The 55,270-nt window shown below is 72.2% G+C and carries 54 protein-coding genes and 3 tRNA genes (1 of these 57 cut by a window edge); 23 read left to right on the top strand and 34 right to left on the bottom strand.

Features of this window, described 5'->3' with window-relative positions; all coding sequences use genetic code 11:
* On the bottom strand, positions 1-135 hold the 5' end (the start) of the coding sequence (locus tag AB0F13_RS22245; protein ID WP_362084945.1) for an organic hydroperoxide resistance protein. The gene continues 294 nt to the left of window position 1, outside the view; 135 of the gene's 429 nt are visible here — the first part of the coding sequence; the start codon lies at positions 133-135; its stop codon lies off the left edge, out of view.
* Between the two features lie 130 nt (positions 136-265).
* The gene (locus AB0F13_RS22240) at positions 266-1,285 is read right to left on the bottom strand and encodes an NADP-dependent oxidoreductase (protein WP_362084942.1); all 1,020 of its coding nucleotides are present in this window, start codon (positions 1,283-1,285) and stop codon (positions 266-268) included.
* Positions 1,286-1,374: 89 nt separating this feature from the next.
* Between AB0F13_RS22240 and AB0F13_RS22235 the strand changes: the two genes are divergently transcribed.
* A complete protein-coding gene (locus tag AB0F13_RS22235; protein WP_362084939.1) occupies positions 1,375-1,869 on the top strand; it encodes a MarR family transcriptional regulator in 495 nt (164 codons plus the stop codon).
* 42 nt (positions 1,870-1,911) lie between these two features.
* Here the strand turns inward: AB0F13_RS22235 and AB0F13_RS22230 are convergent, their stop codons facing one another.
* The gene (locus AB0F13_RS22230) at positions 1,912-2,427 is read right to left on the bottom strand and encodes an isochorismatase family protein (RefSeq protein WP_362084936.1); all 516 of its coding nucleotides are present in this window, start codon (positions 2,425-2,427) and stop codon (positions 1,912-1,914) included.
* A 182-nt stretch (positions 2,428-2,609) separates the two neighbouring features.
* On the opposite strand from AB0F13_RS22230, the gene AB0F13_RS22225 reads away from it, so the two are divergent.
* The gene (locus AB0F13_RS22225) at positions 2,610-3,233 is read left to right on the top strand and encodes a hypothetical protein (RefSeq protein ID WP_362084933.1); all 624 of its coding nucleotides are present in this window, start codon (positions 2,610-2,612) and stop codon (positions 3,231-3,233) included.
* Between the two features lie 94 nt (positions 3,234-3,327).
* Positions 3,328-3,888: a sortase gene (locus AB0F13_RS22220; protein WP_362084930.1), complete on the top strand. Its 561-nt coding sequence runs from the start codon at positions 3,328-3,330 to the stop codon at positions 3,886-3,888.
* 272 nt (positions 3,889-4,160) lie between these two features.
* Here the strand turns inward: AB0F13_RS22220 and AB0F13_RS22215 are convergent, their stop codons facing one another.
* From AB0F13_RS22215 to AB0F13_RS22190, 6 genes are all read right to left on the bottom strand, one after another.
* Positions 4,161-4,586 (bottom strand): OsmC family protein, encoded by a 426-nt coding sequence (locus tag AB0F13_RS22215; protein WP_362084927.1) that lies wholly within the window; start codon positions 4,584-4,586, stop codon positions 4,161-4,163.
* A 50-nt stretch (positions 4,587-4,636) separates the two neighbouring features.
* Positions 4,637-5,263 (bottom strand): histidine phosphatase family protein, encoded by a 627-nt coding sequence (locus AB0F13_RS22210; RefSeq protein ID WP_362084925.1) that lies wholly within the window; start codon positions 5,261-5,263, stop codon positions 4,637-4,639.
* On the bottom strand, positions 5,256-5,645 hold the full coding sequence (gene trxA, locus AB0F13_RS22205) for a thioredoxin (RefSeq protein WP_362084922.1): 390 nt from the start codon (positions 5,643-5,645) through the stop codon (positions 5,256-5,258). The genes AB0F13_RS22210 and trxA overlap by 8 nt, the downstream gene beginning before the upstream one ends.
* 206 nt (positions 5,646-5,851) lie before the next feature.
* Positions 5,852-5,925 (bottom strand) — tRNA-Ile (locus AB0F13_RS22200).
* Positions 5,926-6,105: 180 nt separating this feature from the next.
* Positions 6,106-6,178, bottom strand: a tRNA-Asn gene (locus AB0F13_RS22195).
* A 5-nt stretch (positions 6,179-6,183) separates the two neighbouring features.
* A tRNA-Asn gene (locus AB0F13_RS22190) sits at positions 6,184-6,256 on the bottom strand.
* Positions 6,257-6,442: 186 nt separating this feature from the next.
* Here AB0F13_RS22190 and AB0F13_RS22185 point away from each other — a divergent pair.
* Both AB0F13_RS22185 and AB0F13_RS22180 read left to right on the top strand, forming a co-directional pair.
* Entirely contained in the window at positions 6,443-6,730 is a 288-nt protein-coding gene (locus AB0F13_RS22185) for a YtxH domain-containing protein (protein ID WP_362084919.1), read from the top strand.
* 63 nt (positions 6,731-6,793) lie between these two features.
* On the top strand, positions 6,794-8,230 hold the full coding sequence (locus tag AB0F13_RS22180) for an FGGY family carbohydrate kinase (RefSeq protein ID WP_362084916.1): 1,437 nt from the start codon (positions 6,794-6,796) through the stop codon (positions 8,228-8,230).
* 20 nt (positions 8,231-8,250) lie between these two features.
* Here the strand turns inward: AB0F13_RS22180 and AB0F13_RS22175 are convergent, their stop codons facing one another.
* From AB0F13_RS22175 to AB0F13_RS22155, 5 genes are all read right to left on the bottom strand, one after another.
* Positions 8,251-9,396: an RNA polymerase sigma factor gene (locus AB0F13_RS22175; protein ID WP_362084913.1), complete on the bottom strand. Its 1,146-nt coding sequence runs from the start codon at positions 9,394-9,396 to the stop codon at positions 8,251-8,253.
* 178 nt (positions 9,397-9,574) lie between these two features.
* Positions 9,575-11,476 (bottom strand): DNA primase, encoded by a 1,902-nt coding sequence (gene dnaG / locus AB0F13_RS22170; protein WP_362084910.1) that lies wholly within the window; start codon positions 11,474-11,476, stop codon positions 9,575-9,577.
* A 9-nt stretch (positions 11,477-11,485) separates the two neighbouring features.
* Positions 11,486-11,998, bottom strand: a complete 513-nt coding sequence (locus AB0F13_RS22165; RefSeq protein WP_362084907.1) for a GNAT family N-acetyltransferase — start codon at positions 11,996-11,998, stop codon at positions 11,486-11,488.
* Positions 11,995-13,260: an FAD-dependent oxidoreductase gene (locus AB0F13_RS22160; protein ID WP_362084905.1), complete on the bottom strand. Its 1,266-nt coding sequence runs from the start codon at positions 13,258-13,260 to the stop codon at positions 11,995-11,997. Before AB0F13_RS22160 ends, AB0F13_RS22165 begins: the two co-directional genes overlap by 4 nt.
* Before the next feature lie 159 nt (positions 13,261-13,419).
* On the bottom strand, positions 13,420-14,772 hold the full coding sequence (locus AB0F13_RS22155) for a deoxyguanosinetriphosphate triphosphohydrolase (protein ID WP_362084902.1): 1,353 nt from the start codon (positions 14,770-14,772) through the stop codon (positions 13,420-13,422).
* A gap of 103 nt (positions 14,773-14,875) precedes the next feature.
* Here AB0F13_RS22155 and AB0F13_RS22150 point away from each other — a divergent pair, with 103 nt between their 5' ends.
* Positions 14,876-15,592: an ElyC/SanA/YdcF family protein gene (locus AB0F13_RS22150; protein WP_362084899.1), complete on the top strand. Its 717-nt coding sequence runs from the start codon at positions 14,876-14,878 to the stop codon at positions 15,590-15,592.
* Positions 15,593-15,712: 120 nt separating this feature from the next.
* On the opposite strand, the gene AB0F13_RS22145 is transcribed toward AB0F13_RS22150, so the two are convergent.
* The 4 genes from AB0F13_RS22145 to AB0F13_RS22130 all read right to left on the bottom strand — a co-directional run bounded on the left by AB0F13_RS22145 (position 15,713) and on the right by AB0F13_RS22130 (position 18,522).
* Positions 15,713-16,594 (bottom strand): hypothetical protein, encoded by an 882-nt coding sequence (locus AB0F13_RS22145; RefSeq protein ID WP_362084896.1) that lies wholly within the window; start codon positions 16,592-16,594, stop codon positions 15,713-15,715.
* A gap of 186 nt (positions 16,595-16,780) precedes the next feature.
* Positions 16,781-17,566 carry a TSUP family transporter gene (locus AB0F13_RS22140; RefSeq protein WP_362084893.1) on the bottom strand — a complete coding sequence of 262 codons (786 nt, stop codon included), beginning with the start codon at positions 17,564-17,566 and terminating at the stop codon, positions 16,781-16,783.
* Complete coding sequence (locus AB0F13_RS22135) at positions 17,563-17,715, bottom strand: hypothetical protein (RefSeq protein WP_362084890.1); 153 nt, start codon at positions 17,713-17,715, stop codon at positions 17,563-17,565. Before AB0F13_RS22135 ends, AB0F13_RS22140 begins: the two co-directional genes overlap by 4 nt.
* 225 nt (positions 17,716-17,940) lie before the next feature.
* Complete coding sequence (locus tag AB0F13_RS22130) at positions 17,941-18,522, bottom strand: maleylpyruvate isomerase N-terminal domain-containing protein (RefSeq protein WP_362085198.1); 582 nt, start codon at positions 18,520-18,522, stop codon at positions 17,941-17,943.
* Between the two features lie 302 nt (positions 18,523-18,824).
* Between AB0F13_RS22130 and AB0F13_RS22125 the strand changes: the two genes are divergently transcribed.
* On the top strand, positions 18,825-19,754 hold the full coding sequence (locus AB0F13_RS22125) for an oxidoreductase (RefSeq protein WP_362084887.1): 930 nt from the start codon (positions 18,825-18,827) through the stop codon (positions 19,752-19,754).
* A 212-nt stretch (positions 19,755-19,966) separates the two neighbouring features.
* On the opposite strand, the gene AB0F13_RS22120 is transcribed toward AB0F13_RS22125, so the two are convergent.
* Positions 19,967-20,572 (bottom strand): hypothetical protein, encoded by a 606-nt coding sequence (locus tag AB0F13_RS22120; protein WP_362084884.1) that lies wholly within the window; start codon positions 20,570-20,572, stop codon positions 19,967-19,969.
* A gap of 221 nt (positions 20,573-20,793) precedes the next feature.
* On the opposite strand from AB0F13_RS22120, the gene AB0F13_RS22115 reads away from it, so the two are divergent.
* The 4 genes from AB0F13_RS22115 to AB0F13_RS22100 all read left to right on the top strand — a co-directional run bounded on the left by AB0F13_RS22115 (position 20,794) and on the right by AB0F13_RS22100 (position 25,811).
* On the top strand, positions 20,794-22,710 hold the full coding sequence (locus tag AB0F13_RS22115) for an APC family permease (RefSeq protein WP_362084881.1): 1,917 nt from the start codon (positions 20,794-20,796) through the stop codon (positions 22,708-22,710).
* 73 nt (positions 22,711-22,783) lie between these two features.
* The gene (locus tag AB0F13_RS22110; protein WP_362084878.1) at positions 22,784-24,049 is read left to right on the top strand and encodes a sugar ABC transporter substrate-binding protein; all 1,266 of its coding nucleotides are present in this window, start codon (positions 22,784-22,786) and stop codon (positions 24,047-24,049) included.
* The gene (locus AB0F13_RS22105; protein WP_362084875.1) at positions 24,046-24,972 is read left to right on the top strand and encodes a sugar ABC transporter permease; all 927 of its coding nucleotides are present in this window, start codon (positions 24,046-24,048) and stop codon (positions 24,970-24,972) included. Before AB0F13_RS22110 ends, AB0F13_RS22105 begins: the two co-directional genes overlap by 4 nt.
* A 2-nt stretch (positions 24,973-24,974) precedes the next feature.
* On the top strand, positions 24,975-25,811 hold the full coding sequence (locus AB0F13_RS22100) for a carbohydrate ABC transporter permease (RefSeq protein WP_362084872.1): 837 nt from the start codon (positions 24,975-24,977) through the stop codon (positions 25,809-25,811).
* Between the two features lie 37 nt (positions 25,812-25,848).
* Here the strand turns inward: AB0F13_RS22100 and AB0F13_RS22095 are convergent, their stop codons facing one another.
* From AB0F13_RS22095 to AB0F13_RS22080, 4 genes are all read right to left on the bottom strand, one after another.
* On the bottom strand, positions 25,849-26,901 hold the full coding sequence (locus tag AB0F13_RS22095; protein ID WP_362084869.1) for a helix-turn-helix domain-containing protein: 1,053 nt from the start codon (positions 26,899-26,901) through the stop codon (positions 25,849-25,851).
* A 561-nt stretch (positions 26,902-27,462) separates the two neighbouring features.
* Positions 27,463-30,186, bottom strand: coding sequence for a pyruvate, phosphate dikinase (gene ppdK / locus AB0F13_RS22090; protein WP_362084866.1), 2,724 nt, complete (start codon positions 30,184-30,186; stop codon positions 27,463-27,465).
* A 383-nt stretch (positions 30,187-30,569) separates the two neighbouring features.
* Positions 30,570-31,700 carry a tRNA dihydrouridine synthase DusB gene (gene dusB, locus AB0F13_RS22085; RefSeq protein WP_362084863.1) on the bottom strand — a complete coding sequence of 377 codons (1,131 nt, stop codon included), beginning with the start codon at positions 31,698-31,700 and terminating at the stop codon, positions 30,570-30,572.
* Between the two features lie 88 nt (positions 31,701-31,788).
* On the bottom strand, positions 31,789-32,673 hold the full coding sequence (locus tag AB0F13_RS22080; RefSeq protein WP_362084860.1) for a helix-turn-helix transcriptional regulator: 885 nt from the start codon (positions 32,671-32,673) through the stop codon (positions 31,789-31,791).
* Between the two features lie 101 nt (positions 32,674-32,774).
* Between AB0F13_RS22080 and AB0F13_RS22075 the strand changes: the two genes are divergently transcribed.
* The 3 genes from AB0F13_RS22075 to AB0F13_RS22065 all read left to right on the top strand — a co-directional run bounded on the left by AB0F13_RS22075 (position 32,775) and on the right by AB0F13_RS22065 (position 36,102).
* Positions 32,775-34,241: an MFS transporter gene (locus tag AB0F13_RS22075; RefSeq protein ID WP_362084857.1), complete on the top strand. Its 1,467-nt coding sequence runs from the start codon at positions 32,775-32,777 to the stop codon at positions 34,239-34,241.
* Positions 34,242-34,364: 123 nt separating this feature from the next.
* Positions 34,365-35,369, top strand: coding sequence for an aldo/keto reductase (locus AB0F13_RS22070; RefSeq protein WP_362084854.1), 1,005 nt, complete (start codon positions 34,365-34,367; stop codon positions 35,367-35,369).
* A gap of 145 nt (positions 35,370-35,514) precedes the next feature.
* Positions 35,515-36,102 (top strand): TetR family transcriptional regulator, encoded by a 588-nt coding sequence (locus AB0F13_RS22065; protein WP_362084851.1) that lies wholly within the window; start codon positions 35,515-35,517, stop codon positions 36,100-36,102.
* A gap of 31 nt (positions 36,103-36,133) precedes the next feature.
* On the opposite strand, the gene AB0F13_RS22060 is transcribed toward AB0F13_RS22065, so the two are convergent.
* Both AB0F13_RS22060 and AB0F13_RS22055 read right to left on the bottom strand, forming a co-directional pair.
* A complete protein-coding gene (locus AB0F13_RS22060) occupies positions 36,134-36,778 on the bottom strand; it encodes a response regulator transcription factor (RefSeq protein WP_362084848.1) in 645 nt (214 codons plus the stop codon).
* Positions 36,766-37,968, bottom strand: coding sequence for a sensor histidine kinase (locus AB0F13_RS22055; RefSeq protein ID WP_362084845.1), 1,203 nt, complete (start codon positions 37,966-37,968; stop codon positions 36,766-36,768). Before AB0F13_RS22055 ends, AB0F13_RS22060 begins: the two co-directional genes overlap by 13 nt.
* A 138-nt stretch (positions 37,969-38,106) precedes the next feature.
* Between AB0F13_RS22055 and AB0F13_RS22050 the strand changes: the two genes are divergently transcribed.
* On the top strand, positions 38,107-38,727 hold the full coding sequence (locus tag AB0F13_RS22050) for a Uma2 family endonuclease (RefSeq protein WP_362084843.1): 621 nt from the start codon (positions 38,107-38,109) through the stop codon (positions 38,725-38,727).
* Between the two features lie 71 nt (positions 38,728-38,798).
* Here AB0F13_RS22050 and AB0F13_RS22045 read toward each other — a convergent pair whose 3' ends face one another.
* Positions 38,799-40,181 (bottom strand): glycine--tRNA ligase, encoded by a 1,383-nt coding sequence (locus AB0F13_RS22045; RefSeq protein WP_362084840.1) that lies wholly within the window; start codon positions 40,179-40,181, stop codon positions 38,799-38,801.
* 144 nt (positions 40,182-40,325) lie between these two features.
* On the opposite strand from AB0F13_RS22045, the gene AB0F13_RS22040 reads away from it, so the two are divergent.
* From AB0F13_RS22040 to AB0F13_RS22025, 4 genes are all read left to right on the top strand, one after another.
* The gene (locus AB0F13_RS22040) at positions 40,326-41,339 is read left to right on the top strand and encodes a metal ABC transporter substrate-binding protein (RefSeq protein WP_362084837.1); all 1,014 of its coding nucleotides are present in this window, start codon (positions 40,326-40,328) and stop codon (positions 41,337-41,339) included.
* A gap of 20 nt (positions 41,340-41,359) precedes the next feature.
* Positions 41,360-42,127: a metal ABC transporter ATP-binding protein gene (locus AB0F13_RS22035; RefSeq protein ID WP_362084834.1), complete on the top strand. Its 768-nt coding sequence runs from the start codon at positions 41,360-41,362 to the stop codon at positions 42,125-42,127.
* Complete coding sequence (locus AB0F13_RS22030) at positions 42,127-43,017, top strand: iron chelate uptake ABC transporter family permease subunit (protein ID WP_362084831.1); 891 nt, start codon at positions 42,127-42,129, stop codon at positions 43,015-43,017. Before AB0F13_RS22035 ends, AB0F13_RS22030 begins: the two co-directional genes overlap by 1 nt.
* Before the next feature lie 92 nt (positions 43,018-43,109).
* Positions 43,110-43,520 (top strand): Fur family transcriptional regulator, encoded by a 411-nt coding sequence (locus tag AB0F13_RS22025; RefSeq protein WP_362084828.1) that lies wholly within the window; start codon positions 43,110-43,112, stop codon positions 43,518-43,520.
* Between the two features lie 67 nt (positions 43,521-43,587).
* On the opposite strand, the gene AB0F13_RS22020 is transcribed toward AB0F13_RS22025, so the two are convergent.
* Genes AB0F13_RS22020 through recO form a run of 3 tightly spaced genes read right to left on the bottom strand, consistent with a single transcriptional unit; the run spans position 43,588 to position 45,743 of the window.
* Positions 43,588-44,133: a YcxB family protein gene (locus AB0F13_RS22020; protein WP_362084826.1), complete on the bottom strand. Its 546-nt coding sequence runs from the start codon at positions 44,131-44,133 to the stop codon at positions 43,588-43,590.
* Positions 44,130-44,963, bottom strand: a complete 834-nt coding sequence (locus AB0F13_RS22015) for an isoprenyl transferase (protein WP_362084823.1) — start codon at positions 44,961-44,963, stop codon at positions 44,130-44,132. Before AB0F13_RS22015 ends, AB0F13_RS22020 begins: the two co-directional genes overlap by 4 nt.
* Positions 44,964-44,996: 33 nt before the next feature.
* Positions 44,997-45,743, bottom strand: a complete 747-nt coding sequence (gene recO / locus AB0F13_RS22010) for a DNA repair protein RecO (RefSeq protein ID WP_362084821.1) — start codon at positions 45,741-45,743, stop codon at positions 44,997-44,999.
* Positions 45,744-45,927: 184 nt separating this feature from the next.
* Here recO and AB0F13_RS22005 point away from each other — a divergent pair, with 184 nt between their 5' ends.
* The gene (locus AB0F13_RS22005) at positions 45,928-46,689 is read left to right on the top strand and encodes a hypothetical protein (protein ID WP_362084818.1); all 762 of its coding nucleotides are present in this window, start codon (positions 45,928-45,930) and stop codon (positions 46,687-46,689) included.
* A gap of 77 nt (positions 46,690-46,766) precedes the next feature.
* On the opposite strand, the gene AB0F13_RS22000 is transcribed toward AB0F13_RS22005, so the two are convergent.
* Together AB0F13_RS22000 and leuA are read right to left on the bottom strand one after the other, a co-directional pair.
* Positions 46,767-47,492: a TerB family tellurite resistance protein gene (locus AB0F13_RS22000; RefSeq protein ID WP_362085195.1), complete on the bottom strand. Its 726-nt coding sequence runs from the start codon at positions 47,490-47,492 to the stop codon at positions 46,767-46,769.
* Positions 47,493-47,692: 200 nt separating this feature from the next.
* A complete protein-coding gene (gene leuA, locus AB0F13_RS21995) occupies positions 47,693-49,462 on the bottom strand; it encodes a 2-isopropylmalate synthase (RefSeq protein ID WP_362084815.1) in 1,770 nt (589 codons plus the stop codon).
* 356 nt (positions 49,463-49,818) lie between these two features.
* Between leuA and AB0F13_RS21990 the strand changes: the two genes are divergently transcribed.
* Together AB0F13_RS21990 and AB0F13_RS21985 are read left to right on the top strand one after the other, a co-directional pair.
* Positions 49,819-50,889 (top strand): M4 family metallopeptidase, encoded by a 1,071-nt coding sequence (locus AB0F13_RS21990; RefSeq protein ID WP_362084812.1) that lies wholly within the window; start codon positions 49,819-49,821, stop codon positions 50,887-50,889.
* Between the two features lie 39 nt (positions 50,890-50,928).
* Complete coding sequence (locus AB0F13_RS21985; protein ID WP_362084809.1) at positions 50,929-51,195, top strand: protealysin inhibitor emfourin; 267 nt, start codon at positions 50,929-50,931, stop codon at positions 51,193-51,195.
* Positions 51,196-51,279: 84 nt separating this feature from the next.
* On the opposite strand, the gene era is transcribed toward AB0F13_RS21985, so the two are convergent.
* The 3 genes from era to AB0F13_RS21970 form a co-directional block, all read right to left on the bottom strand.
* On the bottom strand, positions 51,280-52,221 hold the full coding sequence (gene era / locus AB0F13_RS21980) for a GTPase Era (RefSeq protein ID WP_362084806.1): 942 nt from the start codon (positions 52,219-52,221) through the stop codon (positions 51,280-51,282).
* Between the two features lie 56 nt (positions 52,222-52,277).
* Positions 52,278-52,625 (bottom strand): cytidine deaminase, encoded by a 348-nt coding sequence (locus AB0F13_RS21975; RefSeq protein ID WP_362084803.1) that lies wholly within the window; start codon positions 52,623-52,625, stop codon positions 52,278-52,280.
* Between the two features lie 89 nt (positions 52,626-52,714).
* Positions 52,715-53,557, bottom strand: a complete 843-nt coding sequence (locus AB0F13_RS21970; RefSeq protein ID WP_362085192.1) for a helix-turn-helix transcriptional regulator — start codon at positions 53,555-53,557, stop codon at positions 52,715-52,717.
* A gap of 161 nt (positions 53,558-53,718) precedes the next feature.
* On the opposite strand from AB0F13_RS21970, the gene AB0F13_RS21965 reads away from it, so the two are divergent.
* Entirely contained in the window at positions 53,719-55,179 is a 1,461-nt protein-coding gene (locus AB0F13_RS21965) for an MFS transporter (RefSeq protein WP_362084800.1), read from the top strand.
* Positions 55,180-55,270: the final 91 nt, after the last annotated feature.

The raw sequence follows: 55,270 nt of genomic DNA, 5'->3' as shown, positions 1-55,270 counted from the left end.
GCCGCTGCCGCCCAGCTCCTTCGGGGGGTTGACGACGACGTCGAGCTTGCCGTCGTCGCTGGCGACGCGGCCGTCACGGCCGTTCTCGGCGGTGGCGACGGCGGTGTAGAGGACCTCTACGGGCTGGATCGGCATAACGTTTCTCCTCTGCGGGTGCATGCGGGGGTGGCCGGCAGCCCGCTGCGGGGCCGCCGTCAGGCGTTCGTGGTGCTTCAGGCGTTCGTGGCGCTCCAGGCGCCATGGGCGCTCATGCGCTCATGGCGCTTCAGGCGTCGAGAGTGACGATCATCTTGCCGGTGTTCTCGCCGCGCAACAGGCCCAGAAAAGCTTCTGATACGTGCTCGATGCCGTGCACGACCGTCTCGCTGTACTTGAGCTCGCCGGAGCGGATCCAGCCGCCGACCTCCTGGACGAACTGCGGGCGCAGCGCCTCGTGGTCGGAGACGATCATGCCCTGGACGCGCAGCCGCTTCGCCAGGATGTTGACCATGTTGCGCGGGCCGGGCGTCGCCTCGGTGGCGTTGTACTGGGCGATCATGCCGCACATGGTGACGCGGCCCTTGAGGTTGAGGGCGCCGAGCGCTGCTTCGAGGTGGTCGCCGCCGACGTTGTCGAAGTAGACGTCGATGCCGTCGGGTGCGGCCTCCTTCAGCTGCTCGGCGACGGGGCCGCTCTTGTAGTTGAAGGCGGCGTCGAAGCCGTACTCGTCGAGGAGGACCTTGACCTTCTCGTCCGAGCCCGCGCTGCCGATGACGCGCGCGGCGCCCTTGAGCTTGGCGATCTGGCCCACCAGGCTGCCGACCGCACCCGCGGCGCCGGAGACGAAGACGGTTTCGCCCTCCTTGAAGGAGGCGACCTCCAGCAGGCCCGCGTAGGCGGTCATGCCCGGCATGCCCAGCACGCCGAGGTAGGCGGAGAGCGGAGCGATCCCGGCGTCGACCTTGGCGGCGCGCCGGGCGTCCACGACCGCGTACTCGCGCCAGCCCAGGCCGTGCAGGACGTGGTCGCCGGGCGCGAAGCCCTCGGCGCGGGAGGCGACGACCTCGCCGACCGCACCCCCGTCCATCGGCTGGTCGAGCTGGAACGGCGGGATGTAGGACTTCACGTCGTTCATCCGGCCCCGCATGTACGGGTCCACCGAGAGGTGAATGTTGCGGACGAGGATCTGGCCGTCGGCGGGCTCGGGGATCGCGGCCTCGCGCAGGGCGAAGTCCTCGGGCTCGGGCCAGCCCTGCGGACGGGCGACGAGGTGCCATTCACGGCTGACGGCGGGCGTGGCGGACATGGGGACCAACCTTCCTAATGCTTCAGGAGCTGAAACAATCATGTGCCTCGATATTTCATGTTGTCAAGTAACCGGGTAGGCTGTGTCCCATGACTGCGACCCCGGCCCCGACTCCGCCGACCCCGCCGGCCGGCCCCCCGGCGCCCCCGCCCGACGCCCTGACGGTCGAGGTCGTCGAGCTCATCGGGACGGTCGTGGCGCGCTACCACGAGGAGTACGAGGAGGCGGCCGGCAAGCACTCGCTCACGGGCGCCCAGGCGCGCGTCCTGGCCCTGCTGGCCCGCGATCCGATGCCCATGCGGAAGATCGCCCAGAAGCTGAAGTGCGAGCCGTCGAACGTCACGGGCATCGTCGACCGCCTGGAGGCCCGGAGCCTGGTCGAGCGCCGCCCGGACCCCGACGACCGCCGCGTCAAGCTCGCCGCCGCGACGGCCGATGGCCGGGCCACCGCCGACCGGCTGCGCGAGTCGCTGCACTTCGCGCGGGAGCCGCTGGCCGGGCTGTCGACGCGGGAGCGCACGACGCTGCGCGACCTGCTGAGGCGGATGCTGGGCGAGGACGGAGCAGGGGCCCGCGAGCTCTGAGAGCCCCGGGCCCTCCGCCCGCGGCCGGAGCCGCGTGCCGCCCTATCCGGCGAGGGTCAGCTCGGCGGCGGTGACGACCGTGCCCAGGCGCGGCATGTCCAGCGTCACCGACGCCCGGTGCTCCTCCGCGGTCAGGGCGCTCATCGCGTCCTCGACGAAGACGAGCTCGTAGCCGTGGTCCGCGGCGGCACGGGCGGTCGACTCCACGCCGAGATTGGTGGCGATCCCGGCCAGTACGAGCGTCCGCACGCCCCGCTCACGCAGCCGCGCGTCGAGCTCGGTGCCGTGGAACGCCCCCACGGCCCGCTTGACGATCTCGATGTCCCCGGGCTCGGCGATCCCGGCGAGCAGCCCGCTGCCGGGCGGCTGCTCCGCGACGCCGGTCCGCTCCACCCGCACGACCACCACCGGCGCCCCGGCCTTGCGGAAGGCTCCCGCCAACTGCGCCGCGGTCCCGGCCACTTCGTCGCCGGGGCGCGGCGCGAGCGGCAACGCCACGAGGCGTTCCATGAGATCGACGAGGACGAGTGCGGTGCGCTGGGGGTCGATTTCCGTCATGGCCAGACGGTACCGGCCACGACCACGGCATGGGCGGCCTCCGGGCGTGCTCACGGCTGCCGGGAGGTAAAGCTTGCGGGAAAGGGCGGCTTTCGCTCCCGCCCGTACGACCGGCGCGCCAACTCGCCCGGGTTCCCCGATCGGTTGCCCGGACGAGGTCCCGGTGCGCGACGATTGCCCCCATGAGACCGGCACCCGACCCCGCCCCAGGCGCCACCCCCGCCTTCGGGCCCCTGGAGTTCCAGCTCGTCCTGTTGCGCCGGATGGCCGACCACCAGCCCGGCCTGGTCGAGGACGCGCTGCGCGAACTGGGCACCGGACGCGGCGAGATGCGCGAGGCCAACCGCCGCTGGCAGGCGATGCTGCGCTCACCGCGCCGCGGCGGCGCCCGGCCCCGCTACCGCTCCGTGCTCGGCCCGCCCGAGACCGTCACCGAGCGCCGCGTCGGGGACCTGGCCTTCGAGGCGACGACGTGGCCGGTGCCGCTCTGGCCCGACCTGCGCTTCGAGGTGCTGGGCGCGCCCGGCGGCGCAGTCTGGAACGAATGGCTGGTGCGCGCTCCCGGCGCACGAGGGCCCTCGCTCCGCACGATCGAGGACCTGCTGCCGTGGTCGTGCACGGTGGACGAGGTGGCGCGGGCCTTCGCGCCCGCCCGCCCCATGGAGGGGACGGCTCCCACGCGCTGGCAGCTGGCCTTCGCCGCCCCGGACGCCTCGGGACACCGTGGCGAGTATGTGGCGGAGTTCACGTGGGGCCTGTTCCAGCGGCTGGTGGGCCGGGCGGGCGGGGTGGCCGGGGGCCCATGAGCGGGCGGCCTCCCCCTGTGGTCGCACTTCGGGGGCGGGGAAGTGGCCGATCGGCCGAGGCACGGACGGCGGTCCGGTTCCTACGGTGGACGGCATGTCCCGTCGTACGCACCTCTTCACCCCCGCCCTGCTGGCCGTGCCGGTGATTCTGCTGGCCGCGTGCTCGCCGGGCGGCGGCACCGACAAGGTCATCGGCGGCCCGGCCCGGGCCGAGGAGCCCTCCCGGGTCGCCATCCCCTCCATCGGCGTGGCCAGCCCGCTGATCCGGGTGGGCCTGAACAAGGACGACACCGTGCGGGTCCCGCCGCCCGGGAAGAGCATGACCGCCGGCTGGTACACGGGCAGCGCCAAGCCCGGCACGCCGGGTACCGCCGTGATCGTCGGCCACAGCGACGCCCGCGACGGCAAGGCGGTCTTCCATGACCTGCACAAGGTCACCAAGGGCACCGTGATCGACGTCGAGCGCGGCGACGGGGTGGTGCTGCACTTCTCCGTGACCGGTACGGAGAAGGCCGGTGAGAGCGCCTTCCCCAAGCGGAAGGTCTACGGAGAGACGAACGAGAGGGCGCTACGGCTCGTCTCCTGCGCGGGCGAACTCGACGGCGGCGGGCACCCTGCGGAGAATCTCGTCGTCCACGCCGAACTGAAGGCGTAGGCGCGCGGCGCCCAGGCGGCGTGTGCGCCCGTCCACGCCGGAGAAGGCGTAGGCGCGCGGCACCCAGGCGCGCGTGTGCGCCCGTCCACGCCGGAGAAGGCGTAGGCGCGCGGCACCCAGGCGCGCGTGCGCCCATCCCCGCTGGAGAAGGCGTAGGCGCGCGACACCCAGGCGGCGTGTGCGCCCGTCCACGCCGGACCGAAGGCGTAGGCGCGCGGCCTCAGGCGCCTCTGCGCCCGGCCCGCGCGCCCGTGGGCGTCCTCCGGTCGCCTCTAGGCGATCTCTGCGGACAGCGTGATCGTCGTCCCGGCGAGCGCCTGGCTGACCGGGCAGTTCTTCTTGGCGTTCTCGGCCGCCGCCACGAAGCCCTCCTCGTCCAGGCCGGGCACCTCGCCGCGGACGGTCAGGTGGATGCCGGTGATGCCCTCGCCCGGCTGGAAGGTCACCTCGGCCTTGGTCTCCAGGCGGGTGGGCGGCGTACCGGCACCGGTCAGGCCGTGGGAGAGGGCCATGGAGAAGCAGCTGGAGTGCGCGGCCGCGATGAGCTCCTCGGGGCTGGTCTTGCCATTGGCCTGCTCGGCACGGGAGGGCCAGGAGACCGGGTAGGAGCCGATGCCCGACGACTCCATGGTGACGACCCCACTGCCCTTGAGCAGTTCGCCTTCCCAGACGGTGGTCGCGATGCGGTTGGTGGCCACTGGTTCCTCCCAGGAACAACGGTCATATAAAGATCAGTACGACGTCCCGATCATCCTGCCCCGGTCCCGCCGCCCCCGGTTGCGACACGCCCGTTCCAGGCGAGGAGCGCCGGGCGTCCGTGCTCGGTGCCGATCCGGCTGACGGTCCCGGTGTCCAGCCGGAACAGCGCACCGGCCGACGGCGGCAGCCCGAGCCTACGAGCCGTCAGCACCCGCAGGAAGTGCGCGTGCGCGACCAGGACGACATCGCCGCCGTCCTCGCCGTCGAGCCGGGGCCCGATCCGCGCCAGCACCCGGTCGGCGCGGGCCCCCACCTGGCCGGGCGTCTCCCCGGGGTGTCCGTCGGGGCCGGGGACGACCCCGTCGTCGAACAGGAACCAGCCGGGCCGGCCACGCCGGATCTCGGCGGTCGTGACGCCCTCGTAGCCGCCGTAGTCCCATTCGCGCAGGTCGGGCTCCGTCCGGGCGTCCTTCAGCCCCGCCAGCTCCGCGGTGCGCGCCGCCCGGGCCATGGGACTCACGAGCACCAGGCCGATCTGCCGCCCCTGAAGCAACGGCCGCAGCCCCTCGGCCTCCCGCTCACCACGCTCGGTCAGCGGCTTGTCGGTCCAGCTGGTGTGCCGCCCGTCCCGGCTCCAGGCCGTCTCCCCGTGCCGGATCAGCAGCAGCTCACTCATCGCCGCCCTGCGCCTTGTCCTGCGCCTGCGTCACCGAGGCCCGCACCTCGTCCATGTCCAGCGCCCGCGCCTGCTGGATCACGTCCTCCAGCGCGGCCTCCGGCAACGCCCCGGGCTGGGCGAACACCGCGATGTTGTCCCGCACGATCATCAGCGTCGGGATCGACCGGATCTCGAAGGCGGCCGCCAGATCGGGCTGCGCCTCGGTGTCGACCTTGGCGAACACCAGATCGTCATGGCGCCCGGCCGCCCTCTCGAACACCGGCGCGAACTGCCGGCACGGCCCGCACCACTCGGCCCAGAAGTCGATGAGGACGAACCCGCCCCCGGACACGACCTCGTCGAAGTTCTCCTTGGTGAGCTCCACGGTACTGCTGCTCATGACCGCCTACCCGCTTCCGGTTGTCTCGTCCGCCCCAGTGTGGCCCACGCACGGCAACGGACCCGGCCCGCGACGTATTCCGGCCCCGCCACCGCCCGGGATCCGGCCCCCGACAGCACGAAGCCCCGCCCGGTCGGAACCGGTCGGGGCGGGGAGGAGGCCATGAAGAGGCAGGTCGCAACGTTTCTGCACCTGAACCGCGTGAGTGGGGCGGGTGGGACTCGAACCCACGGCCGACGGATTATGAGTCCGCTGCTCTAACCGGCTGAGCTACCGCCCCGTTCACGGCGCGTCGCGCACATCTGTGCGCGCCGTCTGCCGCAGCATAGCCGTTCATACGATCTGCTGCCCCGGAGGGGCCTTATCGTGTGATCGGTCTGACCAAGAGGACTTCGATCACCGCGGTTCGGTTCCTCCCGGAATGAAAAAAGGACCCCCGGGAGGGGCCCTCTCTCATCTGCTCCCCCGACTGGACTCGAACCAGTAACCTGCCGATTAACAGTCGGCTGCTCTGCCAATTGAGCTACAGGGGATCGCGCTCCCCCGACTGGACTCGAACCAGTAACCTGCCGATTAACAGTCGGCTGCTCTGCCAATTGAGCTACAGGGGATTGTCGCGTTTGCCTCGAATGCACCCCCGTCCGGCCTCCCGGGCGGCGTGCGCTCGCTGCGACACATACATTAGCGCAAGCAGGGGGGTGCTCCGCCAATCGGTATGCCCGGACCCCGGGAGTGACCTTCGGTCCTGCCGGGTAGGCGGCAGCACAGCGGCGGATCCAACGGAAGGGTGAGGCGCTATGCGCTACCGGCTGACGTTCATCACCGGCGCGGCTGTCGGGTACGTGCTCGGCGCACGGGCCGGGCGCGAGCGGTATGAGGAGCTGCGCAAGGGAGCGCGGCGGGTCGCACAGAATCCGGCGGTGCGCAACACGGCCGAAACCGCCGCGGTCAACAGCCGGGCAGTGGCCACCAAGGCGTTCGGCAAGGTCGGCGAGCGGTTGCCGGAGGCGGTGACCGGCCGGATCCGCTCCCTGCGGGGCCGGGGCACGGCCGACGAGGACGACTGGGGCACCAGCAACACCTGACCGGCGGCGGCCGGTGCCCGACCGGATGCGGGGTATTCCCCCAGGGTTTGGCATCATCACGGCATGGGCATAGTCGCCGGGTTGGACAGTTCCTCGGAGAGCACACGGATCGTCGTCTGCGACGCGGACACGGGCGCCGTGCTCCGGCAGGGGTACGCACCCCATCCGCAGTCGTCGCCGGAGGGCGATCCACAGGCGTGGCTGATCTCGCTGGGTGAGGCGGCGACCGGCGGGCTGCTGGAAGGCGTGCAGGCCATCGGCGTCTCCGCACAGCAGCACGGGCTGCTCACGCTGGACGCGGGCGGCGTGCTCGTACGCCCCGCCCTGCTCGGCAACGACAAGCGCGTACAGGCCGCCGCGGCCGATCTTGCCGACGCGCTGGGCGGCCGGGCCGCGTGGGCCGAGGCCGTCGGGGCGGTACCGCAGGCGGCGCAGCCGGTGGCGAAGCTGCGCTGGCTGGCCCGTAACGAGCCGGAGTCCGCCGCGCGGGTCGCCGCGGTGCTGCAGCCGCACGACTGGCTGGTCTGGCAGCTGCTGGGCCGCCCGGGGCGGTGCACGACGGACCGCGGTGACGCCTCCGGTACGGGTTTCTGGTCGGCGGCCACGGGCGGCTGGCGGCCGGACCTGGTGGAGCTGGCGCTGGGCCGCCAGGCGGCGCTGCCCGAGGTCCTGGGCCCGGCCGAGCCCGCCGGGCACACCCCCGAGGGGCTGCTGATCTCCGCCGGGACGGGCGAGACGATGGCGGCGGCCTTCGGGCTGGGCGTCGGCATCGGCGACGCCGTGATCTCGATGGGTGCCTCCGGTTCGGTCTTCGCCGTGCACCACTCGGCGCTCGCGGACACCACGGGCACCATCACCTCCTTCGCGGACGCGACCGGCATGCACCTGCCCGTCGTGCACACCCTCAACGCCGTGCGGGTCCTGCGGGGCACCGCCGAGCTGCTCGGCACGGACCTGCCGGGCCTCTCCGAGCTCGCCCTGCAGTCCTCCCCCGGCTCGTACGGGCTGGTGCTGCTGCCGTACCTGGAGGGCGAGCGGACCCCGCACCTGCCCCACACGGCGGGCACCCTGGCCGGGCTGCGGCGCGAGAGCATGAAGCCGGAGCACCTGGCGCGGGCGGCCTTCGAGGGCATGCTGTGCGGGCTCACGGACGCGCTGGACGTGCTGCGCGGGCGCGGCGTCGAGGTGCGCCGGGTGTTCCTGCTGGGTGCGGCGGCGGAGCTGCCGGCCGTGCAGGCGATCGCACCGCTGCTGTTCGGCACCCAGGTCGTCGTGCCGCAGCCGGCGGACTACGCGGCGCTGGGCGCGGCCCGGCAGGCGGCATGGGCCCTGGGCGTCCAGCAGGGCACGCTGTCCCCGCAGCAGCCCCCGCTCTGGCCTGCCGCCGCCAGCCAGGTGTTCGACCCGTCCGGCGAGGATCTGGCCGTCGGGCACGCGGTGCGGCAGCAGTACGTGACCGTGCGGGAGCAGACCCACCCCGGGTCGTTCAACGTGTCCTGACCGTTCCGGGCGCCGCGTGCTCAGTCGAGATAGCCGCGCAGCTGGTCGGCGAAGGCGTGATCGCGCAGCTTGTTGAGGGTCTTGGACTCGATCTGGCGGATGCGCTCGCGCGTGACGCCGAAGATCCGGCCGATCTCCTCCAGCGTGCGGGGCCTGCCGTCGACCAGCCCGTACCGCAGCTGGACGACCTTGCGCTCGCGCTCGCCCAGCGTGGAGAGCACGGCCTCCAGGTGCTCGCGCAGCAGCAGGAAGGCGGCGGACTCCACGGGCGAGGTGGCGTCGCCGTCCTCGATGAGGTCGCCGAGCGCGACGTCGTCCTCCTCGCCCACGGGCGCGTGCAGCGACACCGGCTCCTGGGCCAGGCGCAGCACTTCGCTGACGCGTTCCTGGGAGAGCTCCAGGTGGGCGGCGACCTCCTCGGCGGTGGGTTCGTAGCCGCGCTCCTGCAGCATGCGGCGCTGCACCCGCACCACGCGGTTGATCAACTCCACTACGTGGACGGGCACCCGGATCGTGCGGGCCTGGTCGGCGAGCGCCCGCGACATGGCCTGACGGATCCACCAGGTGGCGTATGTCGAGAATTTGTAGCCGCGGGCGTAGTCGAATTTCTCAACCGCCCTGATCAGTCCCAGGTTTCCCTCCTGGACGAGGTCGAGCATGGTCAGCCCGCGGCCGATGTAGCGCTTGGCGACGGAGACGACGAGGCGCAGGTTGGCCTCGATGAGGCGGCGCTTGGCCATGCGGCCGAGCACCACCAGGCGGTCGAGGTCGAGGGCGAGCCGGGTGTCGAGGTCGGGCGTGCTGCTCAGCTTCTCCTCGGCGAAGAGCCCGGCTTCGACGCGGCGGGCCAGCTCCACCTCCTCCACCGCCGACAGCAGCGGGATGCGGCCGATCTCCCTCAGGTACTGGCGGAAGAGGTCGGAGGAGGGGCCGCTGGTGTCGGCGCGCACGGCCGGTTCCGGTTCCGGGGCCGCCTCCTCGACGAAGGCCGGGGTCTCGGACGCGGGCGGCTCGGCCTGCTGCGGCACGGTCGGTGCCGGATCGGCCAGGGCCTGAGGCAGGGTCGGGGTCCGGGTCTGCACGGGGGCGACCTCCAGGGTGATCGCTGCTGAGGCGGCAGAGCATGCGGCAGAGCATTCATGGCGAGGCGACGGCCGGGCCGCCACCCGTGCCGGGGAGCTGGAGCGGCTTCGCGGGGGAATCCGGGTCCGGCAGGCCGGGCCTGCCGCGCTCCGAGGACTCAGGCACCGCCCACCAGTGTGGGGTACGACGCGGGCCCGCCACGAGGGGCGTGCGCTCACTTTCTGAGCCCGTATCGTGACCGGCTGCTTACGCGATGGGTACTTACAGCGCGGCGGCGCCGCGGTCCTTGAGGGACTTGCCGTACTGCTGGAGGACCCACAGCTCGTTCTGCACGGCGGCCAGGTGCTCGGGGGCGGCCTGTGCGCCCAGGCGGACGAGGCCGGCCTGCACCTCCTCGACGCGGCGCTCGACGGCCCGCAGCCGGACGTGGACGAGCTGGGTGCCGGCGTACGCCTCGTCGACCGTGCGGGCGTGGACGGCCTCGACGGCGAGCTCGGTGACCAGGGCGCGGACGGTGTCGTCGGGGGCGACCTCGCGGACCTTGGCGAGGTAACCGCTGTCGGCCTGGGTGACGCCGCCGGCCTCCTCGATGGCGCGCCGCACCAGGACGTAGGGCGGGGCGGTGAACTCGTCCTCCCCGTAGGCGTCGAAGGCGGGGGCGACCAGCTCGGGGTGCTGCAGGGCGAGCTTGAGCAGCTCGCGCTCGGTGCGGTGGGCGGGGCTGCGGAGGTTGAGCGCGGGGCCGCGCTGAGCCTGCGGGGCCGCCGGTGCGGGCGAGGACGGCCGGTGCTGCGTGCGCCCCTGGTCCTGGCCGGGGCGCTGGCCTCGCTCGCGGGCCCAGCGGGCGAGCCGGCCGACGCGGCGGACGACGAACTGGGTGTCGAGGATGCCGAGCATGCCGGCGAGCTGGACGGCGTACTCGTGCTGGATGGCGCCGTTCTTGATGCCCGCGACGATGGGCGCGGCGGCCTCCAGCGCGGCGGCGCGGCCCTCGGCGGTCTCCAGATTGTGCCGGGCGACGACTTGGCGGATGGCGAAGGCGAACAGCGGGGTGCGGGTGGCGACGAGGTTCTGGACGGCGGCGTCGCCCTCGGCCAGGCGCAGCTCGCAGGGGTCCATGCCGCCGGGGGTGATGGCGATGGAGGTCTCGGCGGCGAACTTCTGGTCGTCCTCGAAGGCGCGCAGGGCGGCCTTCTGGCCGGCGGCGTCGCCGTCGAAGGTGAAGACGACCTCGGAGGCGGCGTTGTCCATCAGCAGCCGGCGAAGGATCTTGATGTGGTCGCCGGCGAAGGAGGTGCCGCAGGTGGCGATGGCGGTGGTGACGCCGGCGAGGTGGCAGGCCATGACGTCCGTGTAGCCCTCGACGACGACGGCGCGGTTGGACTTGGCGATGTCCTTCTTGGCGAGGTCGATGCCGTAGAGGACCTGCGACTTCTTGTAGATCTGGGTCTCGGGGGTGTTGAGGTACTTGGGGCCGTTGTCGTCGTCGCGGAGCTTGCGGGCGCCGAAGCCGATGACTTCGCCGGTGATGTCGCGGATGGGCCACATCAGCCGGCCGCGGAAGCGGTCGATGGGCTTGCCGCTGCGGCTGTCCTGGGCGAGGCCGGACAGCAGCAGCTCCTTGTCGCTGAAGCCCTTGCCGCGCAGGAAGCGGGTGAGGTGGTCCCAGCCGGCGGGGCTGTAGCCGACGCCGAAGTGCTGGGCGGCGGCCTGGTCGAAGCCGCGGCCGGCGAGGAACTTCCGGCCGATCTCGGCCTCGGCGCTGCCGAGCTGGTCGGCGTAGAACTGTGCGGCGATCTTGTGGGCCTCGACGAGGCGGATGCGCTCGCCCTGCTGGCGGCCGGGGGTGTAGCCGCCCTCCTCGTACCGCAGGGTGATGCCGGCCTGGGAGGCGAGGCGCTCGATCGTCTCGGCGAAGGAGAGGTGGTCGATCTTCATGATGAAGTCGACGGTGTCCCCGCCCTCCTGGCAGCCGAAGCAGTAGAAGAGCCCCTTGGCGGGGCTGACCTGGAAGGAGGGGGACTTCTCGTCGTGGAAGGGGCACAGGCCCTTGAGATTGCCCCCGCCCGCGTTGCGCAGCTGGAGGTACTCGGACACGACGGCGTCGATCGGGACCGCGTCCCGGACCGCCTTCACATCGTCATCGTTGATCCTGCCTGCCACGCGTGAAGTCTACGGTGGCCCACCGACACTCCCGCTCGCCCCGCTCGCTCCGCCCGCCCCGCTCGCTCCGGCGCTCGACGGGAGCTTGATCGTGAAGACGGCGTGCGGGCCGATGCCCTCGATCGCGAACTCCTCGCCCCGCGCCTCGAAGCCGTGCCGCTCGTAGAAGCCCCGGGCCGCGGTGCGGCCGTTGCACCACACCAGGGCGGCACCGCGGGCCGCGGCCTCGGCGAGGCCCGCCCGCAGCACGGCGACGCCGTAGCCGAGGCCGCGCACGGCGGGGTCGCTTGCCATGCCGCGGAAGCGGTACGCCTCCTCGCCGGTGCCGGGCAGGGGTTCGGGGACGAAGGTGACGCAGCCCCGTACGGCCCCCTCCTCGTCGTACGCCGCGACGTGGAACGTCCCGGGGGCGGCGTCCTCGGGGAAGACGGCCGCCCCGGCGGGCAGGCCGGGGCGCAGCACGGCGTGCCGCAGCGCGAAGATCTCCCCGACGGGTACCAGGGCGGTGCGCGGGGGTCTCATGACGCGACCAGGGAGTCCAGCGCCACCGCCGGGTCGGCGAGGGCGTCCGGGTCGAGGCGGGCGCCGGAGCGGATGAGGTGCTGGACGGGTTCGGTGACGTCCCACACGTTGACGTTCATCCCGGCGAGCAGCCGGCCCTCGCGGAGCCAGAAGGCGATGAACTCGCGCTTGCCGACGTCGCCGCGGCAGACCACCTGGTCGTAGGAGCCGGGGGGCGCGTATCCGGAGTACTCCAGGGAGACGTCGTACTGGTCGGAGAAGAAGTAGGGCACCCGGTCGTAGGAGACCTCCTGGCCCAGCATGGCGCGGGCGGCCGCGGGGCCCTCGTTGAGCGCGTTGGCCCAGTGCTCGACGCGCAGGCGGGTGCCCAGCCAGGGGTGCTCGGCGGCGGCGACGTCGCCGGCGGCGTAGATGTCGGGGTCCGAGGTGCGCAGCGAGGCGTCGACGGCGATGCCGCCGCCGTCGGCGCGGCCGACGAGGGCCAGGCCGGCGGCCTCGGCGAGGGCCGTACGGGGGGCGGCGCCGATGGCGGCGAGGACGTCGTGGGCTGGGTGCTCCTCGCCGTCGTCGGTGCGGGCGGCCAGAACCATGCCGTCGTGGCCGGCGATCTCGGTGAGGCGGCCGCCGAAGTGGAAGCGGACGCCGTGCTCGCTGTGCAGATCGGTGAACAGGGCGCCGAGTTCGGGGCCGAGGACGCCGTGCAGCGGGGTCGGCTCGGGCTCGACGACGGTCACCTCGGCTCCGTAGCCCCGGGCGGCGGCGGCGACCTCCAGGCCGATCCAGCCCGCGCCGGCGATGACGAGGTGGCCGTTGTCGCGGCCGAGGGAGGACAGGACGCCGCGCAGCCGCTCGGCGTGGGCGAGGCGGCGCAGGTGGTGGACGCCGGCCAGGCCGGTGCCGGGGACGTCGAGGCGGCGGGGCTCGGCGCCGGTGGCCAGCAGCAGCTTGTCGTAGTGGATGAGGGTGCCGTCGCCCAGGCGCACGGACCTGGCGCCGCGGTCGAGGTGGACGGCGGGCTGGCCGAGGTGGAGCTCGATGTCGGCCTGGGCGTACCAGGCGGGTTTGTGGACGAAGACGCTGTCGCGGGCATCGCGGCCCGTGAGGTACCCCTTGGACAGCGGCGGCCGCTCGTAGGGGTGCTCGCGTTCGTCACAGATGAGGATCACCCGCCCGGTGAAGCCTTCGGCGCGAAGGGTCTCGGCCGCCTTGGCACCGGCCAGGCCCCCTCCGACGATGACGAACGTCTGGTGTGCGTCCACCACTTGCTGCCTCCTCGCTGCCGCGCAGCACGTGCCCGTTGACACGTCTGCGGTTGTCGCCCCCGGACGAAAAGCGACGCCACTGCCGAGCGTCCCGCACCCGGCGTGCCGCCGGTAGAGGGAGTACCCCGGACCGGCGGCCGGTCGCAAGGGCCACCCGGATCATCCATGGGACCCGGCCGGCGGCCGGGGGCGCGGCGCCGTGCCGGGCCGGGCGAGCCTGGCGTGCAGGGAGCGCGCGGAGCTGTCGGTCAGGGCGGCGATCTGGTCGACGACCGCGCGCAGCCGTCCGGCGTCGTCGGCGGCCTCGTTGAACAGGGAGCGGAACTGCGGGTCGAGGCCGTCGGGGGCGCGCTCGACGAGTGCCTCGGCGAGCTCGGCGATGACGACGCGCTGCTCGGCGCGGAGCTTCTCCTGGTCCGGGCGCTGCATGACGTACCGGTCCGCGACGGCCTTGAGCACCGCGCACTCGAGCCGCGTGGCACGGAGGACGACGAGCTCGGCGCCGTAGCGCGTGAGCCGGCCGGGCCCCCAGGCGGCCCGGGTGGCCCCTTCGGCGGCGAGGCAGAAACGGCCGATGAGCTGGCTGGTCGCGTCCTTGAGGCGGGCCTGGGAGACGGCGGAGCCGTCGTAGCCGTGCGGCCACCACTCCTGCCCGAGGAGGCGGTCCAGCGCCTCGGCCAGCTCCTCGGGGCCGGCCCCCGGTGCGTAGCGGCCGGCGGCGACGGCGAAGATCTCGCGGCGCTCGGGGTCGCTGAGCAGGACGCCGGGGTCCAGATGGCCCGCGTGCAGCCCGTCCTCGACGTCGTGCACGGAATAGGCGACGTCGTCGGCCCAGTCCATGACCTGGGCCTCGAAGCTCTGGCGGTGCGCGGGGGCGCCGCGGCGCAGCCAGTCGTAGACGGGGATGTCGTCGGGGTAGACACCGAACTTCCGGGAGGCCGGGTCGACGGGGTGGCCGCCGCGCGGCCACGGGTACTTGGTGGCGGCGTCGAGCGTGGCACGGGTGAGGTTGAGGCCGACGCTGACGAGCTCGCCCGTGGCCGGGTCGGGGGCGAAGCGCTTGGGCTCCAGCCGGGTGAGCAGGCGCAGCGACTGGGCGTTGCCCTCGAAGCCGCCGCACAGCCCGGCCACTTCGTTGAGAGCCTGCTCTCCGTTGTGCCCGAAGGGCGGGTGGCCGAGGTCGTGTGCCAGGCAGGCGACCTCGACGAGGTCGGGGTCGCAGCCGAGGGCCGCGCCCAGCTCCCGGCCCACCTGGGCGCACTCCAGGGAGTGGGTCAGGCGCGTACGGGGGCTGGCGTCCCAGTCCTGGGCGCTCACGCCCGGGGTGACGACCTGGGTCTTGCCGGCGAGGCGGCGCAGCGCCGCGGAGTGCAGCACGCGCGCCCGGTCGCGCTGGAAGGCCGTGCGGCCGGGGCGCTTGTCGGGCTCGGGTGCCCAGCGCTCCAGGTCGGACGGCTCGTATCCGGCGATGCCGGGCTTCTCTGTCGCGGTCCCTGCTGTGCTGCCGTTCATACACCCGACGGTAGCCCCAGGGTGTGACAGCAGCGATGCGCGTACGGCCCGGGAACCTCCTGGAACCCTGCCGCGTTGATCTCTCGCGAACGGGGGAGGTCTGATGGATTCGGCGGTTCCGGTGCGAAAGGCGCGCCTGCGGTTGAAGTTGCCGTGGCGGCTGCCTGCGACCAGAGGCGGCAGGCGGCGTGCGCTGTGGGTGCTGATGGGTGCCTGCGTGCTGGCGCTGCTGCCCGCCACGTGGGTGTACGCGGCGGGCGCGCCCCGGGTGCGGGCCATGGCCGACGTGCCCTCGGCACCGGTCGCGATGGTCTTCGGCGCGGGCCTGTGGGAGGGCGAGCCGTCCCCCTACCTGGCGCACCGGCTGGACGCGGCGGCCGAGCTGTACCGCGCGGGCAGGGTCCGCGTGATCCTCGTGACCGGCGACAACAGCCGCGAGGACTACGACGAACCGGACGCGATGCGCGCGTATCTGACGCGGCGCGGGGTGCCCGACGACCGCATCGTCAGCGACTTCGCCGGCTTCGACACCTGGGACTCGTGCGCCCGCGCCGAGCGCGTCTTCGGCGTGAAGCGGGCGGTGCTGATCACCCAGGGTTTCCACATACGCCGCGCCCTGGCGCTGTGCGAGGCGGCCGGGATCGACTCGTACGGCGTCGGGGTGGCCGCCAAGCACGACGTCACCTGGTACGCGGGCGGCGCGCGCGAGGTCTTCGCGGCGGGCAAGGCCGCCCTGGACGCGTTCGTGCGGCCCAGGCCCTCGTTCCTCGGGCCGCACGAACCGGGCGTCGAGCGCGCCCTGGCGGCGGCACGGGGGTAGGAGGCACGGGGGTGGGCGGCACGGGGGTAGGCGGCACGGGCCCGCGGCGGGCGCCCCGCCGGGGCCCGGCACGCACCCACGTGGCGGGCCCGCGGCGCCGCGGCCCGGCGTCGGGCCGCGTCAGGCGCGCCTGGGCTCCCGCCCGTTGATGGCGTCCAGGTAGAGCCTGAAGATCTCGTCGTCGTTGACGGGGCTGTAGGAGATCTTGTCGCTCTCGTCGCCGTCGGGCCCGCCGCCGTTGAGCCCGCCGAGGACGCCGATCAGGTCGCCCGTCCTCGTCTTCTCGTCGAAGTGGATGAGCCACGGGCTGCCCGAGGTGCCGGAGAAGTAGCCGTCACAGCGCATCGTCAGCTGCTTGTGGCCCTCCAGCCGGCTCGTCATGGCCGTACAGCGGATGGCCTGGTCGGCGGGGTCGCTGTCGGTACTCGGGTAGCCGATGACGGTCGCCCGGTTCGTGTCGCCGGGGGTGCGGACCAGGCGGTTGGCGCCGGTGACGCGCTCGATCTGGCGGCCCCGGCCGTCGGGGCGGACCGTGGCGAAGGCGAAGTCCAGGTCGGAACCGTCACCGATGTCCTCGCGCCGGGGGTCGACGAAGGTACGGTCGACCGCCCACACCCCGTAGGGCTGCTTGCGCTCGCCCCCGCGGTAGCCCGGGACGAAGGCGGCGTCGTCGCCGATGCCGCAGTGGCCGGCGGTGATGATCAGGTTGCCCTTGGGGCTGTGCACCACGCTGGCCGTGCAGTGGTGGTCCCGCATGTCCTCGCCTACGTAGAACAGCACCCCGACCGCCGGAACCCCGTCGAAGTGGCGGGCGCTGCCGGTGATGCGCTGGGCCTCGCTCCCGGCGTAGGCGTCCGCGTCGTCGCCCGTGGAGGCGGACATCCGCGAAGGGCCCCAGAACCGGCGGGCCTCCGCGCTCGACCAGCTGCCGTCCCGGCCGTGTCCGCCGGCGCCCTGCGGTACGGCCGCCGCGAGCGCGACCACGTACAGCCCCGCGACCACGGACCGGACCCATGGGGTCCGGCTCCACCGGGAGAAATGCACAGGCGCCCCCAGCGCGTCAGGAAGGTAGGCGACAGGCTAACGGGAACGTGCGCGATCGCCACGCACCGGACTGCGTTCCGCACTGCCGGTCGTACAAATGACCGATAAGTCCGGCCCCGGCGCCCCCCAGCCGCCCCAACGGTCTCAGCCGCTCCACTGGTCGTACGCCAACTTGCACACCAGCGACACCACCACCACGACCAGCACGCCCCGCACGAAGCCGCTGCCCCGCTTCAACGCCATGCGCGCGCCGACCGCGCCGCCCGTGAGGTTGAAGACGGCCATCGGCGCCGCCACGTGCCACAGGACGGCACCCTGCGCCGAGAAGGTCACCAGGGCGCCCACATTGGTGCACACGTTGACGATCTTCGCGGTGCCGGAGGCCGTGACCAGGTCCATGTGGAGGATCCCGGCCAGCGCGAGCACGAGGAACGTGCCGGTGCCGGGGCCTATGAGCCCGTCGTAGAAGCCGATGCCGAGGCCCGCGACGAGGATCGCCACCAGCACGCGCCGCCGGGTCGCCGGGGTGGCGGAGACCGTGGTGGTGCCGAAGGCGGGGCGCAGCAGGAGGAAGGCGAGCACGGCCAGCAGGACGGCCATGATCAGGGGGCGCAGGACGGCGCTGTTGATGCCGGACGCGAAGAACGCCCCGGCCAGCGAGCCGCCGAGCGCGGCCAGGCCGATGCGGACGGCGGTGCGCAGGTCCAGGGTGGCCTTGCGGGCATAGGCGACGGCGGCGGCGGTCGTGCCGCAGATGGCGACGGCCTTGTTGGTGCCGAGGATGTGCGCGGGCGCCGTGTGCGGCAGTCCCACCAGCAGCGCCGGGAGTTGGAGCAGACCGCCCCCGCCCACCACGGCGTCGATCCACCCGGCCGCGCCCGCGGCCACGCAGAGCATGAACAGCGTTGTCAGGGATATGTCGGGGGTCACCGGCGGATCGTACGGGCACGGGGGCGCCCGGCGCCGTTGCGGCCCATGAGGGCGACGGCCTCCCCGCCCCGCACGGACAGGCCGATGTCACGCAGCGCGTCGACGTGGCCATGCCGGACGGCCAGGCCGTCCACGGCAGCGGCGGCCACGGCTGCGGCGGGCGCCGTGCGAGCGCGGAGCCGGCTCCCGCGGACCGGCTGCCGGAGCAGGGGCCCCGTCCGGCGGCGTCAGCGGCGCCAGCCGCTCCCGCAGGGGCCCGGCCTGGCGACGGGCGTCACGTACGGTCAGCGGCAGCGGCAGCGGCGGCAGCAGCAGCAGCAGCAGCAGCAGTCGATGGTCACCGGTGCCTGGGACCGGCCGGTTCGTGGATCCGCTCAGTCCTGGGGAGCGCTGCGCCACCTCCACGAGGCCCGGCGCGGGTGCCCGGGCAGTTCCGTGCGGCCGGTGGCCCACAGCAGGGTGGGCCAGGGGTCGGCGCCCGTGGGAGCGTCGGGGAACAGCCGGGCCAGGGTCCGCTCGCACAGTGCGGCGGGCGGCTCCCAGGTGACGCCCAGCCCCGCGGCGACGTCGTGCGCGTGCACCAGGGCCTCGACGACCCCCATGGCCGCGAAACCCTCCGGGTCCGAGACCCCGTAACTGTGGAACGCCCGGGTCTGCGGCGGCTTCGTACGCACCATGGCCGCCAGCAGCCCCGTGCTCGCCTCCAGCACCTGGAACAGCCCGGCCAGTCCCGCCCCGCGCTCCGCGTGGATCGTCTCCTCGGGGCCGCCCGGTCGCAGACGGGCCTGCAGGACGGGCACATAGCCGTCCAACGGCGGCTCCGGCGGTGCCAGTTGCATGGCGTAGCAGAACATGTCGTCGGCGAGGTGCTCGACGGTCTCCCGGCAGTCCCACTCCAGCGAACCCGCGCGGTTCTGCCAGCTCGCCTCCGGTGCACCGCGCACGGCGGCGATCATCAGCCGGACGACCTCCTCGACATCATCGGCGGTGACGGGCTGCCGGCCGGGGCCGCCCGATGGCGAGCCATGCGCCAATGAACCATGCGCCGATGGCCCATGAAGTGACGAACCATGAACTGACGGGTCATGCGTTTCGGTCATGGCGCGACCGTACCAATGCCCACTGACAACCAGCGGGGAGTTTTCCCGTTCAGGCATGCGGATCCGGACCACCTGCGGGGCATCCCTCACCTAGGCTGGGAACGCCAGAGCGACTCACTCGTCACCGCCAGGACGGACCGCAGAGGAGCACAGCGCAGATGAACGGCTGGAGCGCGAGCGACATCCCCGACCAGAGCGGCCGCACCGCCGTGGTGACCGGCGCCAACAGCGGCATCGGCTACGTGACCGCCAGGGAGCTCGCCCGGCGCGGCGCCCGGGTGGTGCTCGCCTGCCGGGACACCACGCGCGGCAAGGCGGCCGAGGAACTGCTGCGGGCCCAGGCGCCCGGCGCCCAGGTCCGGCTCGCCCGTCTGGACCTGGCGGACCTCGACTCCGTACGGACCTTCGCGGCGGACCTCGCGGAAGAGCGGCTGGACCTGCTGGTCAACAACGCCGGGGTGATGGCACTGCCGCACCGAAGGACCGTGGACGGCTTCGAGATGCAGTTCGGTACCAACCATCTCGGCCACTTCGCCCTCACGGGACTCCTGCTGCCCCGGCTGCGGGCGGCCGGGCCCGGCGCGCGCGTGGTCACGGTCTCCAGCGGGCTGCACTTCCTGGGCACCGTCGACCCGCGCGACGTCAACATGGACCACCGCTACCGCCGCTGGATCGCCTACGGCCGCTCCAAGAGCGCCAATCTGCTCTTCGTGCACGAGCTGGCGCGGCGGCTGACCGCCGAGGGCTCCGGGGTGGTGGCGGCCGCCGCGCACCCCGGGTACGCGGCGACGAACCTGCAGACGGCCGGGGCGCGGATGGAGGAGCGGGCCTGGGCGGAGCGGGCGGCGGAGCTCCTCAACCGTGCCGTCGCGCAGAGCGCGGAGGAAGGGGCTCTGCCGTCGCTGTACGCCGCGACGGCGCCTGGCGTGCGGCAGGACGATTTCTTCGGCCCGCGCGTGCAGTTGTGGCGGGGTTCGCCGGCTCGTTCGCTTCGCGCGTCGTGGACGCGGGACGACCGGGCGAGTGCGGGGTTGTGGGCGGTGTCGGAGCGGATGACCGGCGTCACGTACGAGTGGGTGGGTGCCTAGGGTTGGGCCGGGGGGGCTTGGCCCCTGACCCGCCCTTTCACCGTTTCTTGTCCTCAAACGCCGGACGGGCTGGTCGTGCCCGTCCCCAAACGCCGGACGGGCTGGTCGTGCCCGGTCCCCGAACGCCGGACAGGCCCGGTTGACGAACCCGCCGGACGGGCCGGACGCGCAGCGTCCCCAAGCGCCGGGCGGGACGGGTCGGCGGGCTGGTCTCACTTGTCGCCGGGTGGGTCCGGTGCCAGGGCTGCCTTCTTCAGCAGGCGGCGGGCGCCCTCGTCGTCGATGCGGGCGGCCAGGGCGGCCAGTGGCAGGGCGCCCTCGCGCAGGAGGCCGTGGGCGCGGGCGCGGCGGGCGCCGGTGTCGAGCCGGTGCCACAGGAGCGGGTTCGCGGCGAGCACGGCGGGGTCCAGTTCGACGCGGTTGCCGCCGGCGTCCCGCAGGACCAGGCGTGGGGCGACGCCGTCGGCACGGCGCACCTGGGTGAGCAGGTCGGTCCGTACCCGGTGCTCGCGCAGCAGCCCGCGGGCGGCCAGCCAGTTCTCGCCGGCGGTGATGCGCGCGGGCCGCAGTACGGCGACGAGTGCCGCCCCGAGGGCGCTCCAGGCGCAGCCACGCGGCCAGTCGAGGCTGCCGCGGGCGAGGTCGGCGAGGACGAGCACGCCCCCGAGTGCCAGCCCGCACCACCAGGCGGCGCGGGCCTCGCGCCGCCAGCCCCGGTCCCAGGCCAGCACGCCGCCTTCGGGCGGGCGGGCCCCGCAGCCCCGGCCGTACGCCTCGCCCGCCCGCGTACGCGCCCGTAATGTCTGTCGCCGTCCCATGGTGCCGACGCTAGAACCGCGCGCCGGACCGTACGCCGGGTGTTGACACTGTGCTGACGCGGTCTTGGCCAATCCTTGCGGGACCCTGACGCCGCGCCGCCCCGGGCGTCAAGAACGCGTTCGGATCGTGGCAAAGAGCGCCAAGACGCCGCCAAGGCCGGGCGCCGCCCCGTCGGCGCGGACGCACGCTGGGCCTCCGCGACCACGGAGGTACGACAGAAATGTCCATGCTGGCCCATTCGGAGCACGCTGCCGGTACCGGCGAAGAGCCGCCCGGTACCGGTGCCGCGCGGGCCGCGGCGCAGGACCCGCACCGGCTGACGGCAACGCAGGGTCTGGCGGCCCTCTCGCTCGACGCGATGGCGTCGGTGGCGTACGGTCCCGAGGCGATCGTCCTGGTGCTGGCGGCGGCCGGGGCGCACGGTCTGGGTTTCACGCTGCCGGTCACGCTGGCGATCGCCGCCCTGCTGGCCGTGCTGATCGCCTCCTATCGGCAGGTGATCGCGGCGTTCCCGGACGGCGGCGGCTCCTATGCCGTCGCCAAGCGCCATCTGGGCCGGCGTACGAGCCTGTTCACAGCCGCGTCGCTGGTGCTGGACTACGTGCTGAACGTGGCCGTGTCGGTGACCGCCGGCGTCGCCGCGCTCACCTCCGCCTTCCCCTCCCTCCACGGTGACCGGATGTGGCTCTGCCTGGGGGTGCTGGTGCTGGTCACGGCGGTGAACCTGCGCGGCATCGTGGACTCGGCGAAGGCGTTCATCGTGCCGACGGCCGTCTTCGTCGGCTCGGTTCTGGCGCTGATAGCCGTGGGGCTCTTCCGTGACGCTCCCGCGAGCACCGCGGCCGCCGCCGGGCACGCGTCCGTGCTCGCCGGCGACGCCACCACCGTCGGCGCGCTCCTGCTGCTGAAGGCGTTCGCCGCCGGCTGTTCGGCGCTGACCGGCGTCGAGGCCGTCGCCAACGCCGTCCCGTCCTTCCGCGCCCCGGCCGCCCGTCGCGCGCAGCGCACCGAGGTAGCGCTGGGCGCGCTGCTGGGCGTCATGCTGATCGGGCTGTCGGTGCTCATCGGCCGGTTCCATCTGCAGCCGGTCGAGGGCGTGACCGTCCTCGCCCAGCTGGCGGACGCCTCGCTCGGCCACCACTGGGCCTTCTACGTCGTGCAGTTCGCGACCGTCGTGCTCCTGGCGCTGGCCGCGAACACCTCCTTCGGCGGGCTGCCGGTCCTCATGGGCCTGCTCGCCCGCGACAACTACCTGCCGCACGTCTTCGGCCTCAAGGCCGACCGCCAGGTCCACCGTCACGGTGTGCTGGCGCTGGCAGCCGTCTGCGCGCTGCTGCTGGTCTTCTCCGGCGGCGACGTCAACACGCTCGTGCCGCTGTTCGCGATCGGGGTGTTCGTCGGCTTCACCATCTGCCAGGTCGGCATGGTCCGCCACTGGCGGCAGGAACGTTCCGCCGGGTGGCGGGGCAAGGCGCTGCTCAACGGCTTCGGTGCCGTGCTCACCGGCGTGTCGGCCGTCGTCGTCACGGCCACCAAGTTCGCCGAGGGCGCCTGGCTGATCGTCGTCGCGCTCCCGGTGCTGGTAATGGCCTTCGAGGCCGTCCACCGGGCCTACGCGCGGATCGGCGAGCGGCTGGAGCTGGGCCGGGTTCCCGAGACGCCGCGGCGCTGCCACTCGGTGGTCGTCGTGCCCGTCTCCTCGCTGTCCCGGCTGACCAGCAAGGCGCTGACGGCCGCCGTATCCCTGGGCGACGAGGTGGTGGCGGTCACCGTCACCCAGGCCGACGGCGAGGGGCGGCGGGCGGCGGAGTCGCTGCGCCGGGACTGGGAGCTGTGGCGCCCCGGCGTGGACCTCGTCGAGCTGCCCGCCCCCTCGCGCTCGCTGGGCCGGCCGATCGTGCACTACGTCCGCGAGCTCGCCGACCGCCACCCCGACATCCGCGTCACCGTCCTCATACCGGAGGTCGAGCCCGCGCACGTCTGGCAGCGGCTGCTGCAGAACCAGCGCGGCGCGGTCGTCGCCCACGCGGTGCGCCGGGACACCGACGCGGTGATCTGCCGGCTGCGGTTCCGGCTCGGCGCCCAGCCGGCCGGCGCCCGGCAGGGCACGCCCGGGAAGGCCGGCACACGGCGGTAACCCCTCTGTCGTAATCCCTCTCCATCATTGATCGTTGGTCCGTACGGTCCCGACGCCGAGGGGAAGAGCCGACATGCCGATCAGCCGCAGACTGCTCATGGCCGGCGGCGCCGGACTCGCGCTGACGGGCGGCCTCGCCTCCGCGTGCGGTGCGAACACCGGGCGCGGAGGCGGTGGTTCAGGAAGACCCCGCCTGTCGCAGTGGTACCACCAGTACGGCGAGGCGGGCACCCGGCAGGCGGTGGGGCGGTACGCGGCCTCCTACAAGGACGCCGACGTCCGGGTGGAGTGGCGGCCGGGCAACTACGACCAGCAGGCCGCGGCCGCCCTGCTGACCGCCTCCGGCCCGGACGTCTTCGAGGTCAACGGCCCCACGCTGGACCAGATCCGGGGCGGGCAGATCGTCGATCTGACCGACCTGATCAGGGATGTCAAGAGCGACTTCAGCCAGACCGTCCTCGCCCCCAAGACCCACGACGGCCGCGTCTGGGGCATTCCGCAGCTCGTCGACACGCAGCTGCTCTACTACCGCAAGAGCCTGTTGGAGGCTGCCGGGGTACGGCCGCCCACCACCCTGGACGAACTGGTCGACGCCGCGCGGAGGCTATCGAACGCCAAGGTCAAGGGGCTCTTCCTCGGCAACGACGGCGGCGCGGGCGTCCTGGGCGGCACTCCCCTGCACGCCGCCGGGCTCTCCCTCGTCACCGACGACGGCAGGGCCGGCTTCGACGACCCCGCCGCCGCCCGCACCCTCGGCAAGCTCCACCGGCTGTACGCCGACAAGTCGCTGCTGCTGGGCGCGCCCACCGACTGGGCCGACCCCTCGGCGTTCGTCCAGGGCCTCACCGCGATGCAGTGGTCCGGGCTGTGGGCGCTGCCGCAGATCAAGAAGGCGCTCGGCGAGGACTTCGGGGTGCTGCCGTTCCCGCCGGACGGCCCGGCGGGCCGGCCCGCCGTTCCGGTCGGGGCGTGGACCGCGGCCGTCAGCACCCGCAGCGAGCACCGGGACGTGGCCAAGGCGTTCGTGAAGTGGCTGTGGATCGAGCGCACGGACTACCAGGAGGACTTCGCGCTGTCCTACGGCTTCCACATCCCTGCCCGCACCTCGCTCGCCGCGAAGGCGGACCGGCTGGGGCAGGGCCCGGCGGCGGAGGTGGTGCGGTTCACCAAGGACCACGGGTATCCGGCGCAGCCCCTTCTGTGGACACCGCCGAGCCAAACCACCTATCAGGATGCTCTCAACCGCATCATCAAGGGCGGCGCCGACCCCGGCACCGAGCTGAAGGCTGCCGTCCGCAAGACGGAGGCCGAGCTGCGCCGGGTGCGGAAGGGGTCATGAACACGCGAGGGAGCGATCGGCGGCGGGAGCGGAACCGTGCCCTCTGGTTCTGGACGTTCGTCGGCCCGTTCGTGGCCGGGCTCGTCCTTTTCACGTACGTACCGCTCGCCTGGAGTGTGTACCTGAGCTTCTTCGACGCCCACAACACCGTCTCCCCCACGGACTTCGTGGGCCTCGGCAACTACACGGCGATGCTCGGCGACCCGGCCTTCCGCTCGTCGCTGGTGACGTTCGCGGTCTTCACCGCCTTCATCGTGCCGGCCACCTATGCGCTGTCCCTCGCCCTGGCCCTTGCGGTGAACCGGCTGCGCTTCGCCCAGGCGTTCTTCCGGTCGGTCTTCTTCCTCCCGGCCGCCTGTTCCTACGTCGTCGCTGCGATGGTCTGGAAGCTGTCGGTCTTCAACGGCGTGCGCTTCGGGCTGGCCAATACCGTTCTCGGCTGGTTCGGGGCCGAGCCGGTCGCCTGGCTGGCGGCCACGGACCCGCCCTGGTACTGGCTCGTCATCGTCACGGTGCGGCTGTGGCTGCAGGCGGGCTTCTACATGGTGCTGTTCCTCGCCGGGCTGCAGCGCATCCCGGTGCGGCTGTACGAGGCCGCGGCGCTCGACGGCGCGCGGCCCGGGTGGCAGACGTTCCGGCACATCACCTTCCCGGCGTTGCGCGCCACCTCGGTCGCCGTGGTGCTGCTGCTGGTCGTGGGCGCCTTCCAGGCGTTCGACGAGTTCTACAACCTGCTCTCCGACGCCCGCGGCTACCCGCCCTACGCCCGGCCGCCCCTGGTCTACCTGTACTACACCGCGCTCGGGCAGGGCCAGGACCTGGGCCTGGGCAGCGCGGGCGCGGTGATCCTGGCACTGATCATCGCGGTGGTGACCGTCGTACAGGCCCGCTGGTCGGGGCTCGGCCGCAAGGAGGAGGCGTAGCCGTGGAGAACGCTCTGGTACGCGCCGGGCGCGCGCTGCGGCTGGTGCTGCTGATCGCGCTGGCCGCGCTGTTCCTGATCCCCTTCTACCTGCTCGTACGCAACGGCCTCGCGTCCGAGGCGAACATCACCGCACCCACCTGGACGTTCTTCCCGCGCGATCCGCACTGGTCGAACGTGCGCGAGCTGTTCGCCGACCCGGACGTGCCGATGGCGCACGCGCTGCTCAACTCCTCGCTGATCGCGGTGGCCACGACCGCCGGCACGCTGCTGGCGGCCTCCCTCGCCGGGTACGGCCTGGCCCGCATCCCCTACCGGCACGCGAACGCCGTCTTCTACGCGGTCGTCGGCACCCTGATGGTCCCGGCAGCCGTCACCTTCGTGCCGTCCTTCGTGCTCGTCTCCTCGCTCGGCTGGGTCTCGACCCTGCGCGGGCTGATCGTGCCGACGCTCTTCAGCGCCTTCGCCTGCTTCGTCTTCCGCCAGTACTTCCTCGGCTTCCCGCGCGAACTGGAGGACGCCGCCCAGGTCGACGGCCTGGGGTACTGGCGCACGTACTGGCGCGTCGTCGTGCCCAACTCGCGGCCCGTCTTCGCGGCGGTCGGCACGATCGTCTTCATCGGCGCCTGGAACTCCTTCCTGTGGCCGCTGGTCATCGGACAGGGCCGGAGCTCGTGGACCGCGCAGGTGGCCCTGTCGACCTTCACCACCGCGCAGACCGTCAACCTCCACGAGCTGTTCATGGCGGCCACCGTCTCGATCGTGCCGCTGCTCCTGGTCTTCCTGCTCCTGCAGCGCTACATCGTGGCCGGCGTGGAGCGCTCCGGCATCGACGACTGAACCCGGGCGCGGGCCTGCCCCGGCTGGAGTCCGGGGGTCACCCCCCGGGAAACTGCAGCATCGTGGCCGGCGTGGAGCGCTCGGGCATCGACGACTGAACCCGGGCGCGGGCCTGCGGGCCGCCCCGGTGGCCGCCGCGCAGCAGCGCCGCGCCCAGGGGCGTCAGGGTGTGCATCACGGCGCTGCCGTTGCGCAGCGTCAGCACCAGCCCGGCCTCTCGCAGGACGCCCGCGTGCTGGCTCGCCGAGGCCGCCGACACGCCCACCCTGCGGGCCAGTTCGCTGGTGGTGCAGCCGCCCCCTATGGAGCCCAGGACCGCCGAGCGGGTGTGCCCGACGAGCTTGCCCAGCGAGCGCGGGGCGGCCGGGACGACGGGCGCGGACTCCGACATGGCCCGGGCGGGGTAGACCAGGACGGGCGTCAGCTCCGCGTTCTGCAGGGTCACCGGGGTGCGCCGGCAGAAGAACGACGGCAGGAGCAGCAGGCCGCGGCCATTGAGGTACATGTCGCGGTCCACGGGGTAGTCGACCTCGAGGACCGGTGCCTGCCAGCGCATCGTGGGCGGCAGCGAGGACAGCAGCGCGTCGGCCCCGCCGTCCAGCAGGGCCCGGCCGCGCACGGCCCGGTCGGCCTCGATCTGCGCCTGGATGTGGGTCCAGTAGGGGGCGATGGCCGCCTGATGGTAGGAATGCAGGGCGCTGATCAGCTTGCCGAAGGCGCGGGCGTCACCCTCGGCCAGCGATCGTATCCAGGCGGGCAGCGTACGGACGGTGGACAGCCGGCCCAGTTCCTCGTGCACCCGGTCGGCGGGCGTGGCCCGCAGTGCCTGTATGCCGGACTCGAGTCCGAGTAACCCTTCGGGCGGTGTCAGGAAGTCCGGGAAATAACCACGTGGCGGAACCAGCGGCGCCAGAAGCCGCGTTTCACCATTCAACCGAGGACGGGTTTCCGAGCGCCAATCGCCGAAGATCGACTCGCCTTGTTTGTCCCGGAGTCGGTGCAGGCTCAATACGGTTTCCCACAGCACGTCCGGGTCTCCGGCCAGGCGCAACCGGGCCAGATCGAGTCCAGTGAAATGGACACGCAGCACCAAACCCCCACATGAGACATCCGCAACCACCCCCCGCCCACTGAGTATGCACACCGATACACCGTGTTACCACGCCCTTTTGGCCACAGTTGAAAGGACTCGCGGCGAACATCGCAGAAGCGAAATGCTATTCACGCACTCAGGGCCGCACCCGCTCGTTCCCGTGGGGGGTGGCGAGCGAAAAAGCGGCCGCTGAGTATGTGAGTTGCCGCCCGAGCCGATGCGGGCGGCAACAACTCCCGGTGGGGGAGTAAGAGGGGCGGCGCTCCCGCACGGGCGCCGCCCCTTCACCGTTCCACCGGCCGCCGGGGCCCACGGCGGCCCGCCCGTCCGCCACGACTGATGATCGCCGCGTGTACGCCGCGTTACGAGGCGGTTAAACCGCCCCCGCGCCTCCCGCAGCCCCTCCCCCGGCCCCCGGCGCGGTCCGGACCAGCGCCTTTGCCCCAGGATGGCCGGAAGGGGCAGCACCCGTACGGGTACTGCCCCTCCTACCGGAGCCGCAAGGGTCTGAGGGTCGAGGTCATCCCACAGCGGCTCCGGTGCTCATGCGGCCTGCGCTCAGCGGCTGTCGCCGGCGGCCGCCGTCCCGCCCACCGCCGCCGCGCGGCCCGCCTCCAGGCGGGCGACGGGGATGCGGAAGGGGGAGCAGGAGACGTAGTCCAGGCCCACCTCGTGGAAGAAGTGCACCGACTCCGGGTCGCCGCCGTGCTCGCCGCAGACGCCGAGCTTGAGGTCGGGCCGGGTGGCCCGGCCGGCCGTGGCCGCCGCGCGGACCAGCGAGCCGACGCCGTCGCGGTCGATGGTCTCGAACGGGCTGACCCCGAAGATGCCCTTCTCCAGGTAGGCGGTGAAGAAGCTCGCCTCGACGTCGTCGCGCGAGAAGCCCCACACCGTCTGGGTGAGGTCGTTGGTGCCGAAGGAGAAGAACTCGGCGGCCTCTGCGATCTGGTCGGCGGTCAGCGCGGCACGCGGCAGCTCGATCATCGTGCCGAGCGGCAGCGTGAGGCCGGCGCCCGTGGCGGCCTCGACGTCGGCGATGACGCGCTCGGCCTCCTCGCGGACGATCTCCAGCTCCTGGACGGTGCCGACCAGCGGGATCATGATCTCGGCGCGCGGGTCGCCCTTGGCGTCGATGCGCTCGGCCGCGGCCTCGGCGATGGCCCGCACCTGCATGGCGAACAGGCCGGGGATGACCAGGCCGAGGCGCACGCCGCGCAGGCCCAGCATCGGGTTCTGCTCGTGCAGCTTGTGCACGGCCTGCAGCAGGCGCAGGTCGTTCTCGTTGGCGTCCTCACGGGCCTCGGCGAGCGCGACGCGCACCGACAGCTCGGTGATGTCGGGCAGGAACTCGTGCAGCGGCGGGTCGAGCAGGCGGACCGTGACGGGCAGGCCGTCCATGGCCTCGAACAGCTCGACGAAGTCGGCCTTCTGCAGCGGCAGCAGGGCACCCAGTGCCTCCTCCCGCTCGGCGTCGGTGTCCGCCAGGATGAGCCGCTCCACCAGCTCGCGCCGCTCACCGAGGAACATGTGCTCGGTGCGGCACAGGCCGATGCCCTGGGCACCGAAGCGGCGGGCGCGCGCGGCGTCCTCGGCGTTGTCGGCGTTGGCCCGTACGCGCAGCCGGCGCATGCGGTCGGCGTAGGCCATCATCCGGTGCACGGCCTGGACCAGCTCGTCGGCGTCGTCGGCGCCCGCGTGCATGCGGCCCTCGAAGTACTCGACGACCGGGGACGGCACGACGGGGACCTCACCGAGGTAGACCTTGCCGGTGGAGCCGTCGATGGAGACGACGTCGCCCTCCTGGACGACCACGCCGCCCGGGGCGGTCATCCGGCGCTGCTTGGTGTCGACCTCCAGCTCCTCGGCGCCGCAGACACAGGTCTTGCCCATGCCGCGCGCCACGACGGCCGCGTGCGAGGTCTTGCCGCCGCGCGAGGTCAGGATGCCCTGGGAGGCGATCATGCCGTCGAGGTCGTCGGGGTTGGTCTCACGGCGGATGAGGATGACCTTCTCACCCGAGCGCGACCACTTCACGGCGGTGTACGAGTCGAAGACGGCCTTGCCGACGGCGGCACCCGGCGAGGCGGCGATGCCCCGGCCCAGCAGGTCCGCGCTGGCCTTCTCGTCGAAGCGCGGGAACATCAGCTGAGCGAGCTGGGCGCCCGTGACGCGCTGCAGCGCCTCGGCCTCGTCGATCAGGCCCTGGTCCACCAGCTGCGTGGCGATACGGAAGGCGGCACCCGCAGTGCGCTTGCCGACGCGGGTCTGCAGCATCCACAGCTTGCCGCGCTCGATGGTGAACTCGATGTCGCACAGGTCGCGGTAGTGCGTCTCCAGCGTCTCCATGATCTGCATCAGCTGGTCGTACGAGGCCTTGTCGAGCTGCTCCAGCTCGGCGAGCTGCATGGTGTTGCGGATGCCGGCGACGACGTCCTCGCCCTGGGCGTTCTGCAGGTAGTCGCCGTAGACGCCCTGGTGGCCGCTGGCGGGGTCACGGGTGAAGGCGACGCCGGTGCCGGAGTCGGGGCCGAGGTTGCCGAAGACCATCGAGCAGATGTTGACGGCCGTGCCCAGGTCGCCGGGGATGCGCTCCTGGCGGCGGTAGAGCTTGGCCCGGTCGCCGTTCCAGGAGTCGAAGACCGCCCTTATGGCGAGGTCCATCTGCTCGCGGGGCGCCTGCGGGAACTCCCGGCCGGTCTCGTGGGAGACGATGCCCTTGAACTCCTCGACCAGGCTCTTGAGGTCGTCGGCGGCGAGCTCCACGTCGGTGGTGACGCCCTTGGCCCGCTTGGCCTCCTCCAGCGCCTCCTCGAACAGGTCGCCGTCGACGCCGAGCACGGTCTTGCCGAACATCTGGATGAGGCGGCGGTAGGAGTCCCACGCGAACCGCTCGTCGCCGGCCTGGGCCGCGAGGCCGGTCACGGACTCGTCGGAGAGGCCGATGTTCAGGACGGTGTCCATCATGCCCGGCATGGAGAACTTGGCGCCGGAGCGCACCGAGACCAGCAGCGGGTCGTCCGCCTGGCCGAGCTTCTTGCCCATCCGCGCCTCGAGGGCCTCCAGGTGGGCGGTGACCTCGTCGCGCATCTGCGGCGGCTCCTGGCCCCCGTCCAGGTAGACCTTGCACGCCTCGGTGGTGATGGTGAAGCCCGGAGGGACGGGCAGACCGAGGTTGGTCATCTCGGCGAGGTTGGCACCCTTCCCGCCGAGCAGGTCCTTGAGGTCCTTGTTGCCCTCGGTGAAGTCGTAGACGAACTTCTGGCGATCTTCTTGTACCGGCACGGGAATCGACTCCTCACTGGGGCCTCCCGGGACGCAGTTGGGGGAGGGCTGCCCTGACGGCGGGGAGCGTACCCAGATCGAAGGCATCTGAGGAGGTCCACTCCGCCATCTTGGGGGCGCAACCACCCATCCGCCAGCAGATCGAAAGTCGTGCGCTCATCTGAGGCGCCTACCCGCTTCCTTCACGTCTTGAAGACAAGGTCACTGTAAAGCGTCACTCTGTCACGCACTGCCGATAATTCATGATGCCCGCCATCAGGACTTGAAGCCAAAAGGGGTGGCACGCAGTGCCACCCCTTGGAAAGGTGCACCTCCGATTTCATCGCTCATCTGAGCGCGACACCTATCAGAGGTGGCGAGAATCACGCGTCATCGCCCCGCGTTCACCCGCCCGAAGTGTCCAGTTCGGCCTCCGCTCCCACGATTGCGCAGTCGTACGGGTCGTCGAGCCAGCCCTCCGGAAGCACCACCCGGTTGCGGCCCGAGGTCCGGCCGCGCGGGCCGTCCGCACCGAGGGGCCAGGACTGGTCCAGGTCCAGCTCGCTCAGAAGAGCGCCCAGTTCGTCCAGAGATGAGGCGATTGCCAGCTTCTTACGGAGCTCCGAGCCGATCGAGAAGCCCTTGGTGTACCAGGCGACGTGCTTGCGGAAGTCGATGACGCCCCGCTCCTCGTTCTCCAGCCACTCGCCGAGCAGCTGCGCATGGCGCACCATGACCCGGGCCACCTCGCGCAGGGTGGGCGAGGCGCACGTCCCCGCACCGCCCTCCTCGAAGGCGCTGACGAGGTCGCCGAAGAGCCAGGGCCGGCCCAGGCAGCCGCGCCCGACGACCACGCCGTCGCAGCCGGTCTCGCGCATCATCCGCACGGCGTCGTCGGCGGACCAGATGTCGCCGTTGCCGAGCACCGGGATCTCGGGGACGGCCTCCTTCAGGCGCGCGATGGCGTCCCAGTCGGCGGTGCCGCCGTAGTGCTGGGCAGCGGTGCGGCCGTGCAGGGCGATGGCCGTGACGCCCTCCTCGACCGCGATCCGCCCGGCGTCGAGGTAGGTGATGTGCTCGTCGTCGATGCCCTTGCGCATCTTCATGGTCACCGGGAGGGTGCCGGCGTTGGAGACGGCCTCGCGCAGGATCGAGCGCAGCAGGTTGCGCTTGTACGGCAGCGCCGAGCCGCCGCCCTTGCGGGTGACCTTGGGCACCGGGCAGCCGAAGTTGAGGTCGATGTGGTCGGCCAGGTCCTCGTCCACGATCATGCGGACGGCCTTGCCGACGGTCACCGGGTCGACGCCGTAGAGCTGGATCGAGCGCGGCTTCTCGGTGCCGTCGAAGTGGATGAGCCGCATGGTCTTGGCGTCCCGCTCGACGAGCGCCCGCGTGGTGATCATCTCGCTGACGAAGAGCCCCTTGCCGCCGGAGAACTCACGGCACAGCGTGCGGAAGGGCGCGTTGGTGATCCCCGCCATGGGGGCCAGGACCACCGGCGGCTGCACCGAGTGCGGACCGATCTGGAGCGTCATGGAGCGGGCTTCCTCGAAGTCGTACGGGGACGGGCTGACCGTCCATTGTCCCCCATCCGGGCGAACGGAACGGCGGACCAAAGGTCCCTCATTCCCCGGCCCGGACCAGGGCGAGCAGCCGCTCCAGCCTCCCGTGGCTCTCCTCGTCGGCCGGGGTGAAGGTCAGCAGCCGGGCGCCGGGGGCGGGGCCGGCCCACAGGCTGGTGTAGTCCAGGCGCAGCATGCCGACGCGCGGCTGCAGCAGGTGACGGGTGCGGTAGGCGGTGAGCTCGGCCACCTCGTGCCGCGCCCACAGCTGCCGGAATTCCGGCGAGGCGTCCTGCAGGCGCTTGAGCAGGCACTTCCAGGCCGGATCGGAGAGGTGCTCGGCCATCGAGGCGCGGAATTTGGCGACCATGGCGCGCGTCGCCTCTTCCCGGTCGGCGGTGCCCGCGCGCCAGTCGTCGTCGGTGAAGTAGAGCCACAGGCAGTTGCGGTCCTCCGGCGGTATGGCGTCGAGGTCGCAGAGCAGGTGCCGGTAGGTGCGGTTGTAGGCGAGGATGTCGTACCGCGCGTTCTGGACGCAGGCCGGGAAGGGCTCCAGCCGCTCCATCATCGCGTGCAGCGCGGGGGTGATGCCCGGGCAGGCGGCCGCGGACAGCGGGTCGGCGGAGTTGGCCAGGGCGAAGAGGTGGCCGCGCTCGCCGCGGTCGAGCATCAGGGCGCGGGCGACGGAGTCCAGCACCTGGGCCGACACCGTGATGTCCCTGGCCTGCTCCAACCACGTGTACCACGTGACCCCCACGGCGGCGAGCTGTGCAACTTCCTCGCGGCGCAGGCCCGGGGTGCGGCGGCGGGGACCGCGCGGGAGGCCGGCCTGCTCGGGGGTGATGCGCTCGCGGCGGGACCGCAGAAAGGCGGCGAGCTCACTGCGGCGTACGTCGTCCGCCGTAGGGGCGGCTACGGCAAAGCGCTCAAGCGTCATCGTCGTCATGGCTCCAGGGTGCGGGACCTCCCAGCCAGTTGCCAGGTACTGCTTGTACCAGGATAAGGACACTCTGGTACCCGGCTCCGGACACCGCCATCGTCGTATCCGTGAGTGAACCGCGAACAGCCAGTCCCGCCCCTGTCCCGACGACTCCGACGTCCGCCTCTCCTCCCGCCGCACCGGCTTCCCCCGCGCCCGCGCTGGGCCCGCTGGGGCTGGCGACCGTCCTGCTCGGGGCGGCACTGCCGTTCCTGGACTTCTTCATCGTCAACGTCGCCCTGCCGACGATCGGCCACGACCTGGACGCCGGCCCGGCGCTGCTGGAGATGGTCGTCGGCGGCTACGGCGTCGCCTACGCGGTGCTGCTGGTGCTCGGCGGCCGGCTGGGCGACATGGTGGGCCGGCGACGGCTGTTCCTGTGGGGCACGGCCGCCTTCGGGGTGACGTCCGTGGCCTGCGGCCTGGCGCCGGACGCCTGGACGCTGGTGGTGGCGCGGGTGGCGCAGGGCGCGGCGTCGGCGCTGATGCTGCCGCAGGTGCTGGCGACGATCCAGGCCACGACCAGCGGAACCCGGCGCACCCGGGCGCTGAGCCTGTACAGCGGGACGGCCGGGGTGGTCAGCGCGGTCGGCCAGGTGCTCGGCGGGGTGCTGGTCTCGGTCGATCTCCTGGGCACCGGCTGGCGGTCGATCTTTCTGATCAACGCGCCGGTCGCGGTGGTGGCGCTGCTGCTCGCCGTCCGTTCGGTGCCGGAGACGCGCTCGGAGAACCCGGCGCGGGTGGACTGGTGGGGCACGGTCCTGCTGTCGGTGTCGCTGGTGTCGTTGCTGGTGCCGCTGACGGAGGGCCGGTCGACGGGCTGGCCGGTGTGGTCGTGGGTGCTGCTGGCGGTGTTCCCGTGCGCGACGGTGGCGTTCGTGCTGGTGGAGCTGCGCGAGGAGCGGGCGGGGCGGACCCCGCTGGTGCCGCCGTCGCTGCTGCGGGTGCACGCGGTGCGCAGCGGGCTGACGCTGATCATGCCGTTCTCCATCGGCTGGGGCGGCTTCATGTTCGTCCTCGCGGTGGCGCTGCAGGAGGGGCTGCGGCTGGGTCCGATGGCGGCGGGGCTGGCCCTGGTGCCGATGTGCGTGACCTTCCTCGCCGGCTCGCTGGCCGGCCCGCGGCTGGCCCTGCGGTACGGGCGACGGCTGGCCACGGGCGGGGCGCTGATCCAGGCGGCCGGGCTGTCCGTGGTGGCGGCGACGTTCTGGTTCGGCTGGGACGGGCTGGGCCCGCTGGGGCTGGCTCCGGGGCTGGCCCTGCAGGGGCTGGGGCAGGGCCTGCTGATGCCGCTGACGATCCGGCTGGTGCTGAGCGAGGTGCCGGTGGACCGGGCGGGGGTGGGCAGCGGGGTGCTGGTGACCACGCAGCAGGCGTTCATGGCGCTGGGCGTGGCCACGCTCGGTTCGCTGTTCCTGTCGCTGGCGCCGGGGGCGGGGATGCGGGAGGCGCTGGCGATCACGCTGGGGGTGCAGCTGGTGGCGGTGGCCGCGACCGTGGTGCTGACGCTGCGGCTGCCGCGCGTGGTGCGCTGAGCCGTCCGGCGCCATGCCGGACATTCATGGACTGACAGATATTGAAATCTGTCAGTCCATGTGTCACGCTTCTTGCGTACCCGCTCTTGAGTACCCGCCGCTTCCTTTCCTCAAGGAGTCCCCGTGCTGCACCGCACCCTCGGCACCACCGGCCCCCAGGTCTCCGCCCTCGGTCTCGGCGCCATGGGCATGTCCGCCCTCTACGGCGACGCCGACCGCGCCGAGTCGATCGCCACGATCCACGCCGCCCTCGACGCCGGCGTCACCCTGATCGACACCGGCGACTTCTACGGCATGGGCCACAACGAACTGCTCATCAACGAAGCCCTGCGCACCGCCCCGGCGGCAGCCCGCGAGAAGGCCCTCACCAGCGTCAAGTTCGGGGCGCTGCGCACCGTCGAGGGCGGCTTCACCGGCATCGACGGCAGGCCCGCCGCCATCAAGAACTTCCTCGCGTACTCGCTGCAGCGCCTGGGCACCGACCACATCGACATCTACCGGCTCGCCCGGCTCGACCCGAACGTCCCCATCGAGGAGACCGTCGGCGCCATCGCCGAGCTGGTCGAGGCCGGCCACGTCCGCCACATCGGCCTGTCCGAGGTCAACGCCGAGACCATCCGCCGGGCCGCCGCCGTGGCGCCCATCGCGGACCTGCAGATCGAGTACTCGCTGCTCTCGCGCGGCATCGAGAGGGAGATCCTGCCCACCGTCCGCGAGCTGGGCATCGGCATCACCGCCTACGGCGTGCTCTCGCGCGGTCTGATCAGCGGCCACTTCACCCGTGACCGGCAGCTCGCGTCGAACGACTTCCGGGGCATGAGCCCGCGCTTCCAGGGCGAGAACCTCGATCGCAACCTCGACCTGGTCGAGGCACTGCGCAAGGTCGCCGAGGAGCGGGGCGCCAGCGTCGCCCAGACCGCCATCGCCTGGGTCCTCTCGCGCGGCGAGGACATCGTCCCGCTGGTCGGTGCCCGCCGCCGCGACCGCCTCGCGGAGGCGCTCGGCGCCCTGGACGTCACCCTCGGCTCCGACGACCTCGCCGCCATCGAGCAGGCCGTACCGGCCGGTGCCGCGGCCGGTGACCGCTACCCGGCGGACCAGATGGCCCACCTGGACAGCGAGCACTGAGCCTGCCGGGGCCGTGGGCAGGCGGACCGCGCCCGGCCCCGGCAGGCGGGCCGTCCGGCCGGGGCCGCACCGCCACCGGCCGGGGTACGGTCCTTGGAGGCGCCCCGCCCGCGCCGTGCCCGACCGAGAGGATCACCGCACTCCGATGCCGCCCGAGCCCCTGACCTCCGACCGCATCCTCGAAGCCACCGAGGACGTGCTGCGCCGCTACGGCCCCGCCAAGGCCACCGTGGTCGATGTCGCGCGAGCGCTCGGCGTCAGCCACGGCAGCGTCTACCGTCACTTCGGCAGCAAGGCCGCGCTGCGGGAGGCCGTGACCGATCGCTGGCTCGACCAGTCGCACGCGGAACTGTCCGCCGTGGCCGACGCGGAGGGCCCCGCCGGCACCCGGCTGCGCGACTGGCTCACCGCGCTGTTCGCCGCCAAGCGCCGCAAGGCCGGCGACGATCCCGAGCTGTTCGCGACGTACATGGTCCTGGTCGGCGAGAACAGCACCACCGTCGAGCAGCACATGGAGACGATGATCCAGCAGCTCGCCCGGATCATCGGCAGCGGCGTGCAGCAGGGGGAGTTCACCGCCGACGACACCGCGGCCACGGCCCGCGCGGTGTGGGACGCGAGCAACCGCTTCCACGACCCCGCCTACGCCGCCGAGTGGTCACGGCCCGGGATCGACGAGGCGTTCGACGTGGTCTGCGACCTCCTCCTGCGCGGACTGCACGCACAGGACTGAGGCGCGGGGGCGCGGGACGACGCGGGGCGCGTCAGCCCACGCCCAGGAAGCGCAGGACCGCCAGCACCCGGCGGTGGTCCGCGTCCGCCTTCGGCAGATCCAGCTTCGCCAGAATGCTGTTGATGTGCTTGGCGACGGCGCTCTCGCTGACGACCAGCTGGGCCGCGATGCCCGCGTTGGAGCGCCCGGAGGCCATCAGCTCCAGCACGTCCCGCTCGCGCGGGGTGAGCCGGTCCAGCGGGTCGCTGTGCCGGCGCAGCAGGAGCTGGGAGACCACCTGCGGGTCGAGGGCCGTTCCGCCGCCCGCGACCCGGTGCAGGGCGTCGATGAACTCCTCGACGTCGGCGACGCGTTCCTTCAGCAGGTACCCCACGCCCCGGGTGTCGCCGGTCAGCAGGTCGGCGGCGTACCGCTCCTCCACGTACTGGGAGAGCAGCAGCACCGCGGTGTCCGGCCACTGTGCGCGGACGACCAGCGCGGCCCGTACGCCCTCGTCGGTGAAGCCCGGCGGCATCCGCACGTCGCACAGCACGAGGTCCGGCCGGTGCGCGTCCACCGCCGTCAGCAGGGCCTCCGCGTCCCCGGCTTCGGCGACCACGTCGAACCCGGCCGCCTCCAGGACCTTCACCAGGCCCACCCGGAGCAGGACGGAATCCTCGGCGATCACAGCGCGCACGGCAGCTCCACGGTCACTACGGTCGGCCCCCCCACGGGGCTGCTGATCGAGAACGTGCCGTCGACCGACGCGACGCGCTTGGCGAGCCCCGCCAGCCCGGTGCCGCCCGAGGGGTCGGCACCGCCCACGCCGTCGTCGGAGACGACGACGAGCAGTATCCCCCCGAAGCGTTCGACCCTGACGTCCGCCCTCGACGCCTGCGCGTGCTTGACCACGTTGGCGAGCGCCTCGGAGACGACGAAGTAGGCGACGGCCTCGATCGCGGGCGACGGCCGCGACGACAGGTCCACCCGGACGTCCACCGGCAGGGGCGCCCGCTCGGCGAGGCCGGACAGCGCGGCGTCCAGCCCCCGGTCCTCCAGGACGGCCGGGTGCAGCCCCCGCACGAGATCGTTCAGCTCGGCGATGGCCTCCTTCGCCTGCTGGTGCGCGTCGTGGATCACCTTGCGCGCGTCCTCGGGCAGGTCGTTCAGCGTGACCTTCGCCAGTCCCAGGTTGACCGCCAGCGACACCAGCCGCTGCTGTGCCCCGTCGTGCAGGTCCCGCTCGATGCGCCGCCGCTCGGCGTCGGCCGCGTCGACGACGCCCGCGCGGCTCTCGGTGACCTCCTCCACCCGGCGTTCGAGCTGCTCGGCGCGGCTGGGCCCCAGGCGGTCGACGGCGGCCCGGGCGTCGAGCCGGGCGATCGCCCCGGACAGGTACGCCGCCGCGTACAGCCCGGCGAGCCCGGCGGCGGTGACGTACGCGGCCTGCACCGCGTAGCCCGCCTGCGCCAGGCGGGTCTCCGCCGGCAGCGCCCAGATCCAGACGTAGACGGTCGCGGCCGCCCCGGAGGCCGCCCACAGCAGGAGCACACAGGCCCCGCCCAACGCCAGCAGCGGCCCCAGCGCCAGGTGGTAGCGCACCTGGCGCCATGACCAGCGCCTGCCCGGCGCCGGTATCTCCACCCCGAGCCGCGCCCTCAGCCGCCACCGCTGCACACGGGTCAGCACGGGCGCGGCGCCTCCCAGCGCGGCGAGCGGCACCAGCACGGCCACCAGGCAACTCAGCGCCTTCGTGGGCCCGCCGTTCAGCCACGGCACCGCCACGACGACGAGCGCGGCGAGCTGGACGAGCACGCCCGCGGCGAGAAAGGCGACGGAACGGCCGACGCCGTCGAAGGGGCGGCGGAGGGAGGTGGGGATGCGCATGCGTCACACGGTATGCGCGCTGATCAGGGGCGCGGAATGGTACTGGTGCCCGCCCTGGGGTGCAAGCAGCACCACCGTCTGTCAGTGGCGGCCACTACGGTGTGTGTTGCCCCGCTTACAAGAACAAGGAGGAGCATCATGGCAGTCATGGTGGAGACCCCGCGAGAAGCGTTCCAGCCGATAAGCGGCGACGAGCCGAAGACCGAGTTCGAACAGCTCTGCCGCGATCTGGAGGAGGCCAACGAGCATCTGCCTCTGGGCTATCGCGCGGAGATCATCGGGGGGAAGATCGTCATGTCGCCGTGGTCCAAGGCCGGGTACAACCGGATCCTTGACTCTCTTCAGGACCAGTTGACGGCCCATGTGCCGAAGGGGCACCGCGCCAGGACGACGCCGAACCTCTACGTCTTCCCCCAACAGGAACGGGGATACGGCCCGGACCTGCACGTATCGGACCACGGAGCGCTCGAGGACCTCGGCACCATCCTCCTGCCCGGTTCGACCTTGTCTCTCGTCGCCGAGCAGACATCGACCTCGACCAGAAGTAACGATCTCACCGACAAGGTGAATGCCTACGGCAAGGGCGAGGTGCCGGTGTACGTCCTGATCGACATGCAGAAGGGCATGGTCACCGTTTACCACGACCCGACGCCCGACGAAGGCTACCGGGCGCACACGCAGGTCAAGTTCGGCGACAGGGTGCACATCCCCGCCCCGTTCGGCTTCGAGTTGAACACTGAGGGCTGGAAGGCCTGCTGACCGAACCGAGGGCCCCGGCGCCGCTGCACCAGCGGTACCGGGGCCCTCGGTCAGGCCTCAGCCAAGCGGCGTCAGCAGCCCAGCAGGCGGCTGCCCAGGTAGCCCTCGATCTGGTCGAGGGAGACGCGCTCCTGCTTCATCGTGTCGCGCTCGCGCACGGTGACCGCGTTGTCCTCGAGGGTGTCGAAGTCGACGGTGACGCAGAACGGGGTGCCGATCTCGTCCTGGCGACGGTAGCGGCGGCCGATGGCGCCGGCGTCGTCGAAGTCGATGTTCCAGTTCTTGCGCAGGTCCGCCGCGAGACCCTTGGCCTTCGGGGACAGCTCCGGGTTGCGCGAGAGCGGCAGCACGGCGACCTTCACCGGGGCCAGACGCGGGTCGAGGCGCAGGACGGTGCGCTTCTCCAGCTTGCCCTTGGCGTTGGGGGCCTCGTCCTCGACGTAGGCGTCGAGGAGGAAGGCGAGCATGGCGCGGCCGACACCGGCGGCGGGCTCGATGACGTAGGGGGTCCAGCGCTCGCCGGCCTCCTGGTCGAAGAACGACAGGTCCTGGCCGGAGGCCTTCGCGTGCGCGCCCAGGTCGTAGTCGGTGCGGTTCGCGACGCCCTCGAGCTCACCCCACTCGTTGCCGCCGAACTGGAAGCGGTACTCGATGTCAGCGGTGCGCTTGGAGTAGTGGGAGAGCTTCTCCTTCGGGTGGTCGTACCACCGCATGTTCTCCTCGCGCAGGCCGAGACCGGTGTACCAGTTCCAGCGCTGCTCCATCCAGTACTCCTGCCACTGCTCGTCCTCGCCCGGCTTGACGAAGAACTCCATCTCCATCTGCTCGAACTCGCGGGTGCGGAAGATGAAGTTGCCGGGCGTGATCTCGTTGCGGAAGGACTTGCCCATCTGGGCGATGCCGAACGGCGGCTTCTTGCGCGAGGTCTGCTGGACCTGGGCGAAGTTGGTGAAGATGCCCTGGGCCGTCTCGGGGCGCAGGTAGGCGACCGAGCCGGAGTCCTGGGTCGGGCCGAGGTGGGTGGAGAGCAGGCCGGAGAACTGCTTGGGCTCGGTGAACTGCCCCTTGTTGCCGCAGTTGGGGCAGTTGAGGTCGGCCAGGCCGTTCTCGGGGAGGCGGCCGTGCTTGGCCTCGTACGCCTCCTCCAGGTGGTCCGCGCGGTAGCGCTTGTGGCAGGAGGTGCACTCCGTCAGCGGGTCGGAGAAGGTCGCGACGTGACCGGAGGCCACCCACACCTCGGAGGCCAGGATCACCGACGAGTCGATACCGACGACGTCCTCGCGCGAGGTGACCATGTAGCGCCACCACTGGCGCTTGAGGTTCTCCTTGAGCTCCACGCCGAGCGGTCCGTAATCCCAGGCGGCTCGCTGGCCGCCGTAGATCTCACTGCACGGAAAAACAAAGCCACGGCGCTTGCTCAGGCTGACGATGGTGTCGATCTTGTCGGCGGCCACGGTGCTCTCTTCATTGCGACGACGAACAGCGAATGACTCAGGTTACCGGCGCTGCCACCCCCCTAATCAAATCGGCTCTGGCCTTGGCCTGACTCGGGTGGCGGACCACGGCGCAGTTGACAATCGTTTCCATTTTTGTTGAAAATGAGTGTCATGAACGTACGTCCGATCCGTCCCCTTCGCCCCCGCCGCCGAATAACCACCGCCGCCGTCGCCCTCGCCGCGTCACTCGGCCTGGTCACCCTCTCCGCCTGTTCCTCCGACGGCGCCTCCGCCCGGACCGCGGACGGGAAGCTGCGGGTCGTCGCGTCGTTCTACCCGATGCAGTACCTGGCGCAGGAGATCGGCGGCGACCACGTCGCGGTCACCGGCCTGACCAAGCCGGGCGTCGAGCCGCACGACCTGGAGCTCACCCCGAAGCAGACCTCATCGCTCGCCGACGCGGGCGCGATCGTCTACCTCAAGGGCATCCAGCCCGCCGTGGACGAGGCGATCAAGCAGTCCGGAAACAAGCACGTCGCCGACGCCGCCTCCCTGACCACGCTGGAGAAGCACGGCAACGAGGTCGGCGGCCACGAGCACGGCGAGGACGAGCACGCCGGCGAGGAGCACACGGGCCACGGCCACGAGGAGGGCGGCGCCGACCCCCACATCTGGCTCGACCCCGTGAAGTACGCCGAGGTCGCCAAGGGCGTCGCCAAGACCCTCGCCGAAGCCGACCCGGACCACAGGGGCGACTTCGAGAAGAACACCGACGCGCTGGTGAAGAAGCTCGGCGCGCTGGACAGGAAGTTCTCCGACGGCCTGAAGAACCGCGCCTCGGACACCTTCATCACCACCCACGCGGCCTTCGGCTACCTCGCCGAGCGCTACGGTCTGACCGAGGAGGCCATCGCCGGCCTCGACCCCGAGTCCGAGCCCAGCGCCGCCCGCATGAAGGACCTGCACAAGCTCGCCAAGGACCACCACGTCGGCACGGTCTTCTTCGAGACCCTCGCCAGCCCCGGCACGGCCAGGACACTGGCGAAGGACCTGGACCTCAAAACCGACGTGCTCGACCCCGTCGAGGGCATCACGGGCGACTCCAAGGGCCGCGACTACGTCGAGGTCATGGAGTCCAACCTCGCCGCCCTGCAGAAGGCGCTCGGGACCAAGTGAGCGCACCTGAGGAGGTAGACATGGAGCAGCCCGTCATATCCCTGCGCGGGGCCACGGCCTCGCTGGGCTCCCGCCCGGTGCTGCGCGGCGTCGATCTGACCGTGCGGCGCGGCGAGGTCGTCGCGCTGCTCGGCGCCAACGGCTCCGGCAAGTCCACGGCCGTACGGGCCGTCGTCGGCCAGGTCCCGCTCACCGGCGGCCGACTGGAGCTCTTCGGCACCCCGCAGCGCCGCTTCCGCGACTGGGCCCGCGTCGGCTACGTACCGCAGCGCACCACCGCCGCCAGCGGGGTGCCCGCGACCGTGCGCGAGGTCGTCGCGGCCGGGCGGCTGGCCCGTACGAAGCTGGGCCCGGCCCGCAGGGCCGACCGGGAGGCCGTGGTCGACGCGCTGAAGCTGGTCGGCATGGCGGACCGGCTCAAGGACTCGGTGAACGCCCTTTCGGGCGGCCAGCACCAGCGGGTGCTGATCGCCCGCGCGCTGGCCGTCGAACCCGAACTGCTGATCATGGACGAGCCGATGGCCGGCGTGGACCTCGCCAGCCAGGAGGTGCTGGCCGACGCCCTGCGCGAGCAGGTGGCGCGCGGCGTCACGGTGCTGCTCGTGCTGCACGAACTGGGCCCGCTGGAGCCGCTCATCGACCGCGCGGTCGTCCTGCGCGACGGCTGCGTCGTCCACGACGGCGTCCCGCCGAAGGCCGTGGGCCAGCACGCCCTCCCCGGCCACGACCATGTACACCCGCACGCCGATCCCGCGGCGGAACCGATCCGGACGGGGCTGCTGAGCTGATGGACATCCTCGAACTCGCCTTCATGCAGCGGGCGCTGCTCGCCGCACTCCTGGTCGGCGTCACCGCTCCCGCCATCGGCATCTACCTCGTACAGCGCCGTCAGGCGCTGATGGGCGACGGCATCGGCCACGTCGCCCTCACCGGCGTGGGCCTCGGCTTCCTGCTCAACACCAGCCCGGTGTGGATGGCCACGATCGTCTGTGTGATCGGCGCCGTGACGATGGAGCTGATCCGCTCCTACGGCAAGGCGCGCGGCGACATCGCCCTCGCCATGCTCTTCTACGGCGGCATGGCCGGCGGCGTGATGCTGATGAGCCTCTCCCCCAACGGCTCCAACGCCAACCTCACCAGCTACCTCTTCGGTTCGATCACCACGGTCTCGCAGGAGGACATCGTGGCGATCTGCCTGCTCGCCGCGTTCGTGATCCTGACCACGATCGGACTGCGCCGGCAGCTGTTCGCGATCTGCCAGGACGAGGAGTTCGCCCGCGTCACCGGACTGCCGGTGCGGCTGCTGAACCTGCTGGTCGCCGTCACCGCCGCCGTGACCGTCACCGTCGCCATGCGCGTGGTCGGCCTGCTGCTGGTCAGCGCCCTGATGGTGATCCCCGTGGCCGCCTCCCAGCAGATCGCGCGCAGCTTCGCGACGACCTTCGCCATGGCGGTGGCCGTCGGGGTGCTCGTGACTCTTTCGGGCACCATCACCTCGTACTACGTGGACGTGCCCTCGGGTGCGACGATCGTGCTGATGGCCATCGGCGTCTTCATCACCCTGACCCTGCTGGCCACGCCGCTGGCGAGGAAACGGGCGGACCGGGCGGCCGCGGAGGAGCACTGCACCCTCGGCACGGCGGACGCGGCCACGGCCGCCGACGACGTGCGCGTCTGACGGACGGCCGGGCCCGGCCCGGTCGATCGGCCTGGCACAATTGGCGTGGCAACACGTGAGTCAGGTGTTCAGGCGAGCTTTTGGAGGCAACTGTGGCGACCGCCGGTCCCCCGGTACGCGGCCGGGCCACCAAGCAGCGGGCCGCGGTCTCGGCCGCGCTCGACGAGGTGGACGAGTTCCGCAGCGCGCAGGAGCTCCACGACATGCTCAGGCACCGCGGCGCCTCGGTCGGTCTGACCACGGTCTACCGCACCCTGCAGTCGCTCGCCGACGCCGGCGAGGTCGACGTCCTGCGCACCAGCGAGGGCGAGGCGGTCTACCGCCGCTGTTCCAGCGGACACCACCACCACCTGGTCTGCCGCCTGTGCGGCAAGGCCGTCGAGGTCGAGGGCCCGGCCGTCGAGAAGTGGGCCGACTCCATCGCCGAGGAACACGGCTTCGTGGACGTCGCCCACACGATCGAGATCTTCGGTACGTGCGGGGACTGCGCGGCCAAGCGCTGACCTGACCGGAGATACACCGCTGCCCCGGGCGTCGGCCGACGCCCGGGGCAGCGGTGTATCCACAGCTCTACGCGCGCGGCAGGCAGGCGTCCAGCAGCGCTCGGAGGCGGTCGGCGTCCCCGGGGGCGGTGAACGCGCGCTTGGGCAGGACGACGAGGCAGTTGCCGCCCTTGTCTGCGCTCAGCAGCACGAAGACGTCCTTCGTCTCGGCATAGCGGCCGAAGAGCGACCATGCCATTGCCTGGGTCGACTGCGCCGACGCGCCGGAGATCCCCCCGGCGGCCACCGTCGTGCGCAGCCGCCCCTGCAGTCGCGCGCTCCGGTGAAAGGCACGGGCCTGCAGGACCGGGAGCAGCAGCACGGCGAGCACGCTCCAGGCGCCGATCGCCAGGACGATCCAGTCCCTCCCCTCCACCGCGCCGAACCCGCCCTTGGTGACGAGGAGGAGGGCCGCGAAGAACGTGTAGGCGAGCGGCAGCGCCGCTCTCAGCACGCGTGCGCTGCGGACGGCACGCGTACGAGCGCGCAGCCCGGACCGTATGTCGGCGGCCGTCAGCTCGTACTCGAACGTCAAGGAGCCGGCCGGGGCCGACGCCGTCGTCATCTCGCTCATGCGGTGCCGGACTCCTCGGCGGACTGCTCCTCGTTGGGGATCGCCCCGCCGAAGCGGCGGTCGCGCCGGGCGTACTCCAGGCAGGCACGCCACAGGTCGCGGCGGTCGAAGTCCGGCCACAGGACGTCCTGGAAGACCATCTCGGCGTAGGCGCTCTGCCAGATCAGGTAGTTGGACGTGCGCTGTTCGCCGGAGGGACGCAGGAACAGGTCCACATCCGGCATGTCCGGGTAGTAGAGGTACTTCGCGAAGGTCTTCTCCGAGACCTTCGACGGGTCGAGCCGGCCCGCCTTCACATCGGCCGCCAGCGCCTGCGCCGCGTCCGCGATCTCCGCACGCCCGCCGTAGTTCATGCAGAAGTACAGCGTGAGCCTGTCGTTGTCCTTGGTCTGCTCCTGGGCGATCTGGAGCTCCTTGGCCACCGACCTCCACAGCTTGGGCATGCGGCCCACCCAGCGGACGCGGATGCCGAGTTCGTCGAGCTGGTCGCGGGTCTTGCGGATGAAGTCGCGGTTGAAGTTCATCAGGAAGCGCACCTCGTCCGGCGAGCGACGCCAGTTCTCGGTGGAGAAGGCGTAGAGGGCGATGCTTCCGACGCCCATCTCGATCGCACCCTGCAGGACGTCCAGCACGCGCTCGGCACCGACCTTGTGGCCCTCGGTGCGCGGCAGGCCGCGGTCCTTGGCCCAGCGGCCGTTGCCGTCCATGACGATGGCCACATGGTGGGGCACCAGCTCACCGGGGATCTTGGGCGGCCGGGCACCGGAGGGATGCGGGTCGGGTGTGCGGTACTCGCGTCGGGAACGGCCCAGAATCCCGCGTACAGCCATGGGTGCCACTTCTCCTTGATTCCCTGGTTTCGCTTACTTCTCGACGTACCGGAGCGAGCGAAGGCCCCGCTCCAGGTGCCAGTGCAGATACGCCGCCACGAGCGCGCTGCCCTCCCGGACGTACCGCGCCTCGCAGGCGTCCGCGGTCGCCCAGTCCCCGGTCAGCAGTGCGCTGAGGAGCCCGATCGACTCCGAGGAGGGTACGACGCTTCCGGGAACCCGGCACTCACCGCAGACCACGCCGCCGGCGGCGGCCGAGAAGAACCGGTTCGGCCCGGGCATTCCGCACTTGGCGCAGGCGTCGAAGCTGGGCGCGTAGCCGTTGACGGCGAGCGAGCGCAGCAGGAAGGCGTCGAGGATGAGGTGCGGGGCGTGCTCGCCCGCGGCGAGGGTGCGCAGGCCGCCGACGAGCAGCAGGTACTGCTGCACGGCGGGCTCGCCCTCGTGGTCGGTGAACCGCTCGGCGGTCTCCAGCATGGCGGTGCCGGCGGTGTAGCGGGCGTAGTCGGTGACGATCCCGCCACCGTAAGGAGCGATGGTCTCGCTCTGGGTGCACAGGGGCAGCCCGCGCCCGATCAGCTCGCTGCCGCGTGCGAAGAACTGCACGTCCACATGCGAGAACGGCTCCAGCCTCGCCCCGAACTTCGACTTGGTGCGGCGCACGCCCCGCGCCACGGCGCGGACGCGGCCGTGGCCGCGCGTGAGGAGGGTGATGATTCTGTCCGCCTCACCCAGCTTCTGGGTGCGCAGCACGATCCCGTCGTCGCGGAAGAGACTCATCGCCCGCCCCCACGGGTGTCCGGCCGGGGGTACGGGGGTCGTTCCCCGGGAGAGTGCAGCATGGGCTCATTCTCCCGCACCCGCGGGGCGGGGCGGACCGGCCGGGGGCGGGCTGGAACATCGGCCTCCGGACCGCAGGCAGAATATGCGCCATGTCGATCAAGCATTCACCTGTGAGCCCCCGGTGACCGCGCGCCGCCGTCGGCCGTGCCGCACACGATGGCCGGTCATCGCCACCGCCACGCTGGGTGCCGCCCTCGTCCTCGCCTCGGTGTTCCTGCTGTTCGTCACGGTGCCCGGCAAGCGCACCGACGCGCGGGCCTTCGCGACGGCGGCGGCGTGCCTGCCGGACGAGGTGCCCCGGGAGTGCCGCAAGCCGGTGGAGGCCGTCGTGGAGAAGACCGCGACCGCGACCGACGGCAGGGCGAAGCACCACTGGCTGACCCTCGCCGAGCCGGGCGGGCCGTCCCGCCGCGTGGACATGAACGGGCCGTCGGGGGTCTTCGGTGCCGTCTCGGCCGGCGACCGGGTGACCGCGACGTACTGGCGGGAAGAGGTGCGCGTCGTCGACTTCCGCGGCATGCGGCAGTTCACGGCGGACGAGCCGAAGGAGGCCTACCGCCTGCCGTTCGCCGCCGGTCTGGGCCTGCTCGCCCTGGGCGGGACGCTCGTGTGGACCTCCTGCCGGGCGGGGTTCCGCACCGGCCGCGGCCGGGCGCTGCGCTCCTGGCAGATCGCCCTTCCCGCGGTCGCGGGGGCCTGGCTGTCGGCCGTCGGGTTCGGGGCGCCCCTCCTCACGGACGCGGTGTCGACGGCCCTGGTGTTCGTCGCCGCCGGCGCGGTGCCCGTCGTGCTCGGCGCCGTGTGGCGGGCCCGGGTGCTGCGGCAGCGGCGGCCGAGGAGCAGGGGCAGGGGCGCCCCTGCCGCCCAGGCCCCGGCCTCCTAGGGACTCGGGAAGCCCGTACGAGGGGCACGGGAGCCCTACGACGGCGCCCGGAGCCCCTAGGACGGCATCTGGAGCCCCTAGGAGGGCATCCGCGCCGCCGCCAGCAGCCGGTCGGTGTCCTCGGGGGCGAGGAGCAGCGCCCGCCCCACCGTGGCCAGCACCTCGCGCTCCGCGGGCCGGTACGGCCCGTCGGCCAGCGCGATGCGGGCGCCCTGCAGCAGGATCGACTCGCGGCCCGCGGGGGCCAGGTGCGGGGCGAGGGGCTCCAGGGCCTCGTGGAGCTCGATGGCCAGAGCCGTGCCGCAGGGGTCGAAGCCGTCGCGGCCGACGCCGCCCGGCGGGATCGCGTACCGCCCAGGGAGCCGGCCCGTGTCCGCCGCGAGGGCCTCGATGAGGGTGACGAGCTGCTCCTCGCTGCAGTCGGCGAAGCCGGCCGCCCGGACCGCCCCGACGGCCGCGCGGCGGACCGTACGGGCCTCGGTGCCGCCCGCGGCCAGGACCGCCAGGGCCACCGTGTGCACGGCGTCGCGCAGCATCGCCGAGAAACGGGTCGTGGTGGGGTGGTCGAGGACGTCCATGGCGAACCGGCCCCGGCAGGCCGTGCATTCGACGATGGGACCGACCGGCCCGCGCGGCAGCAGCGGCACCCCGAAGGCGACAAGGCGGCGCCGGCCCGTGCGGCGGTGGTAGTTGCGGTCGCCGCCGCAGCCCGGGCAGAAGAACTCGCCGTCTCCGACCGTGCGCCATACGGTGCGTACGCCCACCACGCACCGGTCCGGGCTGTGTCGGCCTTGCGCGTGCATCACGGCGCACCTCCATAACGCCACGGCCTGGTCGCCGCGTTGACGTGATGTTAGCCACATCGGTGATGCGGCGTCAGTACCCCCGGCACCGAGTTCGGGCGGCCGGGGGCCGGCGGCGCCACCGAGCCCACCGGAAGCGGTGTTTTCGGTGGCGCGAAATTGACGGCTCAACCGCCCTGGGCCCCGCAGGGGGCCGTCAGTCAGCGTCGGTACGCACGGTTCACCGCCGACACGACGGCCTTGATCGAGGCGCGGGTCGTGTTGGCGTCGATGCCGATGCCCCACAGCACCTTGCCGTCGATCACGCACTCGATGTACGAGGCCGCCTGGGCGCTCGCGCCCTCGCTCATCGTGTGCTCGGTGTAGTCCAGCAGCCGGGCGTCGACCCCGGCCCCGCCGAGCGCGTCGAAGAAGGCCGAGATCGGACCGTTGCCGGTGCCCGTGAGCACCGTCTCCGTGCCGTCCACCACGGCCTCCACGGTCAGCGCGTCGGTGCCCTCGCTGGTGGTGGAGGTCTGCGTGGAGCGCAGGGTGATGCGGCCCCAGGCGTTGTCGGGCGTGGGCAGGTACTCATCCCGGAAGACGGACCAGATCTCCTGCGGGGTGACCTCGCCGCCCTCCGCGTCGGTCTTCGTCTGGATGATCCTCGAGAACTCGATCTGCATCCGGCGCGGCAGGTCCAGCTTGTGGTCGTTCTTCAGGACGTAGGCGATGCCGCCCTTGCCGGACTGGGAGTTGACGCGGATGACGGCTTCGTACGAACGGCCGACGTCCTTCGGGTCGATCGGCAGGTAGGGAACCGCCCACTCGATGTCGTCCACGGTCGTGCCCTCGGCGGCGGCGGTCTCCGCCATCGCCTCGAAGCCCTTCTTGATGGCGTCCTGGTGGGAGCCGGAGAAGGCGGTGTAGACCAGGTCGCCCGCGTAGGGGTGGCGCGGGTGGACCTCCATCTGGGTGCAGTACTCCGCGGTCCGGCGGACCTCGTCGATCTGCGAGAAGTCGATCTGCGGGTCGACGCCCTGGGAGAAGAGGTTCATGCCCAGGGTGACCAGGTCGACGTTGCCGGTGCGCTCGCCCTGGCCGAACAGGCAGCCCTCGATCCGGTCGGCGCCCGCCATGAGGGCCAGTTCGGCCGCCGCGACCGCCGTGCCCCGGTCGTTGTGCGGGTGGACGGACAGGCACACGAATTCGCGCCGCGAGAGGTTCCGCGACATCCATTCGAAGCGGTCCGCGTGCGTGGAGGGGGTGGACCGCTCGACGGTGGCCGGCAGGTTCAGGATGATCTCGCGGCCCGTCTCGGGCTGCCAGACGTCCATGACGCCCTCGCAGACCTCCAGCGCGAAGTCCAGCTCCGTGTCGGTGAAGATCTCCGGGCTGTACTGGAAGCCGAAGACCGTCTCCTCGCCCAGGATCTTGTCGGCGTACTCCACCACCAGCCGCGTGCCGTCGACCGCGATCTGCTTGACCTGCTCGCGCGAGCCGCGGAAGACCACGCGGCGGAAGACGGGGGCGGTGGCGTTGTAGAGGTGGACCGTGGCGCGGTGCGCGCCGCGCAGGGACTCGACCGTGCGCTCGATCAGCTCCTCGCGCGCCTGGGTCAGGACGGAGATCGTCACGTCCTCGGGGATGGCACCCTCTTCGATGATCGACCGTACGAACTCGAAGTCGGTGGCCCCGGAGGAGGGGAAGCCGACCTCGATCTCCTTGTAGCCCATGCGGACCAGCAGGTCGAACATCTCACGCTTGCGGGCGGGCGACATGGGGTCGATCAGCGCCTGGTTGCCGTCGCGCAGATCCGTCGACAGCCAGCGGGGAGCGGTGGTGATGCGGTGGTCCGGCCAGGTGCGGCCGGGGATCTCCACGGCGTCGTACGGACGGTACTTGTGGACGGGCATCCCCGAGGGGCGCTGGGTGACGGTGGCCGCGGTCACGGGAGTGGGACGGCCGACGGAGACGGGATTCTCAGGCATCTGCGGAAGGCTCCTCAGGGGTCCGCGCGCTGGGGGTCCCCCCTGCTCCTCAAGAGCGTGGGGGAGGCCGACGAGGCTGGTCTTCAGAGGGTGCTCAGCACCGGACTCCGCGGGGAGGGGGTCGGCCTACGACTACAGGCCCTCGCCGCGGCAGCTAAGGAGAAGCAGCACGTCACGCATGGTGCACAGCACACTAGCCGAGGCGCGGAAAGCACGGCAGGGGCGTTCCAGCATGCGGGACACCCTCACAGGAACCACGCGGGGCGCCCCCGAAGCACACGGAATCCGGCCACTCTTTTGTGTTAATCACTGCACCGGGCAATGACAAGGCCGGGACCCGGTGCCAGATTGCCGCCATGGACGAAGCAAACAAGTCAGAGAAGACGGTTTTCTGCACGATCGTGCCACCGCACGTCCTGGACAAGCTCGCCCAGGCCGACGACGCCCGGTTCCACGAACCCGCCCGCCGCACCCTTGAGCACGACGGCGCGCTGCGCACCCGCCGCCGCATCACGGCCGTCCGTTCGGTCTTCGCGGACTCCTCCGCCGGCACGCCCTCCGACACGCCGCAGCGCACGATCTCCGACGCCCAGCACCGGGAGACGCTGCCGGGCAGGAAGGTGCACGCCGAAGGCGACGACCCGTCCAAGGACGCGACGGTCAACCGGGCGCACGCCGGGCTCGGGGCCACCTTCGACCTCTATTTCAAGATCTTCGGCCGGCGCTCGATCGACGACTCGGGGCTGCCGCTGGACGCCACCGTCCACTACGGGCAGAACTACTGCAACGCCTTCTGGGACGGCGAGCGGATGGTCTTCGGCGACGGCGACAACGACACCTTCACCGACTTCACCGTCTCCTTGGACGTCATCGGCCACGAGCTGACCCACGGCGTCGTCCAGCACACCGCCAACCTGGAGTACTACGGGCAGTCGGGCGCGCTGAACGAGTCCTGCGCGGACGTCTTCGGCTCACTGATCAAGCAGTACGCCCTCGGGCAGACCGCCGACCAGGCCGACTGGCTGATCGGCAAGGGCCTGCTCGGCCCGAACGTGACGGGCTCGGCCCTGCGCTCGATGAAGGCCCCGGGCACCGCCTACGACGACGACGTCCTCGGCAAGGACCCCCAGCCCGCCACGATGGCGGACTACGTCCGCACCAACCGCGACAACGGCGGCGTGCACATCAACTCCGGCATTCCCAACCACGCCTTCTACCTGCTGGCCACCGCTCTCGGCGGCAGCGCCTGGGAGCGCGCCGGAAAGATCTGGTACACCACGCTCACCGGCGGCGAGCTGTCCTCGGACGCCGACTTCGCCCGGTTCGCACGGCTGACGGTGGCCTCGGCCCGGTCGCTGTACGGCGAGGGGGCGGAGGTCCAGGGTGCCCTGAAGGCGTGGAGCCAGGTGGGGGTCGCCACCACATAGGTACCCGTAGACCGGAGCCGGCAGGGTAGGGATGACGCCATGCGTATCGTCATCACTCGTACAGGCGGTTTCGCCGGCATCGAGCGCCGGGCCGAGCTGGACACCTGTGGCCGGCCCGACGCGACGCACCTGGAGGCCCTCGCCCACCGGGCCCTGGCCCCCGGCCGCGACGCCGCGCCCCGGGGCGTACCGGACGGCTTCCACTACGAGATCGACGTGGACGGCCGCTCGGTCCACCTCGCGGACCCGCACCTCACCGAGGACCAGCGCGAACTGATCAGAACGGTACTGAAGGAAGGCGCGTAGGGGGCGCGCAGGGGGCGCGCAGGGGGGCGGAGGCCACGGGCTTCGGACAGCCGCACCGGCCTCCGACCGGCGGTTCGCGTCCCGCTAGAAGCCCAGCTTGCGCAGCTGCTTCGGGTCGCGCTGCCAGTCCTTGGCCACCTTGACGTGCAGATCGAGGTAGACCGGGGTGCCGAGCAGCGCCTCGATGTGCTTGCGGGACTTCATGCCGACCTCCTTGAGGCGGGCGCCCTTGGGGCCGATGATGATGCCCTTCTGGCTGGGCCGCTCGATGTAGACGTTGGCGTGGATGTCCAGCAGCGGCTTGTCCTTGGGCCGGTCCTCGCGCGGCAGCATCTCCTCGACCACGACCGCGATCGAGTGCGGCAGCTCGTCCCGCACGCCCTCCAGCGCCGCCTCGCGGATCAGCTCGGCGACCATGACCTGCTCGGGCTCGTCGGTGAGGTCGCCCTCGGGGTAGAGCGGCGGGCTCTCCGGGAGCAGCGGGGCGATCAGGTCGGCCAGCAGCGAGACCTGCTTGTCGCCCACGGCCGAGACCGGGACGATCTGCGCCCACTCGAAGCCGAGCTCCGTGGCGAGCTGGTCGATCGCGATCAGCTGTTCGGCGAGCTGCTTGGAGTCGACCAGGTCCGTCTTGGTGACGATCGCGATCTTGGGGGTCTTCTTGATCCCCGCGAGCTCCTTGGCGATGAACTTGTCACCCGGGCCGAGCTTCTGGTCGGCGGGCAGGCAGAAACCGATCACGTCGACCTCGGCCCATGTGGTCCGTACGACGTCGTTGAGCCGCTCGCCGAGCAGGGTGCGCGGCTTGTGCAGACCGGGGGTGTCCACCAGGACGAGCTGGGCGTCCGGGCGGTGCACGATGCCGCGCACGGTGTGGCGGGTGGTCTGCGGGCGGTTGGAGGTGATCGCGACCTTCGTCCCCACCAGTGCGTTGGTCAGGGTCGACTTGCCCGCGTTGGGACGGCCGACGAAGCACGCGAAGCCCGCGCGGTGGGGGGCCTGGGAGGGGGAGGAGGCGTTGTCCATGCCTCATATTCTCCCCGATCCACCGGCCGCCGCCGACCAGCGGCCGGGCGCCCGGCTCAGCCCGCGGTGACGACGGGGCCCGGCGTGCCGTCCGGCCCCGCGAGCAGCACCGGCGTCCGCGGGCCGCCGAGGTCCCGTACGGCCGCCCGGTCCGCGTCGGGGACGGCCGGCGTCTCGGAGACCACCGCGGCCGCCTCCAGGGACCTGGCGCCGCTGGCCACGGCCATCGCCACGGCCGTCTGCAGGGCGCTCAGCCGCAGCGAGTCGAGCGCGACGGTCCCGGCGACGTACGTACGGCCCGTCTCGTCGCGGACGGCCGCGCCCTCGGGGACGGCGTTGCGGGCGCGGGTGGCGCGGGCGAGCGTGATGAGCTTGCGGTCTTCGGGGTCCAGCGTCTCCGTCATACCCGGGAGCATAGGGGCGGGGGGCCCGGGGGCCCTCGGGCCCCCGGGCGGCCTTCATACAGCCGTCATGCCGCCTTCATGCGCGGACCTCAGCCGGACGCCCGGTCCAGCAGGCCACCGAGTGAGTACATGCTGCCCCGCCGGCCCTCCGGCGAGGCGAGCCACCGCACCTTCGCGGCCGTGCCCGTCTCCGGCACCGGGTTGTGGAGCACGATCGTCAGGTCCGGCCGGGCCGGTACGCGCAGCTGGGTGCTCTCCAGGTACAGCGTGCCGACCAGCGGGTGCTGGAACTCCTTGACCAGCACGCCGCCGGGCCGCACGTCGCCGCGCGCCCACAGCTCGGTGAACTCCGCACTCGCCGCGGAGGCCTCCGCCACGACCTCCTGGAAGCCCTCGTCGTCGGGGCGCTCGGAGCAGGCGGCGCGGTAGGTGGCGACGACGCGGGGCGCGTTCTCGTCCCAGTTCGCGGCGCGGGCCCGGTAGACGGGGTCGGTGAAGAAGTCGATCAGGCAGTTCTGCCGGGTCTCCGGGCGGAAGCCGAGGACGTGGCCGGCCGCCTCGTTGTACGCGACGAGGTTCCAGTACGGGTCCATGATGTGCGCCGGGGAGGGCAGCCAGCCGTCGATCAGCCGGCGCAGCCCGTCGCACAGGTACTCCGGGTCGTGGGCGGACTCGGGCAGCGGCGGATTGAGGCCGGCCAGGACGTAGAGGTGGCGGCGCTCCGGCCCGTCCAGCCGCAGCACGCGCGCGACGGCGTCGATGACCTGCGGCGAGACGGTGATGTCCCGCCCCTGCTCCAGCCACTGGTACCAGCTGGCGCCCACTCCTGCGAGGACCGCGACCTCCTCGCGGCGCAGGCCCGGCGTACGGCGGCGGGCCCCGCCGTCCGGCAGGCCCGCCTCGGCCGGCGAGACCCGGGCCCGGCGGCTCATCAGGAACTCGCGCAGCTCCTCGCGGCGGCGCGGCCTGGCGCGACCCTCATGCGTTGCAACGGTCAACTCTCCCCCTCGCCCGTCCGACCCTGCCTGGTGGTGCGACCACCACCATAAGCGCCCTCTCCCCACGGGTGTTCCGCAAGCCCGAGGCTGATCACATGGCGATCGACTCCCTCCCCCGTACTTCTCCTCCCGACACCTTCCCGGCCCCGGCGGCGGCCGGCATGACCCTGCGCGCCAAGCTGATCCTGATGGTCCTGTGCGCCGCGCAGTTCATCGTCGCGCTCGACTTCTCCATCCTCAACGTCGCCCTGCCCGTCCTCGGCGACGACCTGGGCATGAGCCAGGCCGACCTGCAGTGGGCGGTCACGGCCTTCGCCCTGCCGTCGGGCGGCTTCCTGCTGTTCTTCGGCCGGATCGCCGACCTCTACGGGCGGCGCAGGCTCTTCCTGTCCGGGCTGGCCCTGTTCACCGTGGCCTCCGTGCTGGCCACGCTGGCCTGGGACCCCGCCTCCTTCCTGGCCGGCCGTGCGCTGCAGGGGCTGGGCGCGGCGGTGATCGTGCCGACCGGGATGTCGCTGCTGACCACGACCTTCGCCGAGGGCCCGCAGCGCGAGCGGGCGCTGGGTATCAGCGGCACGCTGATGTCCCTGGGCTTCACCATCGGCATGGTGCTCGGCGGGGTGATGACGGACTCGCTGGGCTGGCGCTCCACGATGGGCGTGCTCGCGGTGGCGGGCGCGGGCGTGCTCCTGGCGGCGCCCGGCCTGCTGACGGAGTCCCGGCGGGCGGAGCGGCCCCGGCTGGACGTGCCGGGCGCGGTGACCGTCACCGGCGGCCTGCTGGCGCTGATCTACGCGCTGTCGACGGCGGCGCAGCGGGGCTTCGGCGGGCCGGACGTCATCGTCACGCTGGGCGCCGGGGTGCTGCTGCTCGTGGCCTTCGCGGTCGTGGAGTCCCGGGCCGCCGAGCCGCTGGTGTCCCTGCCGATGCTGCGGCGGCCGACCGTGGCCTGGGGGAACCTGGCCGGACTGGTCACCTTCGCGATGATGACCACGGTCGTCTTCCTCCTCACCCTGTACCTGCAGGAGGTGCTGGAACTGTCGCCCGTCCGCACCGGCCTCGTCTTCGGCGTGCAGGGCGTTCTCGCCGCCCTCGCCGGAATGACCGCCCCCCGGGTCATCGCCCGCTTCGGGGCGCGCAACACGCTGGTGGCGGGGATGCTGACGCAGGCCGTGTTCACGGCGGCCCTGCTGGGCCTGGGCGTGGACTCCGGTGCCTGGCTGGCCCTGACGGCGGTGTCCCTGGGCTGCGTCGGCCACCTGTGGGCGATCGTGGCGTACGGCGTCACGGCCACGTCGGGCCTGCCGGACGGCGAGCAGGGGCTCGCCACGGGGCTGGTCACCAGCTCGCAGCAGGTCGGCATCACGATCGGGATACCGCTGCTGAGTGCGCTGGCGTCGGCGGACATCGCGGCGCGGCGGGAGGGGGGTGCCGGCTTTGCGGCGGCGACGCTGGGGGGCATCAAGCTGGGGCTGGGCGTGGACGCGGCGATTGTGGCAGTGGTGGCCGTACTGGTGGCCGTGGGCCTGCGGCGTGCGCGCGCTACGCGCCCGTAACCGGGGCTCCGCCCCGGACCCCGGTCCTCAATCGCCGGACGGGCTGGATTTCCAGCTCGCGGTGAACGAGTCCACCTACGGCGTGCTCAGC

Source organism: Streptomyces sp. NPDC026206, assembly GCF_040638465.1.
Lineage (GTDB): Bacteria > Actinomycetota > Actinomycetes > Streptomycetales > Streptomycetaceae > Streptomyces.
Note: the sequence above shows the minus strand (reverse complement) of the source record. Positions and strands in the feature narration are given on the sequence as shown.

Bases quoted from the DNA above. Each gene is read 5' to 3' on its own strand.
- AB0F13_RS22120 (WP_362084884.1), bottom strand. From the start codon at position 20,572: ATGGGACGGCGACAGACATTACGGGCGCGTACGCGGGCGGGCGAGGCG.
- AB0F13_RS21990 (WP_362084812.1), top strand. From the start codon at position 49,819: ATGGACGAAGCAAACAAGTCAGAGAAGACGGTTTTCTGCACGATCGTG.
- AB0F13_RS22230 (WP_362084936.1), bottom strand. From the start codon at position 2,427: ATGACGGAAATCGACCCCCAGCGCACCGCACTCGTCCTCGTCGATCTC.
- AB0F13_RS22040 (WP_362084837.1), top strand. From the start codon at position 40,326: ATGAGTGTCATGAACGTACGTCCGATCCGTCCCCTTCGCCCCCGCCGC.
- AB0F13_RS22115 (WP_362084881.1), top strand. From the start codon at position 20,794: ATGTCCATGCTGGCCCATTCGGAGCACGCTGCCGGTACCGGCGAAGAG.
- AB0F13_RS22180 (WP_362084916.1), top strand. From the start codon at position 6,794: ATGGGCATAGTCGCCGGGTTGGACAGTTCCTCGGAGAGCACACGGATC.
- AB0F13_RS21965 (WP_362084800.1), top strand. From the start codon at position 53,719: ATGGCGATCGACTCCCTCCCCCGTACTTCTCCTCCCGACACCTTCCCG.
- era (WP_362084806.1), bottom strand. From the start codon at position 52,221: ATGGACAACGCCTCCTCCCCCTCCCAGGCCCCCCACCGCGCGGGCTTC.
- AB0F13_RS22030 (WP_362084831.1), top strand. From the start codon at position 42,127: ATGGACATCCTCGAACTCGCCTTCATGCAGCGGGCGCTGCTCGCCGCA.
- AB0F13_RS22015 (WP_362084823.1), bottom strand. From the start codon at position 44,963: ATGGCTGTACGCGGGATTCTGGGCCGTTCCCGACGCGAGTACCGCACA.
- AB0F13_RS21985 (WP_362084809.1), top strand. From the start codon at position 50,929: ATGCGTATCGTCATCACTCGTACAGGCGGTTTCGCCGGCATCGAGCGC.
- AB0F13_RS22110 (WP_362084878.1), top strand. From the start codon at position 22,784: ATGCCGATCAGCCGCAGACTGCTCATGGCCGGCGGCGCCGGACTCGCG.
- AB0F13_RS22105 (WP_362084875.1), top strand. From the start codon at position 24,046: ATGAACACGCGAGGGAGCGATCGGCGGCGGGAGCGGAACCGTGCCCTC.
- AB0F13_RS22155 (WP_362084902.1), bottom strand. From the start codon at position 14,772: ATGAACGGCAGCACAGCAGGGACCGCGACAGAGAAGCCCGGCATCGCC.
- AB0F13_RS22055 (WP_362084845.1), bottom strand. From the start codon at position 37,968: ATGCGCATCCCCACCTCCCTCCGCCGCCCCTTCGACGGCGTCGGCCGT.
- leuA (WP_362084815.1), bottom strand. From the start codon at position 49,462: ATGCCTGAGAATCCCGTCTCCGTCGGCCGTCCCACTCCCGTGACCGCG.
- AB0F13_RS22235 (WP_362084939.1), top strand. From the start codon at position 1,375: ATGACTGCGACCCCGGCCCCGACTCCGCCGACCCCGCCGGCCGGCCCC.
- trxA (WP_362084922.1), bottom strand. From the start codon at position 5,645: ATGAGCAGCAGTACCGTGGAGCTCACCAAGGAGAACTTCGACGAGGTC.
- AB0F13_RS22080 (WP_362084860.1), bottom strand. From the start codon at position 32,673: ATGACGACGATGACGCTTGAGCGCTTTGCCGTAGCCGCCCCTACGGCG.
- AB0F13_RS22240 (WP_362084942.1), bottom strand. From the start codon at position 1,285: ATGTCCGCCACGCCCGCCGTCAGCCGTGAATGGCACCTCGTCGCCCGT.
- AB0F13_RS22000 (WP_362085195.1), bottom strand. From the start codon at position 47,492: ATGCACGCGCAAGGCCGACACAGCCCGGACCGGTGCGTGGTGGGCGTA.
- AB0F13_RS22185 (WP_362084919.1), top strand. From the start codon at position 6,443: ATGCGCTACCGGCTGACGTTCATCACCGGCGCGGCTGTCGGGTACGTG.
- AB0F13_RS22035 (WP_362084834.1), top strand. From the start codon at position 41,360: ATGGAGCAGCCCGTCATATCCCTGCGCGGGGCCACGGCCTCGCTGGGC.
- AB0F13_RS22210 (WP_362084925.1), bottom strand. From the start codon at position 5,263: ATGAGTGAGCTGCTGCTGATCCGGCACGGGGAGACGGCCTGGAGCCGG.
- AB0F13_RS22020 (WP_362084826.1), bottom strand. From the start codon at position 44,133: ATGAGCGAGATGACGACGGCGTCGGCCCCGGCCGGCTCCTTGACGTTC.
- AB0F13_RS22125 (WP_362084887.1), top strand. From the start codon at position 18,825: ATGAACGGCTGGAGCGCGAGCGACATCCCCGACCAGAGCGGCCGCACC.
- AB0F13_RS22130 (WP_362085198.1), bottom strand. From the start codon at position 18,522: ATGATCGCCGCCGTGCGCGGTGCACCGGAGGCGAGCTGGCAGAACCGC.
- AB0F13_RS22220 (WP_362084930.1), top strand. From the start codon at position 3,328: ATGTCCCGTCGTACGCACCTCTTCACCCCCGCCCTGCTGGCCGTGCCG.
- AB0F13_RS22050 (WP_362084843.1), top strand. From the start codon at position 38,107: ATGGCAGTCATGGTGGAGACCCCGCGAGAAGCGTTCCAGCCGATAAGC.
- AB0F13_RS22165 (WP_362084907.1), bottom strand. From the start codon at position 11,998: ATGAGACCCCCGCGCACCGCCCTGGTACCCGTCGGGGAGATCTTCGCG.
- AB0F13_RS22225 (WP_362084933.1), top strand. From the start codon at position 2,610: ATGAGACCGGCACCCGACCCCGCCCCAGGCGCCACCCCCGCCTTCGGG.
- AB0F13_RS22065 (WP_362084851.1), top strand. From the start codon at position 35,515: ATGCCGCCCGAGCCCCTGACCTCCGACCGCATCCTCGAAGCCACCGAG.
- recO (WP_362084821.1), bottom strand. From the start codon at position 45,743: ATGAGTCTCTTCCGCGACGACGGGATCGTGCTGCGCACCCAGAAGCTG.
- AB0F13_RS22150 (WP_362084899.1), top strand. From the start codon at position 14,876: ATGGATTCGGCGGTTCCGGTGCGAAAGGCGCGCCTGCGGTTGAAGTTG.
- AB0F13_RS21970 (WP_362085192.1), bottom strand. From the start codon at position 53,557: ATGAGCCGCCGGGCCCGGGTCTCGCCGGCCGAGGCGGGCCTGCCGGAC.
- dusB (WP_362084863.1), bottom strand. From the start codon at position 31,700: ATGACGCTCCAGATCGGTCCGCACTCGGTGCAGCCGCCGGTGGTCCTG.
- AB0F13_RS21975 (WP_362084803.1), bottom strand. From the start codon at position 52,625: ATGACGGAGACGCTGGACCCCGAAGACCGCAAGCTCATCACGCTCGCC.